54 protein-coding genes, 1 pseudogene and 1 riboswitch (1 of these 56 only partly in view) are annotated in these 55,602 nt (G+C 71.7%); of the genes and pseudogenes, 21 read left to right on the top strand and 34 right to left on the bottom strand.

Translation table 11 applies throughout. The features are described from left to right. The 4 genes from CLM62_RS03390 to CLM62_RS03375 form a co-directional block, all read left to right on the top strand. Positions 1-620 carry the 3' portion of a putative hydro-lyase gene (locus tag CLM62_RS03390; RefSeq protein WP_095748380.1) on the top strand. Its footprint begins 202 nt before the window's first position, so the window shows 620 of its 822 coding nt (coding positions 203-822); the start codon falls outside the window, past its left edge; it ends in the stop codon at positions 618-620. A 65-nt stretch (positions 621-685) separates the two neighbouring features. Further along, complete coding sequence (locus CLM62_RS03385) at positions 686-1,444, top strand: LamB/YcsF family protein (RefSeq protein ID WP_095748379.1); 759 nt, start codon at positions 686-688, stop codon at positions 1,442-1,444. After that, the gene (gene pxpB / locus CLM62_RS03380) at positions 1,441-2,079 is read left to right on the top strand and encodes a 5-oxoprolinase subunit PxpB (protein ID WP_095748378.1); all 639 of its coding nucleotides are present in this window, start codon (positions 1,441-1,443) and stop codon (positions 2,077-2,079) included. The genes CLM62_RS03385 and pxpB overlap by 4 nt, the downstream gene beginning before the upstream one ends. After that, complete coding sequence (locus CLM62_RS03375; RefSeq protein ID WP_095748377.1) at positions 2,076-2,945, top strand: biotin-dependent carboxyltransferase family protein; 870 nt, start codon at positions 2,076-2,078, stop codon at positions 2,943-2,945. Before pxpB ends, CLM62_RS03375 begins: the two co-directional genes overlap by 4 nt. Before the next feature lie 115 nt (positions 2,946-3,060). On the opposite strand, the gene CLM62_RS03370 is transcribed toward CLM62_RS03375, so the two are convergent. The 5 genes from CLM62_RS03370 to CLM62_RS03350 all read right to left on the bottom strand — a co-directional run bounded on the left by CLM62_RS03370 (position 3,061) and on the right by CLM62_RS03350 (position 8,515). Continuing rightward, positions 3,061-3,912: an SGNH/GDSL hydrolase family protein gene (locus CLM62_RS03370; protein ID WP_095748376.1), complete on the bottom strand. Its 852-nt coding sequence runs from the start codon at positions 3,910-3,912 to the stop codon at positions 3,061-3,063. Then, complete coding sequence (locus CLM62_RS03365) at positions 3,909-5,072, bottom strand: glycosyltransferase (protein ID WP_095748375.1); 1,164 nt, start codon at positions 5,070-5,072, stop codon at positions 3,909-3,911. The genes CLM62_RS03370 and CLM62_RS03365 overlap by 4 nt, the downstream gene beginning before the upstream one ends. After that, positions 5,069-6,202, bottom strand: coding sequence for a glycosyltransferase family 1 protein (locus CLM62_RS03360; RefSeq protein WP_095748374.1), 1,134 nt, complete (start codon positions 6,200-6,202; stop codon positions 5,069-5,071). The genes CLM62_RS03365 and CLM62_RS03360 overlap by 4 nt, the downstream gene beginning before the upstream one ends. A gap of 201 nt (positions 6,203-6,403) precedes the next feature. Further along, entirely contained in the window at positions 6,404-7,822 is a 1,419-nt protein-coding gene (locus tag CLM62_RS03355; protein ID WP_095748373.1) for a HEAT repeat domain-containing protein, read from the bottom strand. 300 nt (positions 7,823-8,122) lie between these two features. Continuing rightward, positions 8,123-8,515, bottom strand: coding sequence for an ankyrin repeat domain-containing protein (locus tag CLM62_RS03350; RefSeq protein WP_095748372.1), 393 nt, complete (start codon positions 8,513-8,515; stop codon positions 8,123-8,125). 261 nt (positions 8,516-8,776) lie between these two features. Here CLM62_RS03350 and CLM62_RS03345 point away from each other — a divergent pair, with 261 nt between their 5' ends. Next, positions 8,777-8,971, top strand: coding sequence for a hypothetical protein (locus CLM62_RS03345; protein ID WP_095748371.1), 195 nt, complete (start codon positions 8,777-8,779; stop codon positions 8,969-8,971). Between the two features lie 40 nt (positions 8,972-9,011). Then, positions 9,012-10,658 (top strand): ABC transporter ATP-binding protein, encoded by a 1,647-nt coding sequence (locus CLM62_RS03340; RefSeq protein ID WP_095748370.1) that lies wholly within the window; start codon positions 9,012-9,014, stop codon positions 10,656-10,658. Positions 10,659-10,684: 26 nt separating this feature from the next. Here the strand turns inward: CLM62_RS03340 and CLM62_RS03335 are convergent, their stop codons facing one another. Beyond that, positions 10,685-12,181 (bottom strand): PLP-dependent aminotransferase family protein, encoded by a 1,497-nt coding sequence (locus tag CLM62_RS03335; protein WP_095748369.1) that lies wholly within the window; start codon positions 12,179-12,181, stop codon positions 10,685-10,687. A gap of 64 nt (positions 12,182-12,245) precedes the next feature. Here CLM62_RS03335 and CLM62_RS03330 point away from each other — a divergent pair, with 64 nt between their 5' ends. The 4 genes from CLM62_RS03330 (at position 12,246) to CLM62_RS03315 (ending at position 15,745) form a co-directional block, all read left to right on the top strand. Further along, on the top strand, positions 12,246-12,935 hold the full coding sequence (locus tag CLM62_RS03330) for a hypothetical protein (RefSeq protein ID WP_179381917.1): 690 nt from the start codon (positions 12,246-12,248) through the stop codon (positions 12,933-12,935). Further along, on the top strand, positions 12,932-13,699 hold the full coding sequence (locus tag CLM62_RS03325; RefSeq protein WP_095748368.1) for a glycerophosphodiester phosphodiesterase: 768 nt from the start codon (positions 12,932-12,934) through the stop codon (positions 13,697-13,699). Before CLM62_RS03330 ends, CLM62_RS03325 begins: the two co-directional genes overlap by 4 nt. A gap of 57 nt (positions 13,700-13,756) precedes the next feature. After that, entirely contained in the window at positions 13,757-15,103 is a 1,347-nt protein-coding gene (locus CLM62_RS03320; RefSeq protein ID WP_107483753.1) for an MFS transporter, read from the top strand. Positions 15,104-15,370: 267 nt separating this feature from the next. After that, positions 15,371-15,745: an RNA polymerase-binding protein RbpA gene (locus CLM62_RS03315; RefSeq protein WP_003977404.1), complete on the top strand. Its 375-nt coding sequence runs from the start codon at positions 15,371-15,373 to the stop codon at positions 15,743-15,745. Between the two features lie 162 nt (positions 15,746-15,907). Here CLM62_RS03315 and fxsA read toward each other — a convergent pair whose 3' ends face one another. The 4 genes from fxsA to CLM62_RS03295 all read right to left on the bottom strand — a co-directional run bounded on the left by fxsA (position 15,908) and on the right by CLM62_RS03295 (position 19,984). Continuing rightward, positions 15,908-16,474: an FxsA family membrane protein gene (gene fxsA, locus CLM62_RS03310; RefSeq protein WP_095748367.1), complete on the bottom strand. Its 567-nt coding sequence runs from the start codon at positions 16,472-16,474 to the stop codon at positions 15,908-15,910. 72 nt (positions 16,475-16,546) lie between these two features. Next, positions 16,547-17,347: a polyprenol monophosphomannose synthase gene (locus CLM62_RS03305; protein WP_095748366.1), complete on the bottom strand. Its 801-nt coding sequence runs from the start codon at positions 17,345-17,347 to the stop codon at positions 16,547-16,549. Between the two features lie 547 nt (positions 17,348-17,894). Beyond that, positions 17,895-19,496 carry an amidohydrolase gene (locus CLM62_RS03300; RefSeq protein WP_095748365.1) on the bottom strand — a complete coding sequence of 534 codons (1,602 nt, stop codon included), beginning with the start codon at positions 19,494-19,496 and terminating at the stop codon, positions 17,895-17,897. A gap of 47 nt (positions 19,497-19,543) precedes the next feature. Continuing rightward, positions 19,544-19,984, bottom strand: a complete 441-nt coding sequence (locus CLM62_RS03295; RefSeq protein WP_095748364.1) for an Lrp/AsnC family transcriptional regulator — start codon at positions 19,982-19,984, stop codon at positions 19,544-19,546. A gap of 269 nt (positions 19,985-20,253) precedes the next feature. Between CLM62_RS03295 and CLM62_RS03290 the strand changes: the two genes are divergently transcribed. Both CLM62_RS03290 and CLM62_RS50985 read left to right on the top strand, forming a co-directional pair. Then, the gene (locus tag CLM62_RS03290; protein ID WP_095748363.1) at positions 20,254-20,688 is read left to right on the top strand and encodes a hypothetical protein; all 435 of its coding nucleotides are present in this window, start codon (positions 20,254-20,256) and stop codon (positions 20,686-20,688) included. A 262-nt stretch (positions 20,689-20,950) separates the two neighbouring features. Further along, entirely contained in the window at positions 20,951-21,199 is a 249-nt protein-coding gene (locus CLM62_RS50985) for a hypothetical protein (RefSeq protein ID WP_095748362.1), read from the top strand. On the opposite strand, the gene CLM62_RS03280 is transcribed toward CLM62_RS50985, so the two are convergent. Continuing rightward, complete coding sequence (locus CLM62_RS03280; RefSeq protein ID WP_095748361.1) at positions 21,162-22,334, bottom strand: acyl-CoA dehydrogenase family protein; 1,173 nt, start codon at positions 22,332-22,334, stop codon at positions 21,162-21,164. The two genes, CLM62_RS50985 and CLM62_RS03280, sit on opposite strands and share 38 nt — an antisense overlap. A gap of 337 nt (positions 22,335-22,671) precedes the next feature. On the opposite strand from CLM62_RS03280, the gene CLM62_RS03275 reads away from it, so the two are divergent. Then, the gene (locus CLM62_RS03275) at positions 22,672-23,910 is read left to right on the top strand and encodes a glycoside hydrolase family 18 protein (RefSeq protein ID WP_095748360.1); all 1,239 of its coding nucleotides are present in this window, start codon (positions 22,672-22,674) and stop codon (positions 23,908-23,910) included. A gap of 53 nt (positions 23,911-23,963) precedes the next feature. Here the strand turns inward: CLM62_RS03275 and CLM62_RS03270 are convergent, their stop codons facing one another. From CLM62_RS03270 to CLM62_RS03265, 3 genes are all read right to left on the bottom strand, one after another. Then, positions 23,964-24,623: a TetR/AcrR family transcriptional regulator gene (locus CLM62_RS03270; protein WP_095748359.1), complete on the bottom strand. Its 660-nt coding sequence runs from the start codon at positions 24,621-24,623 to the stop codon at positions 23,964-23,966. A 64-nt stretch (positions 24,624-24,687) separates the two neighbouring features. Beyond that, positions 24,688-24,828, bottom strand: coding sequence for an SCO1431 family membrane protein (locus CLM62_RS48505; protein ID WP_107483752.1), 141 nt, complete (start codon positions 24,826-24,828; stop codon positions 24,688-24,690). A gap of 140 nt (positions 24,829-24,968) precedes the next feature. Then, complete coding sequence (locus CLM62_RS03265) at positions 24,969-26,342, bottom strand: peptidase C39 family protein (protein WP_095748358.1); 1,374 nt, start codon at positions 26,340-26,342, stop codon at positions 24,969-24,971. Between the two features lie 143 nt (positions 26,343-26,485). On the opposite strand from CLM62_RS03265, the gene CLM62_RS03260 reads away from it, so the two are divergent. Continuing rightward, positions 26,486-27,148 (top strand): uridine kinase, encoded by a 663-nt coding sequence (locus tag CLM62_RS03260; protein WP_095748357.1) that lies wholly within the window; start codon positions 26,486-26,488, stop codon positions 27,146-27,148. A gap of 443 nt (positions 27,149-27,591) precedes the next feature. After that, positions 27,592-29,451, top strand: coding sequence for an AAA family ATPase (locus CLM62_RS03255; protein WP_095748356.1), 1,860 nt, complete (start codon positions 27,592-27,594; stop codon positions 29,449-29,451). A 27-nt stretch (positions 29,452-29,478) separates the two neighbouring features. Here the strand turns inward: CLM62_RS03255 and CLM62_RS03250 are convergent, their stop codons facing one another. The 9 genes from CLM62_RS03250 to CLM62_RS03210 form a co-directional block, all read right to left on the bottom strand. After that, positions 29,479-30,564, bottom strand: a complete 1,086-nt coding sequence (locus CLM62_RS03250) for a hemolysin family protein (RefSeq protein WP_095748355.1) — start codon at positions 30,562-30,564, stop codon at positions 29,479-29,481. Further along, positions 30,561-31,916 carry a hemolysin family protein gene (locus CLM62_RS03245; protein WP_095748354.1) on the bottom strand — a complete coding sequence of 452 codons (1,356 nt, stop codon included), beginning with the start codon at positions 31,914-31,916 and terminating at the stop codon, positions 30,561-30,563. Before CLM62_RS03245 ends, CLM62_RS03250 begins: the two co-directional genes overlap by 4 nt. A gap of 267 nt (positions 31,917-32,183) precedes the next feature. Continuing rightward, complete coding sequence (locus CLM62_RS03240; RefSeq protein ID WP_095748353.1) at positions 32,184-32,639, bottom strand: PH domain-containing protein; 456 nt, start codon at positions 32,637-32,639, stop codon at positions 32,184-32,186. A 14-nt stretch (positions 32,640-32,653) separates the two neighbouring features. Then, positions 32,654-33,502 carry an ATP phosphoribosyltransferase gene (gene hisG / locus CLM62_RS03235; RefSeq protein ID WP_095748352.1) on the bottom strand — a complete coding sequence of 283 codons (849 nt, stop codon included), beginning with the start codon at positions 33,500-33,502 and terminating at the stop codon, positions 32,654-32,656. Between the two features lie 51 nt (positions 33,503-33,553). Continuing rightward, positions 33,554-33,826 carry a phosphoribosyl-ATP diphosphatase gene (locus tag CLM62_RS03230; RefSeq protein WP_031486114.1) on the bottom strand — a complete coding sequence of 91 codons (273 nt, stop codon included), beginning with the start codon at positions 33,824-33,826 and terminating at the stop codon, positions 33,554-33,556. A gap of 34 nt (positions 33,827-33,860) precedes the next feature. Beyond that, on the bottom strand, positions 33,861-34,346 hold the full coding sequence (gene ribH, locus CLM62_RS03225; RefSeq protein WP_095748351.1) for a 6,7-dimethyl-8-ribityllumazine synthase: 486 nt from the start codon (positions 34,344-34,346) through the stop codon (positions 33,861-33,863). A 19-nt stretch (positions 34,347-34,365) separates the two neighbouring features. Further along, positions 34,366-35,655 (bottom strand): bifunctional 3,4-dihydroxy-2-butanone-4-phosphate synthase/GTP cyclohydrolase II, encoded by a 1,290-nt coding sequence (locus CLM62_RS03220; protein ID WP_095748350.1) that lies wholly within the window; start codon positions 35,653-35,655, stop codon positions 34,366-34,368. Beyond that, the gene (locus tag CLM62_RS03215) at positions 35,652-36,293 is read right to left on the bottom strand and encodes a nicotinamide mononucleotide transporter family protein (protein ID WP_095748349.1); all 642 of its coding nucleotides are present in this window, start codon (positions 36,291-36,293) and stop codon (positions 35,652-35,654) included. The genes CLM62_RS03220 and CLM62_RS03215 overlap by 4 nt, the downstream gene beginning before the upstream one ends. Then, positions 36,290-36,892 carry a riboflavin synthase gene (locus CLM62_RS03210; protein ID WP_095748348.1) on the bottom strand — a complete coding sequence of 201 codons (603 nt, stop codon included), beginning with the start codon at positions 36,890-36,892 and terminating at the stop codon, positions 36,290-36,292. Before CLM62_RS03210 ends, CLM62_RS03215 begins: the two co-directional genes overlap by 4 nt. A gap of 143 nt (positions 36,893-37,035) precedes the next feature. Next, a riboswitch (FMN riboswitch) is annotated at positions 37,036-37,166 on the bottom strand. Positions 37,167-37,396: 230 nt separating this feature from the next. Between CLM62_RS03210 and CLM62_RS03205 the strand changes: the two genes are divergently transcribed. From CLM62_RS03205 to CLM62_RS03195, 3 genes are all read left to right on the top strand, one after another. Next, complete coding sequence (locus CLM62_RS03205; RefSeq protein WP_095748347.1) at positions 37,397-38,287, top strand: RNA polymerase sigma-70 factor; 891 nt, start codon at positions 37,397-37,399, stop codon at positions 38,285-38,287. 91 nt (positions 38,288-38,378) lie between these two features. Next, positions 38,379-39,119 carry an SDR family oxidoreductase gene (locus tag CLM62_RS03200; RefSeq protein ID WP_095748346.1) on the top strand — a complete coding sequence of 247 codons (741 nt, stop codon included), beginning with the start codon at positions 38,379-38,381 and terminating at the stop codon, positions 39,117-39,119. Then, positions 39,116-39,463 (top strand): hypothetical protein, encoded by a 348-nt coding sequence (locus CLM62_RS03195; protein ID WP_257003641.1) that lies wholly within the window; start codon positions 39,116-39,118, stop codon positions 39,461-39,463. The genes CLM62_RS03200 and CLM62_RS03195 overlap by 4 nt, the downstream gene beginning before the upstream one ends. 268 nt (positions 39,464-39,731) lie before the next feature. Here CLM62_RS03195 and CLM62_RS03190 read toward each other — a convergent pair whose 3' ends face one another. Further along, complete coding sequence (locus tag CLM62_RS03190; RefSeq protein WP_095748345.1) at positions 39,732-40,931, bottom strand: ROK family transcriptional regulator; 1,200 nt, start codon at positions 40,929-40,931, stop codon at positions 39,732-39,734. Between the two features lie 130 nt (positions 40,932-41,061). On the opposite strand from CLM62_RS03190, the gene CLM62_RS03185 reads away from it, so the two are divergent. Beyond that, positions 41,062-42,273, top strand: coding sequence for an MFS transporter (locus CLM62_RS03185; protein WP_095748344.1), 1,212 nt, complete (start codon positions 41,062-41,064; stop codon positions 42,271-42,273). Positions 42,274-42,329: 56 nt separating this feature from the next. On the opposite strand, the gene CLM62_RS03180 is transcribed toward CLM62_RS03185, so the two are convergent. After that, positions 42,330-43,475 (bottom strand): glycoside hydrolase family 6 protein, encoded by a 1,146-nt coding sequence (locus CLM62_RS03180; protein WP_095748343.1) that lies wholly within the window; start codon positions 43,473-43,475, stop codon positions 42,330-42,332. Positions 43,476-43,647: 172 nt separating this feature from the next. Between CLM62_RS03180 and CLM62_RS03175 the strand changes: the two genes are divergently transcribed. Then, entirely contained in the window at positions 43,648-44,334 is a 687-nt protein-coding gene (locus CLM62_RS03175; protein WP_095748342.1) for a DUF5995 family protein, read from the top strand. A gap of 23 nt (positions 44,335-44,357) precedes the next feature. Here the strand turns inward: CLM62_RS03175 and CLM62_RS03170 are convergent, their stop codons facing one another. The 8 genes from CLM62_RS03170 to CLM62_RS03135 all read right to left on the bottom strand — a co-directional run bounded on the left by CLM62_RS03170 (position 44,358) and on the right by CLM62_RS03135 (position 52,302). Next, positions 44,358-46,055: an NAD(P)/FAD-dependent oxidoreductase gene (locus tag CLM62_RS03170; RefSeq protein ID WP_095748341.1), complete on the bottom strand. Its 1,698-nt coding sequence runs from the start codon at positions 46,053-46,055 to the stop codon at positions 44,358-44,360. Positions 46,056-46,102: 47 nt separating this feature from the next. After that, the gene (locus CLM62_RS03165) at positions 46,103-46,891 is read right to left on the bottom strand and encodes a carbon-nitrogen hydrolase family protein (protein ID WP_095748340.1); all 789 of its coding nucleotides are present in this window, start codon (positions 46,889-46,891) and stop codon (positions 46,103-46,105) included. A 644-nt stretch (positions 46,892-47,535) separates the two neighbouring features. Further along, a complete protein-coding gene (locus CLM62_RS03160; protein ID WP_095748339.1) occupies positions 47,536-48,690 on the bottom strand; it encodes an MFS transporter in 1,155 nt (384 codons plus the stop codon). A gap of 130 nt (positions 48,691-48,820) precedes the next feature. Next, a complete protein-coding gene (locus CLM62_RS03155) occupies positions 48,821-49,273 on the bottom strand; it encodes an Lrp/AsnC family transcriptional regulator (RefSeq protein ID WP_095748338.1) in 453 nt (150 codons plus the stop codon). Between the two features lie 72 nt (positions 49,274-49,345). After that, on the bottom strand, positions 49,346-49,492 hold the full coding sequence (locus tag CLM62_RS03150) for an amino acid permease C-terminal domain-containing protein (protein WP_373559099.1): 147 nt from the start codon (positions 49,490-49,492) through the stop codon (positions 49,346-49,348). A 155-nt stretch (positions 49,493-49,647) separates the two neighbouring features. Further along, positions 49,648-50,145, bottom strand: coding sequence for a GNAT family N-acetyltransferase (locus tag CLM62_RS03145; RefSeq protein WP_095748337.1), 498 nt, complete (start codon positions 50,143-50,145; stop codon positions 49,648-49,650). 89 nt (positions 50,146-50,234) lie between these two features. Continuing rightward, the gene (locus tag CLM62_RS03140) at positions 50,235-51,674 is read right to left on the bottom strand and encodes a GuaB1 family IMP dehydrogenase-related protein (RefSeq protein ID WP_179381915.1); all 1,440 of its coding nucleotides are present in this window, start codon (positions 51,672-51,674) and stop codon (positions 50,235-50,237) included. A 178-nt stretch (positions 51,675-51,852) separates the two neighbouring features. Further along, positions 51,853-52,302: a hypothetical protein gene (locus tag CLM62_RS03135; RefSeq protein WP_095748335.1), complete on the bottom strand. Its 450-nt coding sequence runs from the start codon at positions 52,300-52,302 to the stop codon at positions 51,853-51,855. Positions 52,303-53,087: 785 nt separating this feature from the next. Here CLM62_RS03135 and CLM62_RS03130 point away from each other — a divergent pair. Then, positions 53,088-54,236 (top strand): translation initiation factor 2, encoded by a 1,149-nt coding sequence (locus CLM62_RS03130; RefSeq protein ID WP_306457879.1) that lies wholly within the window; start codon positions 53,088-53,090, stop codon positions 54,234-54,236. Between the two features lie 69 nt (positions 54,237-54,305). Here the strand turns inward: CLM62_RS03130 and CLM62_RS49690 are convergent. After that, positions 54,306-55,602 (bottom strand): annotated as a pseudogene (locus tag CLM62_RS49690) (hypothetical protein); the annotation flags it as partial.

Raw genomic sequence — 55,602 nt, 5'->3', positions numbered from 1 at the left:
AGGCCTGCCCGGTCCTCGACGTGACCGACGCCGGTTCCTGGACCACTGCCCTGGCTCCCGGTGCGGATCTGCGCACCGATCTGCCGCGCTACCGGGTGTGGCGGGACGGAGAGTTGGTGGACGAGCCCACGGATGTGCTCGCCCACTGGCGGGACGACCTGGTGTCCGTCCTGATCGGCTGCAGCTTCACCTTCGAGTGGGCGCTGTCCGAGGCCGGCGTTCCCATGCGCCACATCGAGCAGGGGAGCAACGTCCCCATGTACGTCACCAGCCGCCAGTGCCGCCCCGCGGAACGGTTGCACGGCCCCCTGGTGGTCTCGATGCGTCCGGTGCCGCCCACGCACCTGGAGACGGCGATCAGGGAAAGCCGGCTGATGCCCGAGGTGCACGGCGACCCCGTACACTGCGGGCCGCCGGAGGGCCTCGGCATCGACGATCTCGGCCGCCCCGACTTCGGCGACCCGGTGGACGCCGAGCCGGACGACATCCCGGTGTTCTGGGCCTGCGGTGTGACCCCGCAGGCCGCGGTGATGGCCTCGCGCCCGCCGTTCGCCCTCACCCACGCCCCGGGACAGATGTTCATCACGGACGCCCGCGACGAGCAGTACCGCGTGGCCTGACAGAAGACCCTGACAGAAGACCCCGACAGAAGACTCTGCTGGAAGACCGGGAGACCCGCGGATCCATGACCTCCATCGATCTCAACGCCGACCTCGGCGAGGGCTTCGGCCGCTGGCGGCTGACCGACGACGAGCAGCTGCTGACCGTCGTCACCAGCGCCAACGTGGCCTGCGGCTTCCACGCCGGGGACGCGACCACCATGCGGCGGGTGTGCGAGCTGGCGGCCGGGCGCGGGGTACGGATCGGCGCCCAGGTCTCCTACCGGGACCTGGCGGGGTTCGGGCGGCGCGCGATGGACGTGCCGCCCGCCGAACTGGCGGCCGAGGTGGCCTACCAGATCGGCGCCCTGGAGGTGTTCGCGCGCGCGGCGGGCTCGCGCGTGTCGTACGTCAAGCCGCACGGCGCGCTCTACAACCGGGTCGTGCACGACGCGGAGCAGGCCGGCGCGGTCGTCGACGGGGTGCTCCTCGCCGACGCCACGCTGCCCGTGCTCGGGCTGCCCGGCTCACGTCTGCTGGAACTCGCCGAGAAGGCGGGCCTGCCGGCCGTCACGGAGGCGTTCGCGGACCGCGCGTACACCGAGGAGGGCACGCTCGTGCCGCGCGGCCGGGACGGCGCCGTGGTCACCGACCCGGAGGCCGTCGTCGAACGGTCGGTGAGCCTCGCCCGCCTCGGTCAGGTCACCTCCCACTCCGGGGCGCGCATCGAGGTACGCGCGCGTTCCCTGTGCCTGCACGGCGACACACCGGGCGCGGTCGACCTGGCCCGCCGGGTCCGGGAACGGCTGGAGACCTCCGGTGTCCGGGTGGAGGCCTTCGCATGAGGGCGCTGCCCGTCGGTGACGGCGCCCTGCTCGTCGAAGTTGCCTCGGGCGAGGAGGCCCAGGCCCTGCACGCCGAACTGGTGCGGCGCCGCGCGGAGGGCTCGCTGACGGTCCGCGAGATCGTCCCCGCGGCCCGCACGGTCCTCCTCGACGGCCTCGACGATCCGGCCCGCCTGGCGTCCGAGCTGGCCGCCTCCGAGGTGCCGCCCGCTCCCCCACGCGCGCGGGACGCGATCGAGCTGCCGGTGCGCTACGACGGCCCCGACCTGGCCGAGGTCGCAGCCCACTGGGGAGTGCCGGAACAGGAGGTGGCCCGCATCCACGCGGCCACCGAATTCACCGTCGCCTTCTGCGGGTTCGCCCCCGGCTTCGGCTACCTGACCGGCCTGCCGCCGCGCTACGACGTCCCGCGCCGGGCCACTCCGCGGACGGCCGTCCCCGCCGGTTCGGTGGCGCTGGCGGGTCCGTACACGGGCGTGTACCCCCGCTCGTCGCCGGGCGGCTGGCAGCTGATCGGCACCACGGACGCCGTGCTGTGGGACCACGCGCGCGTGCCCGCCGCCCTGTTGTCACCGGGCACGCGCGTGCGCTTCGTCCCCGTGGAAAGCCCTGGGGGACCGGTGAGTGCCGCATGACGGACCGCGCGCTCTCCGTCGTACGCGCGGGGGCGTTGACCACTGTGCAGGACCTGGGGCGTCCCGGGCACGCCCACCTCGGTGTGCCCCGCTCCGGGGCACTGGACGGCCCGGCGGCGGCTCTCGTCAACCGGCTGGTCGGCAACCGGCCCGAGGCCGCCGTCCTGGAGACCACGCTCAACGGCTGTGCGGTGCGGCCCCGTTCGACGGTCACCGTGGCCGTGGCGGGCGCGCCCTGCCCGGTCAGGGTGGACGGACGCCCGGCCGCCTGGGGCGCGCCGGTGCGGGTGCCCGCCGGCGCGCTCCTGGACGTCGGAGCGGCCGTCTCCGGAGTACGCGGCTATGTGGCCGTCTCCGGCGGCATCGCCGTCGAGCCGGTCCTCGGCAGCCGCTCCACGGACCTCCTGTCCGGCCTGGGGCCGGCACCGCTCACGGACGGATCGGTGCTGCCCCTGGGGAGCCCGGACGGCCTCCACGCGCCCGTGGACGTCGGCCCGCAGCCGGCGCCCCCGGCCGAACTCGTCCTGCGCGTGACGCCGGGCCCGCGCCACGACTGGTTCACGCCGGAGGCCGTACGGACCCTCACCTCGCGCACATACCGGGTGTCCCCCATGAGCAACCGCATCGGACTGCGCACGGAGGGGCCCGCCCTGGAGCGGGCCCTGTCCGGCGAACTCCCCAGCGAGGGCATGGTGCTGGGCGCGGTCCAGGTCCCCCCGGACGGCAGACCGGTGGTCTTCCTCGCCGACCACCCGACCACCGGGGGCTACCCGGTGATCGCGGTGGTCCGCACAGCCGACCTCCCGGCCGCCGCCCAGGCGGTGCCGGGAACGCCGGTCCGCTTCATGGCCGTACACCGCCGCTGACGCCGCGAAGGGGCGCGGGGCTGTATCGATGTGCGGCTCCGCCGCGTGGGCGCGCCCAGCCCTCATACACCCGCAGATGAGGCACCGGCATTGCACGGCTCTCCCAGCGGAGCGCTTACGCCGCGTCCGGCTGCTGCTCCCCCACCGACAGCGCCGCCAGTGCCGCCGACACCGCGTGGGCCGTCCGCAGGTCGAGCCGGGCGCTCGTCCCGCGCGCGCGGTGCCGTATCTCGTCGGCGGCGAGGGTCAGGAGCTGGGGCAGCAGGTCGGTGCACCGGCGGGCCACCCAGCCGGTACCCGCGGTGGCCAGCCACCACAGGCTCGCCGAGCGGGTGGGCGCGGGGAACTCGGGCTCGGACGAGGGGGCCTTCCCCGTCGCGAGGCCGTGCTCCGCCAGCAGCGCGTGGAAGCGCACGGCCAGCTGCCGGTGCCCCCGCTCGCCGGGATGCAGCCGGTCCGCACTCCACATCGCACGGTCCGTGAGCCACGCGCCCTCACAGGCGTGCAGATGCAAGGCCCCGTACCGGTCGGACAGGGCGTGCACCACGGCGTTGACCGCCCGCTGCCGCCGGGCCAGCGGGCGGGCCAGGGCGCCGGGCAGCCCGAGCATCGCGCCGGGGTCCGGCAGACAGGCGGTGAGCAGGACCGCGCCCTGCTCGGCGAAGGCGGCGTACACCGAGTCGAGGCGGGCGGCCACGGCATGGATGTCGAAGGTGCAGCGCAGGGTGTCGTTGACGCCGACGACGACGGAGACGACGTCGGGCCGCAGCGCCAGCGCGGCGGGCAGCTGCCGCTCCAGCACGTCATGGGTCTGCGACCCGCTCACCGCGAGGTTGGTGAAGTGCGCCGGTTCGTCGGCGAGCCCGCCGGCGAGCAGCGCGGCCCAGCCGCGCCACCCGTCGCCGACGGGATCACCCACACCTTCGGTCAGCGAGTCGCCCAGAGCCACGAAACGCAGCGGTCTCATCCCACGCCCCCGGGCACAAAGGGCCGTACGGGAGCCGCCGCGTCGTGCGCCGCGAGGAACGCGTCCACCGCCGTGTCCCACCCGAAACACGCCGCACGCGCGCGTGCGGCTTCCCGCCGCTCCTCCAGGGGCCGTTCGAGCAGCATCTCCACGGCGTCCGCGAAGGCGCTCCCGTGGTCGGCGGCAACGGCCCCGGCGGAGCCGATCACCTCCGGCAGCGCGGACGAGGCGCTGACCGCCACGGGCGTGCCGCAGGCCATCGCCTCCAGCGCGGCGAGCCCGAACGTCTCGGCGGGACCCGGCGCCAGGCACACGTCGGCGGACGCCTGGAGCGAGCCCAGCAACCCGCGGTCGGAGACGTGCCCGAGGAAGGTCACCGGCAGCCCGCGCTCCCGCGCCCGCTGTTCGAGCCGCGACCGCAGCGGCCCGTCCCCGGCCACCACGAGCACCGCCCGCCGCCCCCGCCGTACCAGCGCCTCCAGGGCGTCCAGTCCGGTGCCGGGCCGCTTCTCCACGGACAGCCGGGTGCACATCACCAGCAGCGACTCATCCACGCGCGCGTGCCGGGCCCGCAGCCCGGAATCGCGCAGCGCCGGATGCCGCTGCACCAGGTCGACGCCCAGCGGCGCGCGGACGACATTGCGCGCGCCGATCCGCACGAACTCCCGCTCGGCGAACTCCGTGGTGCACACCACCCGTGAGTAGGTGTGTGCCGTACGGATGTTGAGGGCGTCGGCGGCGCGCCGTGCCGCCCCCTCCGACAGGCCCCAGGTGCGCAGCACTCCGTCGGCGGTCTCGTGGGAGACCATCACGGCGGGGACCCGGGCGCGCCGCGCCCACTTGCCGGTCCACCTGAGCGTCGTCCGGTCGGAGACCTCCAGGCGGTCCGGGGCCAGCTCCTCCAGGAGCCGGGCCACGCGCCGCTTGTCGGTGAGCACGCGGTACCCGCCGGTGCCGGGCAGCACAGGGCCGGGCAGGGTGATCACCCGTCCCTGCTCGGTCTCACGGTCGCTCGCGTGCTCACCGGGCACGATGAGCACGGGTTCGTGCCCCGACGCCTTGAAGCCCTTGCCGAGTTCACGCAGCGCGGTGCGCAGACCACCGGACGCGGGCGCGACGAAGTTCGCCAGCCGTACGATCCGCAGCGACTGCCCGGTCATGCCGCCACCACCGCCGTCCTGCGCGCGGCGAGCACGTTCGCGTAGTGCCCGATCAGCTGGTCGCCGACGGCCGCCCAGGTGCGTCCTTCGACCGTCGCGCGCGCGGCGGCGCCGTACGCGGTGCGCAGGGCGGGGTCGGCGGCCAGGGACCGCACCGCGTCCCGTACGGCGTCCGCGTCGCGCGGCGGGACCAGGAAGCCGGTGTGCCCGTGCGCGACCAGGTCCAGGGGGCCGCCGACGGCGGGAGCGACGACGGGCACGCCGCTCGCCATGGCCTCCTGCACGGTCTGGCAGAAGGTCTCGAAGGGGCCGGTGTGCGCGAAGACGTCCAGGGAGGCGAAGATCCGGGCGAGTTCGTCGCCGGTGCGGCGGCCCAGGAAGACCGCGCCCGGCAGCGCCTGGTCCAGGTTGGGCCGGCTCGGCCCGTCGCCGACGACCACGACCCGGACGCCGTCCAGGCCGCACACCCCGGACAGGAGCTCGACCTGCTTCTCGGGGGCGAGCCGGCCGACGTAGCCGACGATCAGCTCGCCGTTCGGGGCGAGCTCGCGGCGCAGTGCCTCGTCCCGCAGGTCGGGCCGGAAGCGCACGGTGTCCACGCCCCGCGGCCAGAGCTTCACCCGGGGCACGCCGTGTGACTCCAGGTCGTGCAGGGCCGCGCTGGACGGCGCGAGGGTGATGTCGGCGGCCGTGTGGACGGAGCGTATGCGCCGCCAGGCGGCGGCCTCGCCCGCGTGCACGTAGGTGCGGGCGTATCCGGCGAGGTCGGTCTGGTAGACGGCCACGGCGGGGACGCCGAGCCGGGCGGCCGCGGCCATGCCGCGGACGCCGAGGATGAAGGGGCTGGCCAGGTGGACGATGTCGGCACGGTGCTCGGTGATGGCCGCGGCGACGCGTCGGCTGGGGAGGGCGACGCGGACCTGGGGGTAGCCCGGGAGCGGTAGGGAGGGGACACGGACGACGGGGCACGGCGCCGAAGCGTCGGGCTGCCCGGTACCGGCCGCGGTGGCCGGCGCGACGACGAGCGGAGAGTGACCGCGATCTACGAGGTGCCGGGCGGTCTGGAGCGCGCAGTGGGCCACGCCGTTCACATCGGGGGGAAAGGATTCGGTCACGATGACGACACGCATACCCGTGTTGTCGCCGTACCGGACGTGGCCGCGTCAACGTGGATCTTTCCGAAGGGGGAACGTCCCGTGAGCGTTCCGCTGCACACCCGAGCAGGTCAGACGGTGTCCATGCCCGACTGACCCGCGGGTCACCCCGAGTTCACCCAACGGGCGGATCCGACCCCGGCACGTTCATCAGGCGGGCGCTGCGGGAGACCGGATTCACATGGCTGCCGCGTCCGGTCCGATCCGGCTGCGTACGGCTGTCTGGACCTCGGCCTCCTCGGCCGGATCGGCGGCGAGTCGGCGCAGCCGCTCCACGACCCGGGCGTCTCCGGTCTCGGCGTGCCGGGCGGCGATCTCGCGAGTGGTCTCCTCGCAGTCCCACAGGCACTCGATGGCGAACCCGGTGGCGAAGGAGGGGTCGGTGGCGGCGAGGGCTCGGGCGGCCCGGCCGCGCAGATGGGACGAGGCCGTCTCGCGGTAGACATGGCGCAGTACGGGGGCCGCGCAGGCGATGCCGAGCCGTCCGGTGCCGTCGACGAGGGTCCACAGGGTCGGCGCGTCGGGGCCCTCTCCCCGTACGGCCTCCCGGAGCGCCGTGAGGACGTGCTCGCTGTCCTGCGCTCCGCCCCGGCAGGCGAGCATGCGTCCGGCGGCGGCGCCGAGAGGATCGGGCCGGCGGGCCCAGCCGCGTGCCCGGTCGACGGCGGCGACACTGCGCATGCGCTCGAAGGCGTCCAGGGCGGCTTCCACGACGGCCGCCGAGCCGGTGGCGACGGCGACCTCGATCAGGTCGAGGGCGTCCGGATCGTTGCTGTCGGCGAGATAGCGCAGGGCGGTGCAGCGGGCGCCGTCGGAGCCGTCCTTGGCGGCCTGGACGATTTCCGGCCGGTCCTCGGGGCCCGCGACGGCGGTGAGGCAGCGGGCGGCGGGGACGTGGAGCGCGGCGCCGCGTTCGAGGCCCTGTTGGGCCCACTCGAAGACGGCCTGCACGCTCCACCCCGGACGGGGTCCGCTCGGACGCATCTGCCGCTGCCAGCGGTCGAAACAGCCGGTCTCCTGAGCGGCGCGCACGCGCGTGGCGATGGATTCGCGCGGATCCTCCGCCCACAACCGCCAGGGCCTCGGTTCGAAGGCGTCACGCACGGCGGCGGCCAGTTCGGCCTCCCCCTCGGGGTCGGTGGAGAAGCGCGCCAGGACGGGCGCCGCGAGGGCACGCAGTCCGGCGTCGTCGTCGCGCAGCGCCAGTTCGTCCAGGGCCCAGGCCCAGTTGGAGCCGTGGGCGGCGTACCGACGCAGCAGTTCGAGCGCGTCGCGCCTGCCGTAGGAGGCGAGGTGGCCGAGGACGGCGAGGGCCAGCCCGGTGCGTGACTCCTCGGTGTCGAGGGCGTCCTCGACGTCGAAGAGGTGCGCCTCGATCTCGTCCAGCTCGCCGTTCAGGTCGAGGTAGAGACGGGCGTAGTACAGGGAGCGGTTCTCCACCTGCCAGTCGTGGCGGGGGTCGCGCAGCACGCAGTGGTCGAGTGCCGCGAGCGCTTCGGCGCGCGGGGCGGTGAGCGCGTGCAGAGTGCCGTCGCCGCGGCCCCGCTGGAGCAGGCCGAGCAGCGTACCGCTGGGCGCTATGACCGGATCGAACATGGGAAACAGCCTCACATCAAGCGTCGACGCAACCGGGGACGTGCCTTACCTGGCCGCGTGACAACACGTCGGGGCGCCCGCCGTTTCCTGCTTGCTGTAAGCCATCTTCCTCTGCCTCTCGTCGGTGGCCCATGCGGACCGTTTCACGGTCCGCGCGGTGCGGCATCACCTGCCCAGCCATCGCGTCCGTGAATCACGACGTCATGATGACTCGGCAGTTCCATCTACCGCGACCGAAATTTCGGCGGCCGGTTACTGCCTCCCCCGTTTTCTGTGTTTGCCCTGTTCAGGGCATGCGTATCAGTGTGCGCCGAACAATTCGAGCAACTGTGTCTTGCCGAACATCCGGGCCGTGTCGACGGCCGACGGCGTGCCGGCGGCCGGGTCGGCCCCGCCCTCCAGGAGGGCCTTGATGACTTCTTCCTCGCCCTTGAAGACGGCGCCGGCGAGTGGCGTCTGGCCTCGGTCGTTGACACGGTCGGCCTCGGCACCCCGGGCGAGCAGGGCACGCACCGCCTCGGCGTGGCCGTGGTAGGCGGCGAGCATCACCAGGCAGTCGCCGCGATCGTTGGTGAGGTTGGCCGGGACGCCCGCGTCGATGTACGCCACGAGCGCCTCCGTCCGCCCCTGCCGGGCCAGATCGAAGATCTTGGTCGCCAGCTCCACGACCTCGGGGTCGGGGGCTTCACTCATGGAGTGGACCGCCTCTCAGTACAACCGTTCAGGTGAATCGCCAGGGTACTGGCTCGTGCCGCACATGACCCGATGCGCCGGAGGTAAAGATCACCACAGACCCGGTCGGAGGCAAGCGCCCGGCCCGACCGGTCCAAGACAGCTCCGCCAACCGAGCGAAATCATCCGAATTTCACCCAGTTGCACCTTTAATAGTATGGATACATGCTGTGAGCCTGGAAGTACTCATCGTGACTGTCCCCACGAACCAGGAGCACTCACATGATCCTCTCCATCTCAGGCGTCGTTCTGCTCGGCATCGTCGTCTTCATCTTCTTCCGCAAGGACGGCCTGAAGGCGTCGCACGCCCTGGTCTCGGCCCTGTTCGGCTTCTACCTGGCGAGTACGGCCATCGCGCCGAGCATCAAGGCCGGCGGCGAGAGCCTGGCGAGCCTCCTCGGCGGCATCAAGTTCTGACGCCGCTCCTCCCGCCCGTACGCACCTTCAGGAGACAGCAGTGGCCCGGCGCCCCCTCCCCCGCATCCTGAGCACAGGCAGCGCGCAGATCGCCCGGAGCCGGGAGCTGGCCCGGACGGCGGCCGACAGCGCCACCGACGTTCTCCAGCCGCTGATCACAATCACCCGCGGTCTGCGCCGGCTGACATCGGCCGGGCGGCGCAATTGGGCCGACACCCCCAAGGACAGGCGCGCGCCGCTGCTGTTCCTGGTGGCCTCGGTGATCCTGGTCGTGGCGCTCGTTCCGTACGGCCCGCTGCTCGCCGTCATCACGCTGATGGCGGCGGCAGCCTGGCAGGGCCGGGACCGCAAACGGTCGAAACCCGACGGACCGGACGAGTCGCAGGCGCAGCGCCTGCGGTCGCTGTACGAGGCCCTGGTGCCGTACTTCTCGGCGGCCGAGGATCCGGCCCCCCTCTACTCCCACGGCGGGGAGTGGGAAAAGGCCTTCCCCGCCTACGAGTTCGACGAGGAGACGGACCGCATCACGCACCTCGTGGTCCGCTACCCCGCGTACTTCACCGACGGTGAGACCGAGTCCCGCGCCCGGATCCAGCAGCTGCTGCACTCGAAGTCGGGCCGCGGCCGCGAGTACCACTTCGACTGGGACGAGGAAGGCAACGAGCTCACGGTCACCGTGCTGCCGCCGCTGCCCACCGACATCGCGGCCCAGCACTTCGTGACGGCCCCCGGCGAGACGGTCCTCGGCTTCACCGACCCCACCCAGGTCCAGCGCACACTCCCGCTCACCCACGGCGAGGAACAGCGGGACGTGCCGCCGGTCGTCTGGCGCACGGGCCTGCGCTCCACCGAGCCGCACCTCCTGGTCATGGGCCAGCCCGGCAGCGGCACCTCGACCCTGCTGCGCTCCATCGCCCTCCAGGCCCTGCGGTACGGCGACATCCTGATCGTCGAGGGCGGCGGCACCGGCGAGTACGCGTGCCTGACCGGCCGGGACGGCGTCCTGGCGGTGGAGTGCGGCCTGTCCGGCGCGCTGGCGAGCCTGGAGTGGGCGGCCACCGAGACGGAGCGCCGGCTCATCGCGGTCAACCAGGCCCGGCAGGCGGGTCACCCGCCACCCGTGGACACCAAGCGCCCCCTGTGGATCCTCCTGGATCGCCCGAGCGCCTTCGCCCACCTGGCCGCGGCCGACGGCCGCAAGGACCCGCAGTCCCTGCTCCAGGTGCCGCTGCGGCACGGCCGCGCGGTGAACGTGACCGTGGTGGTCGCCGACCAGTTCGACAGCGCGGACGCCCTGAGCGACGCCGTACGACAGCACACGCGCGCGCGTGTCGTCCTCGGCCCGGCCACGGCCGAGCAACTGGAAACGGTCCTGGGCGCGCCTCCGCACACCACCCCGGTCGCCCAGGTCCCACCCGGCCGCGGCTACGCCCGCCTGGGCACGGGGCCGATCCACCGCCTCCAGGTCCCGGCGACACCCGACCCCTACGACGACGCGACGAGCGAGGCGGACCGGCAGGCGGTGCTGGCGCTGCTGCCGGAGCGGACGATGCCGGCGGACGGGGAGCATGTGGAGGCAGGACCGGTGGAGGCGGGGCTGGTGAAGCCCGAGCTGGTGGAAGTGGAGCCGGTGGCGGCGGAGCCGGTGCCTTCGGAGGCTGTGGTGGCGGAGAGCACCTCCACGTAGACGCGAGCAGCCTGCGGGCGCCGCTTTCACGCAACGAACGTACGAGGCGTCTCCCCACCCCCGGACCCGCTCTCCACAAGCCGCACCGCCGCAGCCAACCGAGCCGCAGCCTCCTCGGCCACCGCACCCCCCACGGTGAACGGCAACCGCACATACCCCTCGAATGCCCCGTCCACCCCGAACCGCGGCCCGGACGGCACCCGCACCCCGACCCGCTCCCCCGCCTCCGCCAACCGCGACCCCGACAGTCCCCCGGCCCGCACCCACAACGTGAGCCCGCCCTTCGGTACCTCGAACTCCCACGTCGGCAGTTCCCGCCGTACCGCCGTCACCAACGCGTCCCGGTTCTCCCGCGCCTGATCACGCCGGAGTTCCACGGCGTGTTCCCAACCCCCGGTGCTGAACAACCAGTTGACGGCCAACTGCTCAACCACCGGCGTGCCGAGATCCGCGTACGCCCGCGCGGCGACCAGGCTGCGGATCACATCCGGTGCCGCCCGCACCCACCCGATGCGCATCCCCGCCCAGAACGCCTTGCTGGCCGACCCGACGGTGACGACCGTCGACCCGGCCGGATCGAAGGCGCACACGGGCCGGGGCATCTCGACGTCCCCGTCGAGGTGCAGCTCGCTCATCGTCTCGTCGGCGATCAGCACCGTCCCCGCCGACCGCGCCGCCTCCACCAGCCGCCGTCGCTGGTCGTCGTCGGCGAGCGCGCCGGTCGGGTTGTGGAAGTCGGCGACGACGTACGCGATCCGGGGCGCGGCGTCCCGCAGTACCTGCCGCCATCGGTCCATGTCCCAGCCGGTGAGGCCCTCGGCCATGGCGACGGGCACGAGCCGGGCGCCGGCCTCCCGCATCAGCTGGAGGATGTTGGCGTACGAGGGCGACTCGACGGCGATCCGCTCTCCCCGCCCCGCGAAGAGATGACAGATCGCGTCGATCGCGCCCATCGCACCCGTCGTCACCATGATCTGCTCGGGCATCGTCGGGATCCCGCGCGCGGTGTAGCGTTCGGCGATCATCGAGCGCAGCGCGGGCAGCCCGGCCGGATAGTCGCCGTGCGTGTGGGCGTACGGCGGCAGCTCCTCCAGGGCGCCCTGGACGGCTCGGGTCAGCCAGGGCTCGGGCGCGGGGAGGGCCGCGCAGCCCAGGTCGATCATCGAGCCGAGGGTCTCGGGCGGCAGGGGTTCGAGACCGCGAGCGGGCAGCGGGTTCCCGGCCGGCACGGCCGTCCAGCTCCCGGCTCCGCGCCTGGACTCCAGGAATCCCTCGGCGCGCAGTGCCTCGTAGGCGGCGGCGACCGTGGTGCGGCTGACGGAGAGGGACAGGGCCAGTTCGCGTTCGGCGGGCAGCCGGGCGGCCACCGGCACGCGCCCTTCGAGCACCAGCAGCCGGATGCCGTCGGCGAGCGCACGGTAGGCGGGCGCACGGCGTGTGCCGGGGCCCGCCGGGCGGTCCTGCTGGGAGTTGAGCAGCCGGGCGAGTTGTGCGGCACCCACTGCCGAGGTCCACTGCGCCATGGAAATCAGTCCACCTTCCCCGGATTGGCCATGGATGACGTTTCCACCCAAGCCCCAGGGTGTCATGCGTCAGGCCACTACCACCACGGGGGGCATTGCCTTGTCCACAAAGAGCCGTCTGGGACGGCGGTTGATCCAGCTGTACGCCGGTCTCGCGCTGTACGGAGCCAGCTCCGCCCTCCTCGTCGAGGCGGGCCTGGGTCTGGAGCCCTGGAACGTGCTGCACCAGGGTCTTGCCGAGCTCACCGGCCTGACGATCGGAGTCGTGTCGATCGTGGTGGGCGCGGCGGTCCTTCTCCTGTGGCTTCCGCTGCGTCAGCGCCCCGGCCTCGGCACGGTCTCCAACGTCTTCGTGGTCGGCATCGCCATGGACGGCACGCTCGCCGCGGTCCCGGAGGCACACACCCTCGCCGTACGCATTCCCCTTCTCCTCGTCGGCATCCTGCTCAACGGCGCGGCCACCGGCCTCTACATCGCCGCGAACTTCGGGCCGGGGCCGCGGGACGGCCTGATGACCGGTCTGCACCGGCGCACCGGCCGCTCGATCCGGCTCATGCGGACGGCCGTCGAGGTGGCGGTCGTGGTGACCGGTTTCGTCCTGGGCGGCACCATCGGTGTCGGCACCCTCCTGTACGCGGTGTCGATCGGGCCGCTCGCCCAGCTCTTCCTGCGCGTGTTCGCCCTCCCCTCGGCATCCGGCGGCAGCACGGTCGTTGCCACGGGGCAACCCCGGGGAGCGATACTGCGACCGTGAGCACGCTGATACGTCACCCCTACCTCGACCATCCCGGCCCGATCCCCTTCGCCCACCGCGGCGGCGCGGCCGAGGGCCTGGAGAACACCGAGCTGCAGTTCCGGCGCGCGGTCGAGGCGGGCTACCGCTACCTGGAGACCGACGTCCACGCCACGGCGGACGGCAAGCTGGTCGCCTTCCACGACGCGACACTGGACCGGGTGACCGACGGGGCGGGCCGGATCGCGGACCTGATGTGGAAGGACGTACGGCACGCGCGCGTGGCGGGCAAGGAACCTGTGCCCCTCTTCGAAGAGCTCCTGGAGGCCTTCCCCGAGGCGCGCTGGAACATCGACGTCAAGGCGGAGTCGGCGCTCCTTCCCCTGCTGGAGCTGATCGAGCGCACGAACTCCTGGGACCGGATCTGCGTCGGCTCGTTCGCGGAAGCCCGTGTCGTCCGCGCCCAGCGGCTGGCCGGGCCTCGCCTGGCGACCTCGTACGGCACCCGTGGTGTGCTCAATCTGCGGCTGCGCTCCTGGGGGCTGCCGGCCGTGGTGCGCCGCTCCGCGGTGGCCGCGCAGGTGCCCGAGGCCCAGTCCGGTATCCAGGTGGTGGACCACCTCTTCCTGCGCACCGCCCACGCGCGGGGGCTGCAGGTCCACGTGTGGACGGTCAACGAGCCGGAGCGCATGCACCGGCTCCTGGACCTGGGAGTCGATGGCATCATGACCGATCACATCGACACGCTGCGCAAGGTCATGGAGGACCGGGGCGTCTGGGTCTGAACCCCCTGAGGGCCGGATGCTCCGCGCGGCACCTTTCACGGGGAAGCGAGGGCACGGGTGGGCACCGACACCGTGCGGACGGAAGCGGCCGACGAGGCCGCCGAACGGCGGCGCGAACAGCGCGGCTGGTACTTCTACGACTGGGCCTGCTCCGTCTACTCGACCAGCGTGCTCACCGTGTTCCTGGGGCCCTATCTGACGTCGGTCGCCGAGTCGGCGGCGGACACCGACGGCTTCGTGCACCCCCTCGGGATCCCGGTGCGCGCCGGTTCCTTCTTCGCGTACTCGGTGTCCCTGTCGGTGATCGTGGCCGTGCTGCTGATGCCCCTGGTCGGCGCCGCCGCCGACCGCACGGGCCGCAAGAAGCCCCTCCTGGCGGCCGCCGCCTACACGGGGGCCGCGGCGACGACGGCCATGTTCTTCCTCGACGGCGACCGCTATCTGCTCGGCGGCGTCCTGCTGATCGTCGCGAACGCCGCGCAGTCCGTGGCGATGATGCTCTACAACTCCTATCTGCCGCAGATCGCCCCGCCCGAGGAACGCGACGCGGTCTCCTCCCGGGGCTGGGCCTTCGGATACGCGGCGGGCTCGCTGGTCCTGGTCGCCAATCTCGTCCTCTACACCGCCCACGACTCCTTCGGCCTCTCGGAGAGCGCGGCGGTCCGGATCTGCCTGGCGTCCGCCGGCCTGTGGTGGGGCGCCTTCGCCCTCATCCCCCTACGACGGCTGCGCGACCGCGGCGCTTCGACCAAGACCAGGACCGCCGCCGGCTTCCGGCAGCTCGCCGCGACCGTCCGCGACATGCGCCGCCACCCCCTGACACTCGCCTTCCTGCTGGCGTACCTCATCTACAACGACGGCATCCAGACCGTGATCTCCCAGGCGTCGATCTACGGCTCCGAGGAACTCGGACTCGGGCAGTCCACGCTCATCGGGGCCGTTCTGCTGGTCCAGGTGCTGGCGGTGGCGGGGGCGCTGGGGATGGGCCGGCTCGCCCGGACGTACGGGGCGAAGCGCACGATCCTCGGCTCGTTGGTCGCCTGGACGGTGACGCTGGGCGCGGGCTACTTCCTGCCCGCCGGCGCGCCCGTGTGGTTCTTCGTGCTGGCCGCCGGCATCGGGCTCGTCCTCGGCGGCAGCCAGGCGCTGTCCCGCTCGCTGTTCTCGCATCTCGTCCCGCCCGGCAAGGAGGCCGAATACTTCTCGGCGTACGAGATGAGCGACCGCGGCATGAGCTGGCTGGGCCCGCTGCTGTTCGGGATCACGTACCAGGTGACCGGAAGCTACCGGGACGCGATCATCTCGCTGGTCGCCTTCTTCGTCATCGGATTCGTGCTGCTGGCACGGGTTCCGGTGCGGCGGGCGATCGGTGCGGCGGGGAACCCGGTTCCCGAAAGGATTTAGCGTTCAACACAAAAGCGCTGTAGTGTACGCGTTTGGCCTGCCAGGCGTACCGTTACTGCGCGTCAAAGATGCCGAAACGCTGGGTGACATCTGCTAGCAGATGTGACAAACCGGGCGCTGGTGGGTACAACAAGGGGCGGCTACGACGGCGACGCATGACCCGGAACGGGACTCGGAACGGGAATCTTTACCGCCGACCGGACGTTGACCGGATGACGACGACAGCGACACCTGTCCTGTGGGCGACAAGCCCGGGAGGCACGATTCATGAGTGAGCGAGCTCTTCGCGGCACGCGCCTCGTGGTGACCAGCTACGAGACGGACCGCGGCATCGACCTGGCCCCACGCCAGGCCGTGGAGTACGCATGCGAGAAGGGGCACCGCTTCGAGATGCCCTTCTCGGTCGAGGCGGAGATCCCGCCGGAGTGGGAGTGCAAGGTCTGCGGGGCCCAGGCACTCCTAGTAGACGGCGACGGCCCTGAAGAGAAGAAGGCCAAGCCCGCGCGTACGCATTGGGACATGCTGATGGAGCGGCGTACCCGCGAGGAACTCGAAGAGGTCCTCGAGGAGCGCCTGGCCGTTCTCCGCTCCGGCGCGATGAACATCGCGGTCCACCCGAGGGACAGCCGAAAGTCGGCGTAGTCCTGCGGGACCTGGGGCGGACTTACACAGCACGCGAATAACCGCGGGCGCCGTACGTGAGGTCGACGTACGGCGCCCGCGGTTTTCGCGTTGCGGCCGAGCGGGTCGCCCGCCCCGGCCGAGAGCCGCCCCACCCGAAAGCCGGTCAGCCCCGAAAGCCGTTCAGCGCGTCAGCGGCGGGCGCGGGTCCTGCGGCATGTCCCCCGGCTCCGGTTCATCCCTGACGACCTCGCCCGGGACCACCTTGCCGTCGGGGCGGTGCATACGGGCCTGCTGGAAGGCGTCGCCCAGGGTGCCCGGGGCGGCTTCGCGCAGCTTGCGCTCGACAGTGCGCTCCGCGTAATTGCTCAGCCCCTTCTGGACCGGCGGTATCAGCAGAAGCAGACCTACCGCGTCCGAGATCAGCCCGGGGATCATCAGGAGCAGGCCGCCGAGCATCGTCAGGCCGTTGCCGCCGCCGTTCGACCGCGACGGGGCGCCGCCTCGCTGCAGTGCCTCGTTGAGGTTCTGGAAGGCGCGCCGGCCAGCCCGCTTGATGACCACCGAGCCGAGCAGGAAACCGGCGAGCAGCACCAGGAACACCGTGAAGCCGCTCGCCGCGCCCGCGACCACGGTCAGCAGCCAGATCTCCAGCACCAGCCAGGCGGCGATGCCCAGCGGCAGGAACGTGCGCAGCCGGGAGCGCCGGGGCCGGGCGGGGTACGTGGGTGTCGGAGCGCCAGTCGTCATGCATCCAGTGTGCCTGGGCACGGCTCAGTACGGGATAAGGGGTCGATCAACCGTTTCTGTGCGGCGGCGTCCCTACGGCTGTGAGGGCTTGCCCCGGCCGACGATCTTGCCGACCCGCTCGCCCACCCCCCACGTCGTAACCCGCCACAGTGCCTCGACGAGGATGTCCCGGCTCATCTTGGAGTCGCCGAGTTCACGCTCGACGAAGGTGATGGGCACCTCGACGACGTGGTAGCCGGCCTTCACGGCGCGGCGGGCGAGATCGACCTGGAAGCAGTAGCCCTGGGAGGCCACCTCTTCGAGGCCGAGGCCCTCCAGGGTCTCGCGGCGGAAGGCGCGGTAGCCGCCGGTGATGTCGCGCAGCGGCAGGTCCAGGGCGAGGCGCGAGTACAGGCTGCCGCCGCGGGAGATGAACTCGCGGGACTTCGGCCAGTTCACGACCCGGCCGCCGGGCACCCAGCGGGAGCCGAGGACCAGGTCGGCGCCCTTGAGGGCGGTCAGCAGGCGGGGCAGTTCCTCGGGCTGGTGGGAGCCGTCGGCGTCCATCTCGATCAGGACGCCGTACCCCTTCTCCAGGCCCCAGCGGAAGCCCGCTAGGTAGGCGGCGCCGAGACCTTCCTTGCCCCTGCGGTGCAGGACCTGGACGTGGTCGTCCTCGGCGGCCAGTTCGTCGGCCAGCTTGCCCGTGCCGTCGGGGCTGTTGTCGTCGGCGACGAGCACGTGCGCCTCGGGGACGGCCTTGCGCACCCGGCCGACGATCGCCTTGATGTTCTCCGCCTCGTTGTAGGTCGGAATGATCACCAACGCCGTGCCGAGCGGGCCGAACTGTCTCCCCCGGTCCTGTGCCGCGAGGGTCCCGTCGCCGTCGTTCACTACTGCCCCTTCATGTCCGTACGCAGAGGTCCACCATAGTGGCCGCAGCCTGCGATGACGTGACAAGACGTTCGTATGGTGGTGTCGTTTCCACGAGAGCGGGGTAAGAGTGCGAATTCCGGCCGCCGTGCGTTCACCGCGCGTTCTGCGGATGGGGGCCCGGCGCCCTTCGGGCCGACCTGGGACCCGCTGGCTGCGAGTCGACCCCAAGCCGTTGTCTACTGAGCGCCCGGGCCCCACCCGGGTCACACCTCCCCGACCGGCCGAAACGTTGCCTCGCCCTGGCGACGGCGCTGAGCCTGGCTCCCAGTGGCGGTGCCCCGGTGCGGCACACCGTCCCTGACCCAGCGGCGCCGCGACGAGTCGTGGACGTTCCCCGGTCGGGCGTCCGGTGGTGGACTCGGCCGAACCTATCGGCCCGCTGCCATCGGCTGTCAACAGCCGTTCGACCTGCGGGCTTTTGGTCAATGCCCTGGTCAGTGCGGAGGATACGCAGGTCGCGCGACGCGGCGGCGACGGCCGATCGGCGCCACGCCACCCCAGGAGATCACTCGCCCGGCCGTACGAAAACCGTCCGTCCGCCCACCACGGTACGCAGGCAGACGGGCAGGTCACGGCCCGGAGTCAGGTCGGGCAGACCGGGGGTGCCGGAGCGGGGGTCGGTCGACCAGCGGGCGACCCGGTCGTCGGGGGCCTGGACGACCAGCTCGTCGGTGCGCCACACGGCGTAGTCCGCGGGCGCGCCGGGCACCAGGACCCCTGCGTCGTCCCGCCCGATCGCCCGCCAGCCGCCGCGCGTGTGCGCGGTGAACGCGGCCCGTACGGAGACGCGGTGTTCCGGGGTGCGGTGGAAGGCGGCCGCGCGGACCGTGCCCCAGGGGTCCAGGGGCGTGACCGGGCTGTCGGAGCCGAAGGCGAGCGGGACGCCGGCGCGCAGCAGAGCGGCGAAGGGGTTCAGGGTGCGGGCCCGGTCGGCGCCCAGGCGCTGCGCGTACATGCCGTCCTCGCCGCCCCACAGGGCGTCGAAGGCGGGCTGGACGGAGGCGGTCAGACCGAGCTCGGCGAAGGCCGCGATCGTCTCGGGGGTGAGCATTTCGGCGTGTTCGACGCGATGGCGGGCGGCCCTGACGCGGCCGAGGCCCAGCTTCTCGGCGGCGGCGCGCACGCCCTCGACGACAGCGCTCACGGCGGCGTCGCCGATCGCGTGGAAGCCCGCCTGAAGGCCCGCCTCGGTGCAGGCGACGACGTGGGCGGCCACGGCGGCCGCGTCCAGGTAGGCGATGCCGGTGTGGTCGGCGTCGGCGTACGGCTGGTGCAGGCAGGCGGTGTGGGAGCCGAGGGCCCCGTCGGCGAACAGATCACCGGCGGCGCCGATCGCGCCCAGCTCACGCGCCTTCTGGACGTCCTGCTCGGCCCAGTAGCCGACGACTCGCGGCCCTGAGTGCTGCGAGGCGAGTTTCAGGAGGCCGGTGAAGTCGTCCTCGGAGGAGATCTCCGGCCCGGCGCACTCATGGACGGTGCCGATGCCGAGGGAGGCGGCGTGGGCGAGGGCGGTGCGCTGGGCCTCGATGCGCTGGTCCGGCGTCACGGCCGCGAGCGCGGCGGCGCGTACGGCGTGATGGGCGTCGGTGGTGAGGGGGCCGTCCGTCACGCCGAGGCCGGGGGTCATGTCCAGCAGGGCCGTCGTGACGACCGCCGAGTGGACGTCGATCCGGCTCAGGTAGAGGGGGCGGCCGTCCGTCGCCTCGTCCAGCTCGGCGCGCGTCGGGGGACGGCCGCCGGGCCAGCGGGACGCGTCCCAGCCGTGGCCGAGCAGGACCCGGTCGTGCGGACGGGCGGCGGCGAAGTCCCGGACGAGGGCCAGGGCCGCCTCCAGGGAGGGCGCGTCGGACAGGTCGAGGCCGGTGAGCGCGAGGCCCGTCGAGGTGGTGTGCACATGTGCGTCGGTGAACGCCGGGGTGACGAGGGCGCCGTCCAGGTCGATGACCTCGTCGACGCCGTCCGCGAAGGCGTCTGCGGCGCCTTCTGAGCCGACCCAGGCGACCTGGCCGCGCTCGACGACCATCGCTGTGGCGAAGGGGTCGGCCGGGCTGTGGACTTCTCCGCGACGCAGCAGGACAGTGTTCGGCTCGGGGGTGCGCTCACTCATGGGGAACAGTCTCGCGCCTCACCTGAGCCGCACGGCACGCAGGTCGGTCAGATGCGCGGCGGCCGCGCCTCGTACGGCGTCGACAGGACGACCGTAGTCCGCGTGGACACCCCCGCCAGGCCCCTGAGCCGCGCCAGCAGCTCCTCCAGTTCGTGCGGTGTGGCCACGCGCACCTTGAGGATGTAGTTCTCCTCGCCCGCGACGCTGTGGCAGGCCTCGATCTCGGGGACGCCGGACAGGCGGTCCGCGATGTCGTCGGGGGCGCTGGGGTCGAACGGCTTCACCGAGATGAAGGCGGTCAGCGGCAGCCCGACGGCCTCCGGGTCGACGACCGCGGCGTAGCCACGGATGACGCCACGCTGTTCCAGCCGGCGCACCCGCTGGTGCACGGCCGACGTGGACAGGCCCGTGGCTTTGCCCAGGTCTGTGTAGCTCATCCGCCCGTCCTTGACGAGCAGCTGCACGATTTGTCGGTCCAGCTCCTCCATGGCGCAAGAACCTACAGTGCCCTTGATCTCCTCCGATACCTGAGCGGCGCAGGTCATACCCGGTTCGTGATGTGGCCGAGAGCAGCCTGTGAGCCGTTGGGGGGACAAAGCGGCCGCGCCGGGCACCTGCGGGCGGCATGTGACGAACACCACACACCCCGAACGGGCTCCGTGATGTTCTCGTGATTACCGCCGAGACGGGGCGGGAAGTGCTTGCTGTGGTCGAGGCCGCAGCGCCTTCACGGCCCAGCCCGAGGGGGAGAACCCATATGCAGAGTCTTAAGCGCCCTGGTCGCACCGCACCCAAGCGGCTCCAGACGGTCGTCGAGCCCGAGCCGGAGGGCGTCGAACCCGACGCCTACGACGACGAACCCGACGCGTACGACACCTTCGAGATGTACCGGGTGATCTGCCCGGACTGCGCGCAGCCCATCGCGCTGCTGGCGGACGAGGAGGTCCTGCCGGAGCACGCGCTGTGCGCCTCACCGTGGAACCCGTTCGGACTCACGGTCTGCGCCGGTACGGGCCGCACCGCGTCCGAGGCCCGTCCGGCCGACGAGTCGGTGGAGCCCCAGGAGCAGGACACGGCCCTGCTGTTGACGCTCCCACAGGGACTCGACTGGCGGACGCAGCCCTTCTCGCACGTGGGCGGCCCGGGGTCCCGCCCGATCCGGGTGCCCGTCATGCGGCGCCACGCCGCCTGAGAGCGGCCTCGCTCCAACCTCCGTGACTGACCTGCACCATGGCTCGGCAGGTTGCCGTGGTGCGGGTTCAGTGCGCCCGATGGCACTTGACGGCACATCAGGTGCATGACGAGGTGCATGAACGAAGACGCATGACGATATGTCAGGAAGATGGACGGTACGTCGGACAGTCGTCGCGAGTCGGCCCCTTCCTGACCTCCGCGAACTCACGCCCGATTCCCGGGAGCGGTGACCTGTCCGTCGTTCTCCGCGTTGTCCCGGTATGCCCCCCACCTACACAACGATCGGACGGCAGCGCCGCCTGTTCGTACCCGCACCCGCAGGATCGGTTCCGCTTGCGCCGCCTCAGGTTCAGGACCCGCCCATCTACCGTGATCTGCTGCGTACTTGGGCCGACCGGGGCCGCACACTGCCGGGGCGCCACGACCCGGAGTGGGTCAGGCTCGCGGCGCCCCTGGTCACGCGTGGTCAGTTCAGCGGCTCTCGGGACCCGCGAGGTGACGGGCGATGACCATCCGCTGGATCTGATTCGTACCCTCGACGATCTGCAGGACCTTGGCCTCGCGCATGTAGCGCTCGGCCGGGAAGTCCGCGGTGTAGCCGTATCCGCCGAGGATCTGGACGGCGTCGGTGGTCACCTTCATCGCCGTGTCGGTGCAGTGCAGCTTGGCCATGGCCGCCTGCTTGGCGAACGGCCGGCCCGCGTCCCGCAACCGCGCGGCCGCCAGGTACAGCGCCCGGCCGGCCTCGATCTGGGTCGCCATGTCCGCGAGCATGAAGCGCAGGCCCTGGAAGTCGGCGATCGGCCGCCCGAACTGCTGCCGCCCGGTCGCGTACCCCACCGCCTCGTCGAGCGCCGCCTGGGCGACACCGATGGCGCAGGCCGCGATGCCGAGCCGCCCGGAGTCGAGCGCGGACAGGGCGATCGCGAAGCCCTGGCCCTCGTCGCCGATGCGCCGCTCCTCGGAGACCCGCACGCCGTCGAAGTGGACCTGCGCGGTCGGCGAGCCCTTCATGCCCATCTTCTTCTCCGGCGCCGCGGCGCTCAGGCCCTCCGCGCCTCCGGGCACCAGGAACGCCGTGATCCCGCGCGGCCCCTCCTCGCCCGTACGCGCCATGACCGTGTAGAAGTCGGCGATTCCGCCGTGCGTGATCCAGGCCTTGGTTCCGGTGATCACCCAGTTGTCGCCGTCCCGCACCGCCTTGGTCCGCAGCGAGGCCGCGTCCGATCCCGACGACGGCTCCGAGAGGCAATAAGCACCCAGCAGGCCGCCGCCGAGCATCGCGGGCAGGTGCTCGACCTGCTGCTCCTTGGTGCCGTAGGTGGCGAGCGCGTAGGAGGCCAGGGTGTGCACGCTGACGCCGAGGCCGACGGTGAGGCGGGCCGCGGCGAGTTCTTCGAGGACCTGGAGGTAGACCTCGTACGGCTGGTCGCCGCCGCCGTACTCGGAGTCGTACGGCAGGCCGAGCAGTCCGGATTCGGAGAGCAGGGTGAAGACCTCGCGCGGGAAGCGCCCGGCGTCCTCCTCCTCGGCCGCCTTCGGGGCGATCTCGTGCTGCGCGATGTCACGGACGAGCGAGATCAGATCCCGGGCCTCGTCCGTGGGCAGTTGGCGGTCCACCGGCTGCGGGGCGCGGTCGGGCATGGCGACGCTCTCCTCCCTGTCGGGCAGTCGGCGGGCGTGCGCCTTGGGTGGGGGCGGTTCCGCCGGGTCTTGCTGGGTGCCGGCCGATGCTCGCGCTGCCGGGTCTCGGAAGCTGCTGACCAGCGGCTCTGTGCTGTGAGTATGCCCGATCGGAGGCATGCAGTCACCGGTTAACGACCGCTTACTTCAAGAAACCTACCCGCGGAGGATCCGCGACTTTCCGGCTTGGTCCGAACCATTGACGAACTGGTCTAGTCCTCCTACTGTTTCGGCGCAGCGCTTCATCGCGTTCATGCCAATCGCGCGCGTTCCCCTCTCCCCCACGAGGAGATACTCGATGCTCATTCCCCACCGTCCAGGCGCCCTGTTCAGGGCGCTCGTCTCCGCCGCGTGCTGCGCCGTCCTGGGCGCCGGGCTGCTCGCCGGCGCGGGCGCCGCCACCGCCACCGCGACTCCCGCGGCCCAGAAGGCCGCCGGCTCCAAGGTGATCGGCTACTTCACCGAATGGGGCACCTACGACCGCAAGTACTACGTCAAGAACATCGAGACCACGGGCTCGGCGGCGAGGCTCACCCACATCAACTACGCCTTCGGCAACGTCACCGGCGGCAAGTGCGCGATGGGCGACGCCTACGCGGCGACCGACCGGGCGTACACCGCGGCCGAGTCCGTCGACGGCGTCGCCGACACCTGGGACCAGCCGCTGCGCGGCACCTTCAACCAGCTGCGCGAGCTGAAGAAGAAGCACCCGAACCTCAAGGTCCTGTGGTCCTTCGGCGGTTGGACCTGGTCGAGCGGCTTCGGCGAGGCCGCGAAGAACCCGGCCGCGTTCGCGCAGTCCTGCTACGACCTGGTGGAGAACTCCAAGTGGGCCGATGTCTTCGACGGCATCGACATCGACTGGGAGTATCCGAACGCCTGCGGCGCCACCTGTGACACCAGCGGGAGGGCCGCCTTCAAGAACCTGATGGCGGCGCTGCGCGCGAAGTTCGGGAGCGGTGCGCTGGTCACCGCGGCGATCACCGCCGACGCCACGCCCGGCGGCAGGATCGACGCGGCGGACTACGCGGGCGCGGCGCAGTACGTGAACTGGTACAACCCGATGACGTACGACTTCTTCGGCGCCTGGGACGCGACCGGGCCGACGGCTCCGCACTCGCCGCTGAACTCCTACTCCGGCATCCCGAAGGCGGGCAACCACAGCTCGGCGACCATCGCGAAGCTCAAGGGCCTCGGCATCCCGGCCTCGAAGCTGCTGCTCGGCATCGGCTTCTACGGCCGCGGCTGGACCGGCGTCACGCAGTCGGCACCGGGTGGCACCGCGACGGGCCCGGCGGCGGGGACGTACGAGCAGGGCATCGAGGACTACAAGGTGCTGAAGACGAAGTGCCCGGCGACGGGGACGGTCGCCGGCACCGCGTACGCCAAGTGCGGGACCAACTGGTGGAGCTATGACACGCCCGGGACCATCGCGACGAAGATGACGTACAAGAACCAGCAGGGCCTCGGCGGCACCTTCTTCTGGGAGCTGAGCGGGGACACCGCGGGCGGTGAGCTGATCAAGGCCATCAACTAGGCGGTCCCGCAGAGGGCTTGGGGCGGAGGACCACGAGCCTCCGCCCCGGCCCGTCAGGGGTTCCGGCGGGCCGGCTTCGGGGCCGGGTAGGCGGGATCCATGTCCTCGATGGCGCGCATGGCGCCGCCGAGCATCCTCACCAGCAGTTCGCGCATGGTGTCCCGGGAGAGCTCGGGGTGGTCGATCCAGTCGAGGGCCGCTCCCTCGACGCTGCACACCCAGGCCAGCAGGCCCATGCGGGCCAGCGGGACGATGTCGCCGCGGCCGTACGCCCCTTCGGCTATGGTCGCGACGATCGCCTCGCGCACCCCGTCCCGGATGGCGTGCACCTCGGTGTCGAAGCCGACTCCGCCGCTGACGATCGTGCGGTAGGCGGCCTGGTTGTGCTCGGCGTAGCGCAGATAGCTGTCGATGGTGCGGTGGACGCGGTCCACCGGTTCCAGTTCGAGGCCGCTCGCCGCGTAGGTGACCAGGTCGGCGACGGAGTCCTGGATGATGGCCAGGTAGTAGCCGCGCTTGGACTGGAAGTAGTAGTAGATCAGCCCTTTGGCGACATGCGCCTGCCGGGCGATGTCGTCCATGGAGAGTGCGTCGTACGACGTGTCGGCGAACAACTTCCGCCCGATGGCGATGAGTTCGGCACGGCGTGCGACCGAGCGCTCGGTGCCGCGTGCCCGCGGGCGGGCGGCGTCGCGCTGTTGGCTGATATTCAATTTCGACCCTGGTCTCAACGGGCGGCGGGACACCCGCAGTATGGCAGGTCGGGTATGGGGCAGGTCACAGCAGGCCGAGCTGGGTGACGAGCATCGCGATCACCACGACGAGGGTCCAGCCCATGGCGTGCTCGAGGAGCTTCGGGCCGTCTTCCCGGGGGCCGCCGGTACGGGTGCGGGCGGCGGTGGCTGCTTGTGCGGTCATGGCGTCTCGCTGGTGTCGGACGTGCGGTGGACTCCCCCTGCGGTTGTGTCCACCTTGCCATCGTGGGCGGCTCGTGCGGCGGAGACGTTGGTCACAGACGACGGTCCCCGGCGGGCTCACCGGGGCCGTCACGGTACGGCTCAGCGGACGCCCACTGCCGCGAGCGCCTTGAGCTGGCGCGAGGTCGGACGGTCCGGGAAGTACAGGTAGCAGACGCCGCCGGTGCCGGAGACGACCTTGCCGCCGGCGTTGTACCGCTTGGTCCTGAGCCAGATGTTCTCCCACTCACGCCTCTTGTAGACGCGCCGCACCGTCTCGTTGCTCGGCGACGCCGGATCGTTCGCGATCACATCGCCGGACGCGGTGAAGCCGATGACGGTCATCAGGTGCCCGGCGGTGCCGTACCCCGCCCCCGTGAGCTCCTCCTTGAGGAAGGACTGGGACGTCATGGCCGGGATGCCGGCCGCGATCAGCGTCTCGAGGTCGGTGAGGGAACCGAGCCGGGTGACCACGCCCTGGAGGCCCTTGAAGGTGGCCGCGTAGGCCGCGTTGAACGGCCAGTTGCCGCAGCCCGCGTACTGGTGGTCGTAGGTGAACCGGGCCGCGTGGCACACCTGCGGGTCGGCGTACGACGGGTCGACCCACGCCAGCTGTTCGCGGGTGAGCCGGCCGCCCCAGTACTCGATGATCATCTGCGAGGAGGTGGGGCTGCACCAGGCCTCGCCTCCGTTGTCGTACTCGGGGTACTGACCGACGTGGATCTCCTGCGAGTAGCGCGGGACGATCAGCTCCTGGGCGAGGCCGGGGGCGGACGCCGGGACGGTGAAGCGGTCGGGGACGTCCGAGCCCATCGCGCCGAGCCGCCAGACGGTCGGCGTGGTCTTCGTACCGGGCTTGCGGTAGAGGGTGAGCCGGAGGCGGTACGAGGCCAGGCGCAGGCCCGTGGCCGGGTCGTCGACGGCGAAGGTGTCCGTCGAGATGCTGCTCTTGCCGTCACTCTGGTCGTCGACCGAGGTCCGCTTGATGTCCTGGTCGCCGGCCGCCCAGCGGCCCATCACGTACCAGGGTGTGGCCGAGCCGTCGGAGTAGGTGCCCTTGAGCTCGACCTGGAGCCAGGTGCCGGCCGGGGTGTGCGCGTTCCAGGAGGCGATCGCCTCCGTGGCGGGGACGGCGAGTTTGTGGACGGGGGACGTCCAGGTCGCGTACTCCCAGGCGGCGGTCCTGCCGGTGTGCGGGTCGGTGTAGTCGGTCATGCCCGCGGGGGCGCCGATCACGACGCCCGGGCGGGAGCCGGCGACGGCCCGGGTGCCCTTCGCGGTGCCGCCGCGCCAGTCGGTGTACGTGGTCCAGAAGCGGTTGTCGACCGGGCGGACCGGAGCCTGTGCGGGGTCCGCGGCGTCGGTCACGGCGCCGCCCGCGCCTTCGGCGACCGCCGGGCCCCCGCTGCCCGCCACCGCGGCGACGACCGCGGCGGTCAGGACAGTTCTGCGGGACGGCTGTTCGGCTCTGCTCATGGGCTCAGTGACCCCCAGGTGTCCGAGTCGGGGTGGGTCCAATGCACGGCTAGTCGGGGTGGGTCCAGGTGCACGGTTGTGCGCCAACTATGGAGCAGGCGGCATGCTCCTGCCAGCACCTCGGCCCCTGGCGCGTCCCTAGAATGTTTCACGCAGATACGCCCACCCCTCCCCCAGGAACGGTCATTCACGAGCTCACCTCCCGGATCCGCCGCCTGCCCCCCTCCTGCGGCCCGGTCCGCCTCGTCGGCGTCGACGGGCACGCCGGATCCGGCAAGTCCACGTTCGCCGGACAGTTGGCCCGGGCGCTGGGCGGCGCGCCGGTGCTGCGCCTCGACGACATCGCCAGTCACGACGAGCTCTTCGGATGGACCGGACGACTGCTGGACCAGGTGATCGAGCCGCTCCGCCGGGGCGAGACCGCGCACTACACGCCGTACGACTGGCGCGCCCGTCGCTTCGGACCGCCGCACGCACTGCCGCCCGCCGCGGTGATCCTTCTGGAGGGGGTCGGCGCGGGCCGCCGCGCACTGCGCCCGCATCTGGCGCAGCTGCTGTGGATGGAGCTGCCGGACGAGGAGTCCTGGTCGCGCGGACGCTCCCGGGACGGGGAGGAGCAGCGGGAGTTCTGGGCCGGATGGGTCAGGGCGGAACGCCGGCACTTCGCCGAAGACCCTTCCCGGCCCTTCGCCGACCTCTTGGTACGTCAGTGCGAGAAGGGATATGAGGTGCTTTCCGGGCCTGCCGGGACCATTGGTCCGGACCAGGTCATCACGCAGGGTGACGGACCATCCGCAGTGTGCTGAACTTGTGAAGAGCCTTGCGGGACAACTTCCCGGAGTGCTTCAACTCGTCTTGACCGAGGGGCCGTACAGGACTTACGTTCTCAATGTGCGGTCATTCGAGCCGCCCGCAGACGCGAAGCCCCCGGTTGTTCCCCCGTGATCGGGGGCTTCGTTCTGCCCTCTTCCTTGTTTCCGCCCCTCATTTCGAGCGCCGCGTGACACGATTCGCTCACCCTCGGTCACCATGCGGACTCCGCCCGAATGCTCCCACCTCGCCAAACGTCCCGTGCGCCACCCTTCGGTGGGCGACACCTGCGCAGGTACGATGCCCTCGGTGCGACCTACGGACGGCTGCTCTGCGCACCGTTGCAACTCCGGTCCGCGGCACAGCGGTTGGACCAAGGCGGCCGACGGGCACCGGCCCGCCGGCGAACCAAACGGGGGCACGGTTTGTGGGGGACGTGATGGACTTCGGCACGCAGGGCCCCGAGGCCCCGGCCGACCTCGCCTGGCTGCGGGGCGTGGACGCCTACACGATGGGCGCCTATCCGCAGGCGGAGGAGGAGTTCCGCACCGCGGTGCGGATCGATCCCGGGATGGCCGACGGCTGGCTCGGACTGCACGCGCTGCGCGTCGACACGACGACCGCGCTGCTCAGGATGTTCCGGCACCGCGACCGCTTCGGCGAACAGCGCACCCGACATCGCCGCACCCTCAACTCCTGGTACTGGCTGGGCTGGTGGGTGCAGCCGGTGCTGGAGAGCCCGCGCGACCTGCTCCTCGCCCACGCCTCGCACTGGCTGGACGGCCGGCACGTCCCGGAACTCGACCGGGCCCTCGCGGGCCTGCCCCCCGTGGACGCCGACCCGCAGGTCCGTTTCCTGCACGCCTGCCGCTCCTATCTCGTCAAGGACTGGGAACAGCTGGTCCGGCACACCGACCCGCTGCTCGACGACCCCATGCTGGGCATCGAGGCGGGTCTGTTCGGCGGCATGGCCCGGGTCCGGCTGGAGATGTACGGGCAGGCCGAGCCCCTGCTGTCGGCGGCCCTGATGCGCTGTCGCAGCGAGCAGCCGCAGCGCAAGGAGCTGCGGTACTGGCTGGCGCGGGCCCACGAGGGAACGGGGCGCAGTGCCGCCGCGTTGCCGTTGTACCGCGCCGTGCACCGGGTCGACCCCGCGTTCATGGACACCTCGGCCCGGCTCGCCGCGATCGCCGAGGGCGACGGGTACGACGACTCGGCCGACCTGGCGGCGATCACTCTCACCGGCGCCGGGCAGGACGCCGTGGACGGCCCCGAGGGGCTCGACCCGCTCTTCGGCACCGAGGGACGGGACCTGAAGTTCTCGGAGCCCGAGCCACCCACCGGTTCCCTGCCGTCGGTGACCGACCCGGCGGTACGCGAGAAGATCGTCCCCACGCAGTCGCTGCCCGCCGGTCCCACCGATCCCGCGCTGCTCGAGGAGGCGCTCGCCGAGCTCGAGCGCATGGTGGGCCTGGAGCCGGTGAAACGCCAGGTCAAGGCGTTGTCCGCGCAGTTGAACATGGCCCGGCTGCGCGCCGGGCAGGGCCTGCCGGTCCAGCCGCCCAAGCGGCACTTCGTCTTCTCGGGCCCCTCCGGCACCGGCAAGACCACGGTGGCCCGCATCCTGGGCCGCGTCTTCTACGCCCTCGGGCTGCTCGGCGGTGACCACCTCGTGGAGGCCCAGCGGGCCGACCTGGTCGGCGAGTACCTCGGCCAGACCGCCGTGAAGGCCAACGAGCTGATCGACTCCGCGCTGGGCGGTGTGTTGTTCGTCGATGAGGCGTACTCGCTGTCCAACTCCGGTTACGGCAAGGGCGACGCGTACGGCGACGAGGCGCTGCAGGTGCTGTTGAAACGGGCGGAGGACAACCGTGACCACCTGGTGGTGATCCTGGCCGGCTATCCGGAGGGCATGGACCGGCTGCTTGCCGCGAACCCCGGGCTGTCGTCCCGCTTCACGACCCGCGTCGACTTTCCGTCCTATCGTCCACTCGAACTCACCTCGATCGGTGAGGTGCTGGCCGCGGAGAACGGGGACGTGTGGGACGAGGAGGCGCTGGACGAGCTGCGGTCGATCGCGGGGCATGTGGTCGATCAGGGGTGGATCGACGAGTTGGGGAACGGGCGGTTCCTGCGGACGCTGTATGAGAAGAGCTGTGCGTATCGGGATCTGCGGTTGACGACGTATCCGGGGGTGCTGACTCGGGATGACTTGTCGACGCTGCGGTTGCCGGACTTGATGCAGGCCTATGGGGAGGTGCTGTCGGGGAGGGGGCCGCAGGATCCGTCGGCCATGTGACGGATCCTGCGGTCCTCCACCTCAGGGTCAGCTCGCCAGCGCCTCCTCCGGCTCCCCGCTGGCCCGTGGCTCCGTCACCCGGATCTCCGGCAGTTCCCGGTGTGCCGGGTCCCGTACCTCGCCCACCAGGAGCTCCAGTACGTCCTCCAGCGCTACCAGGCCCAGTACCTTGCCGGACGCGTCGGCCAGCTGGGCCAGGTGCGTCGCCGCTCGCCGCATGACCGTCAGCGCGTCGTCCAGCGGCAGTTCCGACCTGAGCGTCGTCATCGGCCGCCAGATCTGCTGCGGTACCGCCCGCTCCGAGTCCTCCAGGTCCAGTACGTCCTTCACGTGCAGGTAGCCCATGAAGGCGCCGTTCTCCGCCGCCACCGGGAAACGGGAGTACCCCGTGCGGGCGGTGAGCTCGACGATCTGGCCCGGAGTTACCGAAGGGCTGACCGTGACCAGTGACTCTCGCCCCAGCAGCACGTCCGTCACCGGGCGGGAACCCAGCTCCAGCGCGTCCCCCAGACGCTCCAGTTCCTCGGGGTCGAGCAGACCGGCCTGGCCGGAGTCCTCCACGAGCCGGTTGAGCTGCTCGCTGGTGAAGACCGCCTCGACCTCGTCCTTGGGCTCGACCCGGAAGAGCCGCAGGATGCCCCGGGCGCAGGCGCCGAGGGCGACGGTGATCGGCTTGCAGAGGCGGGCGAAGGCGACCAGGCCTGGGCTGAGCCACAGCGCGACCTTCTCCGGGGCCGCCATCGCGAGGTTCTTCGGGAGCATCTCGCCGACGACGAGATGGAAGAAGACGACCGCCGCGAGCGCGATGACGTAGGTGAGCGGGTGGATCATGCCGTGCGGCAGGTGGATCCACTCGAAGACCGGCTCCAGCAGGTGCGCGACCGTCGGCTCGGCGACGGCGCCCAGGGTCAGCGAGCAGACGGTGATGCCGAACTGGGCGGCAGCCATCATCTGCGGCAGTCGTTCCAGGCCGTACAGGACCTGGCGGGCCCTGGCGGTGCCGAGTGGTTCGATCTGGCTGCGGCGCACCGACACGAGCGCGAACTCGGCGCCGACGAAGAAGCCGTTCGCCAGCACGAGCAGCGCGGCGAACAGAAGTTGGAGGACGCTCATCGGCCGGCCTCCACGACCGACGCTGCGGCCTCCACCATGGCGGGCACGGGGGTCGTCCGCACCAGCCGTACCCGCTCGGCGCGGTAGTGGCCGACCTGGCGGACGGACAGCCGCCAGCCGGGCAGTTCAGCCTTGTCGCCGACGGCCGGGATCCGGCCGAGCAGGTCGGCGACCAGGCCGGCGACGGTCTCGTACGGTCCCTCGGGTACATCGAGGCCTATGCGCTGGAGGATGTCGACCCGGCAGCTGCCGTCGGCCTCCCAGGCGGGCCTGCCGTCCTCGGGCGGGGCGGTGGCGAGTTCGGGCAGGTCGTGACCGTCGTGCTCGTCGCGGACCTCGCCGACGAGCTCCTCGACGATGTCCTCGAGGGTGACGACGCCGGCCGTGCCACCGTACTCGTCGACCACGACGGCGATGGGCTGCTCGCTGCGCAGGCGGGCGAGCAGGGGCTGCACCGGGAGGGTTTCCGGCACGAGCAGGGCCGGGCGCGCGATGCGCCCCGCGGGCGTGCGCAGCCGGTCCTGCACGGGCACGGCCAGCGCGTCCTTGAGGTGCACCATGCCGACGATTTCGTCGATCTTCTCGCGGTAGACGGGGAAGCGGGACAGGCCGGTGGCGCGGGTCAGGTTGACCACGTCCTCGGCGGTCGCCGACGACTGCAGTGCGCTGACCTTCACCCGCGGGGTCATGACGTGCTGCGCGGTCAGCTCGGCGAGCGACAGCGTGCGGACGAAGAGGTCCGCGGTGTCCTGTTCCAGGGCGCCGGCCTGTGCGGAGTGTCTGGCCAGGGAGACGAGTTCGCCGGGGGTGCGGGCGGAGGCCAGTTCCTCGGCGGGCTCGATGCCCAGCGCGCGGACGAGACGGTTGGCGACCGCGTTGAGGCCGGCGATCACCGGGCGGAACAGGCGTGCGAAGGCGTGTTGTGGGCCGGCGACGAAGCGCGCGACCTGCATCGGCTTGGACACGGCCCAGTTCTTGGGCACGAGTTCGCCGATCACCATCTGCACGGCCGAGGCCAGCAGCATGCCGATGACGACGGAGACACCGGAGACGGCTCCCTCGGGGATGCCGGCCGCGGTGATGGGGCCGTGCAGCAGCTCCGCGAGCGCCGGTTCGGCGAGCATGCCGACGACGAGGGAGGTGATGGTGATGCCGAGCTGGGTGCCGGAGAGCTGGAAGGACAGCTCCTTGAGGGACTCGACGACCGTACGGGCCCGTCGGTCACCCTCGGCGGCGGCCTTCTCGGCGTCCGTCGCCTCGACCGTGACAAGGCCGAACTCGGCCGCGACGAAGAAGCCGTTGGCCAGGATCAGCAGGAAAGCAGCTCCGAGGAGCAGCAGGGGGATGGTCATGATGCCGCCGCCTCCGCGTACACGCGGACTGCGAGGTCACAGTCCGCGGTATGTCGGCAGGGGGCGGCGCAGGTACTACAGGACGATCCGTCCATCGCCGGAGAGGGTCACTCCTCGCGTAGCAGGAACCCCTGTGCGCCGGGCGGCGCGCAGGGGCGGAGGCGCAGCGAAAAACGCCTCCGCCAACAGATTAATCAAGACAACGGCCTGTGCGGCAGAGTGGAAAGCCCTGACTCCGCTACGAGCCGACCCTGATCTTGCTCGGGGTCAGCCGCGATCCGCCTCGGGGCGGGCCGTGGAGCGCGCCTCGGCGAGCGCCCGCAGCGTGCGCGCGTCGGCGATGGCACGCTGTTTGGCGATACCCGGCTGGATGCCCAGCGCGGGCAGGCTGGTGCCGTCGCTGAGGTTGAGGAACACCCACGGATCGCCCGGACGGAGGTTCACCTGGATGATCTCGGCCCAGTCCAGGTGCCGCCTGCTCGCGATGTTGACGACGGTGACGCCGGACTCGTCGGCGACGACCTTCGGCCGGGACAGCACGAGCAGCACACCGAACAGGAGCGCTCCGGTGAAGACGAAGCTGAGGCGCTCACCGGGGCTGAGCCGCTCCAGCAGCATCGCGACCGTCGTGATGACCACGAAGATCGCGACACCGGCGGTGAGCAGGACGGCACGGGTGCGCCCTGGCCGGAATGTGACGGGGAGAGCGGGCAGTTCGGACATCTCTTTCGGGTCCCTCAGAGACGGCAGGCGTGGATGGCCGTGGTCAGGATGGCCCGGGCGCCGATGTCGTAGAGGTCGTCCATGATCCGCTGGGCCTCCTTGGCCGGCACCATCGCGCGGACGGCGACCCAGCCCTCGTTGTGCAGTGGGGAGACGGTCGGGGACTCCAGCCCCGGCGTGAGGGCGACGGCCTTCTCCAGCTGCTCGACGCGGCAGTCGTAGTCCATCATCACGTACGTCCGGGCGACCAGGACGCCCTGGAGGCGACGCAGGAACTGCTGCACCTTGGGCTCCTCGCCGTTCTCCCCGGTACGGCGGATCACGACGGCCTCGGACTTCATGATCGGCTTGCCGATGACCTCCAGGCCCGCGTTGCGCAGGGAGGTACCGGTCTCGACGACGTCCGCGATGACCTCGGCGACACCGAGCTCGATGGCGGTCTCGACGGCGCCGTCGAGGTGGACGACGGAGGCGTCGATGCCGTTGTCGGCGAGGTGCCCCGCGACGATGCCCTCGTAGGAGGTGGCGACCGTCATGCCGTTCAGGTCCTCGACGCCGTTCGCCGTGCCGGGCTTGGTGGCGTAGCGGAAGGTGGAGCGGGCGAAGCCGAGCGGGAGGATCTCCTCGGCGTTGGCGCCGGAGTCGATGAGCAGGTCGCGGCCGGTGATGCCGATGTCGAGCTGGCCGGAGGAGACGTAGATCGCGATGTCACGGGGGCGGAGGTAGAAGAACTCGACGTCGTTCTCCGGGTCGACGATCCGCAGTTCCTTGGACTCGCGGCGCTGCTGGTAGCCGGCCTCATGCAGCATCTCCGCCGCAGGGCCGGACAGGGAACCCTTGTTGGGGACGGCGATGCGCAGCATGAGGTCGGCTTCCTTTGCGTGGGTTTCTTGCGGATCGGGTGCGGGCTGGGCTTACAGGTGGGCGTAGACGTCGTCCAGGGAGATCCCGCGGGCGACCATCATCACCTGGACGTGGTACAGCAGCTGCGAGATCTCCTCGGCGGCCGCCTCCTTGCCCTCGTACTCGGCGGCCATCCAGACCTCGGCGGCCTCTTCGACGACCTTCTTGCCGATGGCATGGACGCCCTTGCCGACCAGCTCCGCGGTGCGGGAGGTGGCGGGGTCGCCATTTGCGGCCTTGTGCTGGAGCTCGGTGAAGAGCTCCTCGAACGTCTTCTTGGACATGGTGGCGCCCACTTTACGCGGTGTGTCGGGCCACCTAGCGCCATGGTTCAGATACTGAGCGGAGGGTGGCCGCGGTGGCCACGGCCGCCGTCACCGCCTCGTGTCCCTTGTCCTCGTTCGAGCCCTCGATGCCTGCCCGGTCCAGGGCCTGTTCCTCGGTGTCACAGGTCAGCAAGCCGAAGCCGACCGGGACGCCGGTGTCGACCGAGACCTGGGTCAGGCCCTGGGTGACGCCCTGGCACACGTACTCGAAGTGGGGGGTGCCGCCGCGGATGACGACACCGAGGGCGACGATCGCGTCGTAGCCGCGCCCCGCGAGGACCTTGGCCACCACGGGGAGCTCCCAGCTGCCGGGGACCCGGAGCAGGGTCGGCTCGTCGATTCCCAGGTCGTGCAGTGCGCGCAGGGCGCCGTTCACCAGACCGTCCATCACCTTCTCGTGCCACTGCGCCGCGATGACGGCGACCCGCAGGTCTCCGACATTGCGTACGGACAGTTCCGGTGCACCCTTGCCGCTCACGTCTCTCCTCGTTGGTTTCCTACTGGTTGCCGCAGGTGGACACGGGGGTCGTGTCCAGCCAGGGCAGGTCGTGTCCCATCCGGTCCCGCTTGGTGCGCAGGTAGCGGAGGTTGTGCTCGCCCGCCTGTACGGGCATCGGCTCGCGGCCGGTGACCTTGAGGCCGTGGCGGACGAGCGCGTCGGTCTTGTCGGGGTTGTTGGTCATCAGGCGCACGCTGCGGACGCCGAGGTCCTGAAGGATCTGCGCGCCGGCGCCGTAGTCCCGGGCGTCGGCGGGCAGGCCGAGCTCCAGGTTGGCGTCGAGGGTGTCGTGGCCCTGCTCCTGGAGCTCGTAGGCCCGCAGTTTGGACAGCAGGCCGATGCCGCGGCCCTCGTGTCCGCGCAGGTAGACGACCACTCCCCGGCCCTCGGCCTGGATGCGTTCCAAGGAGGCGTCCAGCTGGGGGCCGCAGTCGCAGCGCAGGGAGTGGAAGACGTCGCCGGTGAGGCACTCGGAGTGGACGCGGACGACGACGTCCTCGCCGTCGCCGATGTCGCCGTGCACCAGGGCGACGTGCTCGACGCCGTCGACGGTGGAGCGGTAGCCGTACGCGGTGAAGGTGCCGTGGACGGTGGGCAGATGGGTCTTCGCCTCGCGGCGCACCGTGGGCTCGGAGCTGCGGCGGTAGGCGATCAGGTCCTCGATGGAGATGATGCTCAGACCGTGCTTGCGGGCGAAGGGGATGAGTTCGCGCAGGCGCAGCATCTGGCCGTCCTCGCCGGCGATCTCGACGATGGCGCCGGCCGGGCGGAGCCCCGCGAGCCGGGCGAGGTCGACGGCGGCCTCGGTGTGGCCGTTGCGGACGAGCACGCCGCCGGGCTTGGCGCGGAGGGGGAAGATGTGGCCGGGGCGGACCAGCTCCGTCGGCTCGGCCGTACCGCTCGCGAGCAGTTGAAGTGTGGTGGCGCGATCGGAGGCGGAGATCCCCGTGGTCACACCGTGAGCGGCCGAGGCGTCCACGGAGACGGTGAACGCGGTCTTCATGGACTCGGTGTTGTCGTCGACCATCTGCGGGAGCCGCAACCGGTCCAGTTCGTCGCCCTCCATGGGGGCGCAGATCAGGCCGCGGCACTCGCTCATCATGAAGGCGACGATCTCCGGGGTCGCCATCTCCGCGGCGATGACGAGGTCGCCCTCGTTCTCCCGGTCCTCGTCGTCGACGACCACGACGGGGCGGCCGGCCGCGATGTCGGCGATGGCCTGCTCCACGGGATCGAGCGCGAAGTCCTCGAAACCGTCGGTGCTGTACAGAATCGGTGCCGCGGTCATGCCGGCGCTCCTTCCATGACGGGCTGCGGGGCCTTGCGGGAGCGCAGCCACCAGTCGCGCATGCCCCACAGGACGAGTGCGCCGTAGATGACGTAGACGAAGCCGGAGAAGGCGTAGCCGTTGGCGAAGTTCAGGGGCACGCCGACGAGGTCGACGAGCAGCCAGGCGAACCAGAACTCGACCATGCCGCGCGCCTGGGCGTACATGGCGACGACGGTGCCGACGAAGATGTAGGCGTCGGGCCAGGGGTCCCAGGACAGGGTCGGGTAGGCCTTGAAGAGCAGGGCCACCGCGACCGTGCCGACGGCGGCGGCGCCCACCATCGCCGCGCGTTCGCGCCAGGTGGCGAACCGCGGGGTGATCTGGCCGTCCTCCGACTGGCCCCTGCGGCGGTTCCACTGCCACCAGCCGTACACGGCGACGACCATGACGACGGCCTGCTTGCCGGCGCTGCCGGTCAGGTGGCCGAAGAAGGCGCCGAAGAGGATGAGGCCGGACAGGAACTGCACGGGCCAGCTCCAGATGGACCGGCGCCAGCCGAGGGCGAGGGCGGCCAGACCGAAGATGTTGCCGACCATGTCCGACCACAGGATGTGCTGGTCGAACAGGACGAACGCCTCGGAGTTCAGCCAGTTCACCGACCGGCCCCCTGACTGGCCATCAGCCGCTCGACGTACTTGGCGATGACGTCGACCTCGAGGTTGACCGGGTCGCCGGGCTGCTTGAGGCCGAGCGTGGTCAGGGCGAGGGTGGTGGGGATGAGGCTGACGGTGAAGTAGTCGGGGCCGGCGTCGACGACGGTGAGGCTGATGCCGTCGACGGTGATGGAGCCCTTCTCGACGACGTACCGGGAGAGGTCCGCGGGGAGCGAGATCTTCACGATCTCCCAGTGCTCGGACGGCTTGCGTTCCAGCACCTCGCCGGTGCCGTCCACGTGCCCCTGCACGATGTGCCCGCCGAGGCGCGTGCCTACAGCGGTGGGGCGTTCGAGGTTGACTCGGGAGCCGACGGCGAGGGCGCCCAGGCTGGAGCGGTTCAGGGTCTCGGCCATCACGTCGGCGGTGAACTCGTCGCCCTCGTGGTCGACGACCGTGAGACAGACGCCGTTGACGGCGATCGAGTCGCCGTGCTTCGCGCCTTCTGTGACGACCGGGCCGCGCAGCCGGAAGCGGGAGGCATCGCCGAGGTTCTCGACGGCCGTGATCTCGCCCAGCTCTTCGACGATTCCGGTGAACACTTCCCGGGTCCTCCTGCCGCTTGGGGCACGGACTCCGGGGCTGTCGATGACGACAGAATGTACGAGCAGGGACACCGGGGGCACGCCGGACGGAACTCGCCTCATGGACGAGCGGTACGGCGGCGCGCTCGAAGGCCCGCCCGCCGCGCACTGCCTCCCATCCGGACTTTAACCGTCGGTCCAGGAATTTCACCTGGTCAACCGGCCGCTGGAGGCGACCGGGTCGCGGACTGTAACCGCCGGTTCGGACTTCCACCGACCCCGGAGTGCGCTGCTTCTGGTACGGAACCAGTGTGCCACGCCTGATCGACGGCCATACGGGTGAATCGTGTGGGGTGGCTCACAGAGCGTGCCGGGCATGTCACCAACTCCCGAATGGTCCGCACCTATTGGCCCTGGTGGTCTAGTCCTTTTAGGGTCTGCGCACGGGTCCGGCGACGGTGACGACGGCCCTTTCCCGCCGCCGGACCCCCGGGCCCGGGGCCTTCTGGCAGGGTGACCCGCATGACGACGAGCGCGACCGCCGACGAGTTCGAGCGCCACCGCCCCCGGCTGTTCGGCCTGGCCTACCGCATGCTCGGCTCGGCCGAGGAGGCCGAGGACGCGGTCCAGGACGCCTACCTGCGCTTCAGCGGGGCCGACCGCGCCGGCATCGAGCATGCCGCGGCCTGGCTCGCCAAGGTCGTCACCAACCTCTGCCTCAACCGGCTGACCTCGGCCCGCGCCCGGCGCGAGAATTACGTCGGGACCTGGCTGCCGGAGCCGGTGGTCACCTCCGACGGGACGCTCGGCCCCCTGGAGTCGGCCGAGCAGCGCGAAGCGGTGTCCATGGCGCTGCTGATCCTGATGGAGCGGCTTACGCCGACCGAGCGGGCGGTGTACGTGCTGCGGGAGGCGTTCGGCTACGGGCACCGGGAGATCGCCGGCGTCCTGGACCTCTCCGAGCCCAACTGCCGTCAGCTGTACCGGCGTGCGGTCCGGCGGGTGGGCGTGCCGCAGGCGCGTTTCGATGCGGCGCCCGAGCGGCGGGAGGAGCTCGTCGCCTCCTTCGTGGCGGCGGCCCGGGACGGCGATCTGGCCGGCCTGGAGAAGCTGCTCGCGGCCGATGTGACCTGGTCGAGCGACGGTGGCGGCAAGGCCAGGGCGGCCCGGCGGCCGGTCGAGGGGCGCGAGAAGGTCGTCCGGCTCGTGGTGGGCGGCGTCGAGCGGTTCGCGGCGGGCCTGGACTACATGGCGGTCGAGGTCAACGGCGCGACCGGGCTCGCGGCGTGGGCGGGCGACACACTCGCCGGGGTTGTCGCGTTCGATCTGCGGGACGGTCTGATCACGCATGTGCGGGTCGTGGTGAACCCGGACAAACTGGAGTTCGTACGCCGTCAGCTCGCGAGCTCGTAGCGGCCTGTCACATTTCACACGGGCTACTCGGTCCTAGTTGACGAAGGGCGCTCCACCCGGGAGCGTCCGGCGTTCGAAGGGACTGAACAGCATGACCACGATCCTGGTGACCGGCGGTACCGGAACGCTCGGCCGGCTCGTCACCGAGCGGCTGCGCGCGGACGGGCACGAGGTGCGGGTGCTCAGCCGGCACGCGCAGCCGTACGCTGTCGATCTGCGTGAGGGCGGCGAAGCTCTGGACGCGGCCGTGGCGGGCGTGGACACGATCGTGCACTGCGCGAGCTCGCCGCGCGGCGGTGACGAGCAGGCCGCCGCGCACCTGATCGCGGCGGCACGGCGGGCGGGTGTGGGCCACTTGGTCTACATCTCGATCGTCGGCATCGACCGGGTGCCGTTCGGCTATTACAAGAGCAAGCTGGCGGTGGAGAAGCTGATCGAGGAGTCGGGGCTCGGCTGGACCGTGCTGCGTACGACGCAGTTCCATGATCTGCCGGTGATGCTGTTCGAGGTGCAGGCCAAGTCTCCGGTGCTGCTGCTCCCGGCCGGCGTGCCGGACCAGCCGATCGAGGTGGCGGAGGTCGCGGCGCGGCTGGCCGAGCTGGCCTCGGGCCCGCCCGCGGGGCGCGTCGAGGACATGGGCGGGCCCGAGGTGCGGTCGCTGGAGTCGCTGGCCCGTGCCTGGCTGAAGGCGACCGGACGGAAGCGGGCGGTGGTGAACGTGCCGCTGCTGGGGAAGGCGTACCGGGCCTTCCGGGCCGGCGGCCACCTCACGCCGGAGCACGCCGTCGGCAAGGGCACGTTCGAGGAGTACCTCGCGCGGCGGCGCGGATGAGCCGGCGCGACCGGCTCCGCGCGGGACTGGGTCTGCTCGCCGGAATCCAGGTGCTGCTCGGCCTGTGGATCCTGCTGCTGCCGGACACCTTCTGGAAGTGGCGCTGGGTGTCGTACCTCCCGCCGTACAACGAGCATCTGCTGCGGGACCTCGGTGGTGCGAATCTGGCGCTCGCCGTGGTCCTGTGCGCGGCGGTCGCGGCGATGGAGCGGCGGTTGGTGTTCACCGCACTCGTGGCGTACCTGACGGCTTCGGCGCCTCATCTGGTGTTCCACGCCCAGCACTTGAGCCGTTGTCGGCCGCGAGCGGAGCGGGCCCGATGGCGCTGCTGGGAGCGAGCGTGATCGGGCCGGCCCTGTTGCTCTGGCTGGCGGCCGATCCGTCGGCCTTCCGCGGGCCCGCGCCCGTGGCCTAGGGCCCTTCTGATGGATCTCCGTGGGAGAAGGAGCGGCGTCCGGTGCGTGCTCTCGGCGTGCCGCGCGGAAGTCCTCGATGGGGGTCCCCCCGCTCGAGCGAAGCCGAGAGTGGGGGAGGAGCTACTAGGGCTTTCGCGCGGTGCGGTGAGAGTGCGTGCCGGGCGTCGCGACGCCGCGGAGATCCATCAGAAGGGCCCTAGCGCCCCGGAGGCGCGAACAGGTCGTCCTGAGCCCGCTCGCGCGCCGTGAGCAGCGCCCCGCGCAGCACCGCTCCCCCGCCCAGCATGCTGGGGCGTACCTCTGTGGGCAGGGGTGACAGGCGGGTGAGACGGCTTTGGACGCGGGCGGCCAGGGTGTCGCCGCCCGCGCGGCCGATCTCGCCGGCCAGCACCACGCAGCCGGGGTCCAGTACGGAGATGACGGCGGCTGCGCCCAGCGCGACGCGGTCGGCGAGGGCGTCGAGGAACCGGTCGGCGGACGCGTCGGTGCCGGCCCGGTCGGCCGCGGCGCGGACGAGCGCCGACGCGTGGGGTTCGGGTTCGTGCGCGGTGGCCGGTGCCGTCATGCCGTACTCCGCCGCGAGGCCGGCGATCGCACCGGCCGCCGCGAGCGAGTGGAAACCCCCGTCGCAGTCGGTGGCGGACGGCAGCCCCGTGGTTCCCGGAACCGGCAGGAAGCCGATCTCGCCCGCGCCGCCCGAGGCGCCCCGGCGCAGCGTTCCGTCGAGGACCACCGCGGCGCCGATGCCCATGCCGAACCACAGCAGCACGAACGTCTCCCGGTCCCGGGCGGCGCCGTCGCGCTGTTCGGCGAGGGCGGCGAGGTTGGTCTCGTTCTCGACGCTGACGCGGGCGTCCGGGAAGCGTTCCTGCAAGGCGGCCACCAGGCGCCGGTGCCACTCGGGCAGGCCGGAGGAGTCGCGGAGTTCGCCGCTCGCCGGGTCGATCAGGCCGGGCGCGCCGATGCCGACGGTGTGCAGCCGGTCGGCCCCGGCCTCCTTCGCCACGCGCTCGACCAGCGTGACCGCCTGCTCCACCGCGGGCCCCGTCCCGGCGTCGTCGCCGATCGGCACGGACGCCTCGGCGAGCACCTTCCCGAGCAGGTCGGAGACGACGACGGAGACGCCCTCGGTGCGGACGTCCAGCGCCGCCAGATGGGCCCGATCGGCGACTATGCCGTACAGCTTCGCGTTCGGCCCCCGGCGCTGCTCCCCCGACTCCCCGACCACCGTGATCAGCCCGGATGCGGCGAGGCGCTCGACGAGGTCGGCGACGGTCGGCCGGGACAGACCGGTCAGCTGCTTCAGCTGCCCTGCCGTCAACGGGCCCTCCTGCTGGAGCAGACGCAGGGCGAGCCGGTCGTTGATGGCCCGGGCGGTGCTCGGGGATGCGGGCATGCCGGGATCCTCCCAGATGGGCGGGCCGCCGGGACGTCGTACGGCCGGTTAATCCCTTACCTATCAGGAAGGGACCCTGATAGTTTACGGCGGCGATGCGAGCGGGTCCGTGGACGTGGAGGGCGGGAGAATGGGCGAAGTGCGCTACGCGCAGCGTGAGGTGAGGCGGGCCCGGTACGCCGTGGCAGCCGTGTTCGCCGTGCACGGCGCCGTGACCGGCTCGTTCGCGACGCGGGTGCCGTGGATCCAGGACCATGCGTCGGTGAGTGCGGGGCAGCTGGGGCTCGCTCTGGCCTTCCCCGCGCTCGGCGCGTCCGTGGCGATGCCGCTCGCGGGCAGCATCAGCCACCGCTTCGGCGCCCGGAACGCCCTGCGCGGCCTGATCGCCCTGTGGACGCTGGCGCTGGCCCTGCCGTCTCTCGCCCCGAACCTGCTGACTCTCTGCCTGGCCCTGTTCGCCTACGGCGCGACGGCGGGCATGGCGGACGTGGCGATGAACGCGCTCGGCGTGGAGATCGAGAACCGCCTGGGCCGGTCGATCATGTCCGGCCTGCACGGCATGTGGAGCGCGGGCGCGCTGGCCGGTTCGGCGGCGGGCACGCTCGCCGCGCACCTGGGATCGGATGCCCGTCTGCACCACGCCCTCGCGGCGGGCGTCCTCACACTCCTCGGCGTGCTGGCCTGTCGCTGGGTGCTCGACCTGCAGCCCGCCGAGGACGAGGAGCCGCCGCCCCGGTTCGCCCTGCCGCCCAAGTCGGCGCTGCTCATCGGCGCGGTCGGGTTCTGCGCGGTGTTCGCCGAGGGCGCGAGTCTGGACTGGTCCGCGGTCTATCTGCGCGACCAGCTGGACAGCTCGGCGGGACTCGCGGCGGCCTGCACGACCGGCTTCACGCTCACAATGGCGATCGCCCGGATCGCCGGCGACAAGGTGGTGGACCGGTTCGGCTCGGTGCGCACGGTCCGCGTGAGCGGTGTGCTGGCCGCGCTCGGCGGGCTGCTCATCGTCGTCGCGGACCATGCGGCGGTGGCGATGGCCGGGTTCGCGCTGATGGGCCTGGGCATCGCCGTCGTCGTCCCGCTGTGCTTCGCCGCGGCGGGCCGCAGCGGTCCGAACGCCAGCCTTGCCATCGCGGGCGTCGCGACGATCACGTACACCTCGGGTCTGATCGCGCCCAGCGCGATCGGCGGTCTGGCCCAGGCGACCAGCCTGATGGTGTCGTTCGGCCTGGTGACGGTGCTGGCCTGCGGGCTCGTGGCCTTCGCGGGCGTACTGCGCGCGGGCGACCGCGACCGGCCGAAGGTCGGGTCGCAGGCCGCGGCGGTTCCCGACCCGCGGCCCTGAACTTCGGGTTGTACGACGCTGGGCGCGGCGTCTCGGCATCGAGCCGACGGCGAGGCTCAGCGCGCCAAGTCGTAGGCGTACGACGGCGAGAAGGTGCCCGGCGTGCCCTTGCACCCGTCCGACTCCCCCGGCAGCTTCACCCACAGGTAGGCGTCGATCCGCGCCTCCCCGGTGTTCAGCGAGGGCGCCCGGCCGATCTTCCGGCCGGCCGGATCGCACCACTCGCCGTCTGCCGGGGCGCCGTTGCCGTTGCGGCTGGTGTCGACGACGGCGCCCAGGCTCGCCGGACCGCCCAGGGCGTCGAGCACCTGTCGGTCGTAGGCGATCTCGTCGGATGTGCGGTGGAAGTTGGAGACGTTGCTGAAGATGCCGTCGGAGGAGGCGGCCGAGGCGGCGCCGGCCCGTTTCAGCCACCCTGCCTGTTTCGCGGGCGGGTTCCAGCCGGAGTGGCCGGCGTCGTAGTAGACCCGCGCGTTGGGGTTGGCGGCCTTGAGGACGCGGCCCGCGCGGGCCAACGAGGCGAAGCGGCGGGTCCGTTCACCCGAGGAGAGGCACTCGGCCTGGGCGACCGAGTCGGGTTCCAGTATGACGATGACATCCCTGGAGCCCAGTCCCGCGGCGAAGGCGTCGATCCAGTCGTCGTACGCGGCCAGATCGGGCGCTCCGCCCTCGGAGTGCCCGCCGCAGTCGCGGCCCGGGATCGCGTACGGCACGACCACCGGCACCCGGCCCTGCGCGGCACCGCCCGAGGTGACGGCGCGGACCCGTGCGGTGATGGTCGACGGCGTGAAATCGGCGAACCAGACGGCCGCCGGGTGGTCGGCGATACGGGACTCGATGACCGCGTGACGCGGGTCGTCGGTGTGGGCGCGCACCCACTCGAGCACCTGGGACTCGGGGTGGCGGTAGAGCCGGGTGGAGACGGCGGCCGTCTGCGGCTTCCCCTCCCTCTCCGGCTCCGTCTCCGTCTTCGTCGGTGACGGCGTCGGGCTGATGTCCTTCTCCTTCGGGGACTTCTTCGGCGACTCAGACGCCGACGCACTGGTCGAGGGCGGTCCCGAAGACACGGCGGGCAGCGGTGCCAGGCGCGGCGAGTCGGTCACCTGGGGCCTGGCCTGGTCGGAGCCGCGCCGGTCGTCGAGCGCGGACAGCATCCCGGTCGCCGTGCCGACCGCGACGACGACGGAGGCCGCCGCGACCATGGCGCCACGCCGGGCGGCCCGCCTGCGCTCGGCCCGACGTGCGGCAAGGCGCTGGGCACGTAAGCCTGACACCTCTTGCTCCCCCTCCCCCACGGCGGGTGCGTTCCCCCGTTCTGGGGAAGCGTCGGGCCCGCCGGTACCCGGGCCAGCCTAAAGCTGCGACTCTGCCCCCATGGTGCAATGCGAACAATTCACCACACCCGTCGACGCGGTCATCTCCCGTATGCGCGCGCTCGACTCGGACCTGCCGGCCCGGGACGGCCTCGCCGTCTTCAACCGCGTCTACCTCGCCGTCACCGAGGCGGTGGACCGGCGCATCGACAGCGGGCGGTTCCCGGACGCGCGGGCCGCGATCACGCTGGACGTGCGGTTCGCGGAACGCTACCTGGCCGCCGTCGACGCGGCGGCCGACGAGCGGCGCCCGCCGGCCTGCTGGCGGCCCCTGTTCCAGTTCCGCCACCATCCCGGCGTACGACCGCTGCAGTTCGCCCTCGCGGGCATCAATGCGCACATCGGGCACGACCTGGCGCTGGCCGTCGTGGACACCTGTCGTACGCTCGGCTGCGAACCCGCCGACGTGGAGGACGAGTTCGACCGCGTGGGCGACCTCCTCGTCTCGCTGGAGGAGCGCATCCGCGAAGATCTGATGCCGGGTCCCGACGTTCTCCAGATCGCCGACCCGCTCACCCATCTGCTGGGGGCGTGGAGCCTGGAGCGGGCCCGGGACGCCACCTGGACGGCGGCGCGGGCCCTGTGGGCGTTGCGCCGGCTGCCCGATGTCGCCGAGGAGTTCACCGACCGCCTGGACGCGGCGGTCGGCCTCGCCGGACGCATGCTGCTCACACCGCTGCCGGACTGATCCGGCCGCGCGTCCCTTCCGGCTCAGTCCTCAGGCAGTTCGACCGGCGCGATCTCGTCGTACACGTCGCCCGGCCCGGGGTTCGTCGGGTCGGTCGTGCCGCCGAAGTGGTGCATGACGCCCCAGACCGCGTTCAGCGCGGTCTGCACGGCGCCCTCGGCCCAGCCGGCCGTCCAGGAGATGTCGTCGCCGGCCAGGAAGATGCCCCGCGTGTCCTCGGGCAGCCGGTCCTGCATGAAGTGGGTGAACAGGCGCCGCTGGTAGCGGTAGTGGCCGGGCAGGTTGGCCTTGAACGCGCCCATGAAGTAGGGCTCGTTCTCCCAGGAGACGGTCACCGGATTGCCGATGATGTGCTTCCTGATGTCGACCTTCGGATAGATCTCGCCCAGCGACTTCAGCATGACGTCCATCCGCTCGTTCGCGGACAGCGGCAGCCACTTCAGGCTGTCGTCGCACCAGGTGTAGGACAGGCAGATGACGGCGGGCTTGTCGGGGCCGTCGTCGAGGAGGTAGGTGCCGCGCGTCATACGGTCGGTGAGGGTCATCGACATGACGTCCCGGCCGGTGTCCTCGTCCTTGTCCAGCCAGAACGGCCGGTCGACGGGGACGAAGAGCTTGGAGCTCTCCATGTAGTGGGTCCGCTCGATCGCCGTCCAGTGGTCGATCGGGAAGAGGGAGTCGTCGCAGGCGATCTTGGAGAGCAGCATCCAGGACTGGGCGGTGAAGATCACCGCCTGGTAGGTGCGGATGTCACCGTTCGCGTCGGTCACGGTGATCCGGTTGCCGGCGGTGCGATGGAGCCGGGTCACGGCGGGGCGGGGCTCGCCGTTGTCGTGCAGGGACTTCAGTGACGTGCCGTAGGCCCAGTGCACGATCTTCTCCGGCTCCCGCTCCCACAGGCGCAACGGCAGTTGCTGGGAGCCGCCTACGATGCCGCGGTGGTGGTCGTCGGCCTCGGTGTAGACGACGCGCAGGATCTCCAGGATGGAGTTGGGGAAGTCGGTGTCCCAGCCGCCGGTGCCGAAGCCGACCTGGCCGAAGATCTCGCGGTGCCGGAAGGACTTGAAGGCCTCGGAGTCGCAGAGGAAGCCGTAGAAGGTCTGGTTGTCCAGCTTCTCGACGAGCCTCGCCCAGATCTCGCGGATGCGCGGCACGTTCCGCTCGCGCAGGGCCCGGTTCATGTCGGAGAAGTCGGCGCCCTCTTCGAGGCAGCGGTTCCAGGCGTCCGCCACGTCCCGGTAGACCTGCGGGAGGTCGTCGATCGTCTCGGCGTAGTGGGACTCGCCCTTGAGGTCGACGACGGTCGAAGGGGTCGTCTCCGCGAGGGGGTTGGGGAAGGGCCGGGTCTCGAGCCCTACGAGGTCGATGTAGTGCTGGAGTGCCGTGGAGGACGGCGGGAAGCGCATCGCGCCCATCTCGGCGGTGAGGGACGGGTCGCACCCCTCGAAGCCGACCGTCCGCAGCCGGCCGCCGATCCGGTCGGCCTCGTGGACGACGGGCTTGAGGCCCATCTTCATCAGCTCGTACGCGGCCACGATGCCGGACAGACCGCCCCCGATGACCGCGACCTCGGTGCCGTGCTCGGTCGCGGGTATCTGCCCGAGGCCCGCCGGGTGGGCGAGGAAGTCGTCGTACGCGTACGGGAAGTCCGGGCCGAACATGGTGATCGGCGGCTGCTGCTCGTCTGCGTGCTCGACGGCGTTGGGCACGGTGGACGTCATGGGGTACGGACTCCTTGCACAAGAAAGGTACGGCGGGGGTGGGATCGTCAGATGAGGGACCCGTAGAGGCCGGGACGGCGGTCCTTCAGATAAGGGTTCGCCTCCCGGGATGCGGCGAGGAAGGCCGGGTCGACGTCCGCGAGGAGCAGTTCGTCGCCGCGGCCTGCCCGGGTGCGGGCGACTCCGTCGGGGCCGGCGAGCGTGGAGAGCCCGACGAAGTCGAACTCCCCTTCCTGGCCGACCCGGTTGACGTACGCGACGTACATCTGGTTCTCGAATGCGCGCACCGGCACGACGGACTCGGCGACGAACTGGAACGGGTGCATCTGCGCGGTCGGCACCAGCAGCAGGTCGGTGCCGGCGAGGGCGTGGGCGCGGACGTTCTCCGGGAACTCGACGTCGTAGCAGATCATCAGGCCGACCCGGAGACCGTTCAACTCCGCCTGTACGACGGTCTGTTCGCCCGGCGTGAAGTGGTCGCGTTCGAAGCAGCCGAAGAGGTGGGTCTTGCGGTAGTTGGCGAGGCGGGTGCCGTCGGCGGAGATCAACTGGGCGGAGTTGAAGACCTGGCCGGCGGCGCGCTCGGGGTAGCCGTAGGCGATCGCGAGGCCGTGCCGGGTGGCCGTCTCGGCGATCGCGTCCGCGGCCTCGCCGTCGGCGGGCTCGGCGAGGCGCCCGATGTCGTCGCCGATCGCGTACCCGGTGAGGAACATCTCCGGCGCGACCAGGAGCCCGGCGCCCGCCGCGGCGGCCCGGCCCGCGGCCTCGTCGAGGACCTTGAGGTTCTCGGCGGTCGAGCCGGTGCGGCCGGAGCTCTGGAGCAGGGCGGTGCGCATGCGTGTTCCTCACCGGGCGGAAGAGTGGTTGGAGGGGCCACGTAGACGGTACGGGCGGCGGGCTCGGGCGGACAAGAACGAGCCGTTGCGCGCCGGTGCGCTGATCGTTGCGTGCGCTGCGGGGCGGGCGGCGATTCGTTGCGCGGCCCTTCGCGTCACGGTTGCTCCGTGACGACTCGCGCGCCGGCCATCAGCACGAGCGCCCGTCACCAGGTAGTGCCCCGCGAGCAGGGCATCGACGACGTCCTGTTGGGTGCCCCTCGGGCTGGGCGTGCGATCCGTTGCGCGGCCCGAGGCGTCATCGCGCGGGCGTCGGACGCGGTCAGGGTTACGCCTTGGCCGCCCGTGCGCCGCCCGCCGGCACCGGCGCTGGCACCAAGTGCGACACCGCGAGCAGCGGATCGACGATGCCCTGCCGCTTACGCCTCGGGCCGAGCAACGACTCGTAGCGCAGACGTCCCTCCACATGGGACGTCGACAGCGTCAGAGACGCGCCCTGGCGGCCCGAGCGCCACCCGCCGGCACCGGCGCTGGCACCAACTGCAACACCACGAGCAGCGCATCGACGATGCCCTGCCACTTACGCCTCGGGCCGAACAACGACTCGTAGCGCAGACGTCCCTCCACATGGGACGTCGACAGCGTCAGAGACGCGCCCTGGCGGCCCGAGCGCCACCCGCCAGCACCAGCGCCGTCACCAGGTACGGCACCGCGAGCAGCGCGAAGACCGTGCCGTGCGCCGTCGTCGTGCCGAGCAGCCCGTACAGGCCGTACACGGCGACCGTGCCCAGGTCGGTGCCCAGGCCCGCGACGGAGGTCAGGGTGGCCCGGCGGGCTTCGTCGATGCGGTGCTGGAGTCGGACGTCCGCGAGCACGTCCGCCAGTTGGAAGGCGCCGAAGGCGAGGGCCACGAGACCGATGCCTGCCGGTGTCCGGGCCACGGCGCCCGTGGCCAGGGCGAGCGCGGCACCGGCGAGCAGGACGGCGAGTCCGGTCGTGCCGAGGCGTTCGGCCGGTCCGGTCAGCAGGCTGCCGGCCGTGGCTCCCGCCCAGATCAGCAGGATCAGATAGGGCACTGTCTCCTCCGTCACGCCGAGGTCGCGGACCAGGAGGGGTGTGTACTCGTCGAGGGCGCCCCACACCGCGCCGACGGCCGGGACGAGCAGGAGGGCGCCGCGTACGGACCGGTCCGCGCGGGCTTCGGCGAGGCCGGCCCGCAGGGTCGCCGCCCAACTGTCGTCCGCGGACGCCCGGGTCACCCGGTGTTCGGGGAACCGGGTCGCGATCGCCGCGGTCAGCAGGGCGGCCAGCACGCTCGCCGCCCCCACAGCCTGGTAGCCGCCCAGTGCGAAGACCGGCCCGGCCAGTCCCACGGACGCCATCGTGGCCATCAGCCGCGCCGCCCGGGCCCGGCCCATGACCCGCGCGTACCGGTCGGCGGCGCCGAGATGGTCCAGTTCGTCGTAGACCAGCGCCTCCAGCGCGCCGGAGGCGAGGGCCCCGCCCGTGCCCCACAGGACGAAGCCGAGTGCGAAGGCCCAGTACGACGGGACGATCACCCACAGGGCGAAGCCGGCCGCGGTGAGCAGCGGGCCGACCCACAGCAGCAGCCGTCGGGATACGGCGTCGGCCCAGGCGCCGGAGGGGACCTCCAGCAGCACGCCGGTGATCGACCACAGGGCGAAGAGGGAGGAGATCTGCCCGACGGACAGACCGGTGTCGCTGAACAGCAGCGCGTACACCGGGTAGAGCAGGACGAAGTCGTCGAGGAACGCGTAGCCGTACAGCGTGGCCGTCAGCCGCCGGAGGCCGGTGGCACGGGTGGTGGGTCAATGTCGGCGGGTCATGCCACCGATGCTAGAACGCGTCCGGCGCATCCGGCCACACGCTTTAGCGGGCAACCACCGGTGCAGAGGGGCGACCGCCGCTCTACGTGGGCGATCCCGACGAGAAGCGGCGCAGCAGCGGTGACAGCACCAGCACGGACTTGGTCCGTTCCACGAACGGCTCCCCCGCGATCCGCTCCAGGACCCGTTCGAAGTGCCGCATGTCGGAGGCGAAGACCTGGGCGATCGCGTCCGCGTCGCCGGTGACGGTCGACGCGGCCACGACCTCCTGGTAGCGCTCCAGACCGCGCTGGATGGTCTCCGGCGAGGTGTTGCTGCGGCAGTAGATCTCGACGAACCCCTCGGTCTCCCAGCCGAGGGCCGCCGGATCCACCCGAACGGTGAAGCCGGTGATGGCCCCGGTGGCGCGCAGCCGGTCCACGCGCCGTTTCACGGCGGGTGCGGAGAGGCCGACCAGCTGCCCGATGTCCGCGTAGGAGCGGCGGGCGTCCTCGGCGAGGGCGTGCACGATGCGTTCGTCGAGATCGTTCAGCACGGTGGGTGGATCACTTCTCAGGTGTTGTCTCAGGTGTTGTCTCAGGTGTTCAGTTGCTCAGGTGTTCAGGTGTTACGAGTCGGTGGTGCGAGGTGGCGCGAGTCGGGAACGGCGATGGCCGTAGACGAAGTAGAACACGAGCCCGACGGCCATCCAGACCCCGAAGACCCCCCACGTGACGGCGGACAGGCTGCCCATCATCCAGAGGCAGAAGGCGATGTACGACGATGAGCGCCGGCAGGTTGAAGACGCCGCCGTCGCCGGGCGGGGCCGACAGCGCGGCGGGGACGGTGACGCCGATGGTGCCGTCGAGCAGCTCGTTCAGGCTTTCGAGCGTTGCGCATGAGGTGGACGGGGCTCTGCGATGGGGCTGTTCAGTACAGCTCTTTGACAAGGAAGGTGCAGGGGTCGACCCAGTCGTGCAGCACGCCGTCCGGGCCCTCGTACGACCAGCGGTCGTAGTAGTCGATCAGGGGCTCATAACCGAGCCTCGCATAGAGGGCGGCTGCGCGCGGGTTGTCCTTCGCGACACCGATGCCGACGACCGTGAACCCTCGTTCCGGGGCCAGTTCCTCGCACGAGCGAATGAGGGCCGTGCCGATGCCCCGCGAGCGGAGTTCCTCGGGCCACACGCCCACCGCGCTGATCTCCGGGCAGCCGGGCCGGGCGGCCCGCACGTCGGGGGCGTCGCAGCCGATCCAGCGCATCTCGGCGTGCCCGACGGGCCGCCCGTCCAGCCAGGCGACGAGATACGTGCTCTCCCCCCTCTCCTGGCGCGCGAACCGCCGGGCGTGGAACGAGAGGGCTCCGGGTGAGCCGATGTGTTGGTCGAGCAGCGCCACGTCGGCGGGCCCGCAGACGGTGATCTCCATGGACCCGAACGTAGCCGCCCGGGTACGCCGACGGCCCCCGATTTTCCCGGCGGAACGGGTCAACGGGGGCCGTACACAAGGGAATTGGCTCACCAGCTGTCGTGCAGCGGCTTGCCCTCGGCGTAACCGGCCGCGCTCTGGATGCCGACGACGGCCTTCTCGGCGAACTCCTCCAGGGATCCCGCACCGGCGTAGGTGCAGGAGGAGCGGACGCCCGCGATGATCGAGTCGATCAGATCCTCGACGCCCGGGCGGGCCGGGTCGAGGAACATGCGGGAGGTGGAGATGCCTTCCTGGAACAACGCCTTGCGGGCGCGGTCGTACGCCGACTCCTCCGACGTACGGTTGGCCACCGCACGCGCGGAGGCCATGCCGAACGACTCCTTGTAGAGACGCCCGTCGGCGTCCTGCTGGAGGTCGCCCGGAGACTCGTACGTGCCCGCGAACCAAGACCCGATCATCACGTTGGACGCACCGGCCGCGAGCGCCATGGCGACGTCGCGCGGGTGGCGGACACCGCCGTCGGCCCAGACGTGCTTGCCGTACTTCTTCGCCTCGGCGGCGCACTCCAGGACCGCGGAGAACTGCGGTCGGCCGACGCCGGTCATCATGCGGGTGGTGCACATGGCGCCGGGGCCGACACCGACCTTGACGATGTCCGCGCCGGCCTCGACCAGATCCCTGATCCCCTCGGCGGCGACGATGTTGCCCGCGACGATCGGGACCTGCGGGTCGAGGTCGCGCACCAGCTTGATCGCACCGATCATCGACTCCTGGTGGCCGTGCGCCGTGTCGATGACGAGCGTGTCGACGCCCGCGTCCAGCAGCTGCTTGGCCTTGCCCGCGACGTCGCCGTTGATGCCGACGGCCGCGGCGATCCGCAGCCGGCCCTGCGCGTCGGTGGCCGGCGTGTAGAGCGTGGCGCGCAGGGCGCCCTTGCGGGTGAGGATGCCGGCGAGGCGGCCGTCCTTGTCGACGGCGGGCGCGTAGCGACGGTTGGCGTGGTCCAGCCGGTTGAAGGCCTCGCGCGGGTCGAGGTCGGCGTCTATCAGCAGCAGGTCCTTGGACATGACCACTTCGAGCTGGGTGAAGCGGTCGACGCCGCTCAGGTCCCGGTCGGTGACCACACCGACCGGCCGCTGCTCCTCGTCGACGACCACACCGGCGTTGTGCGCACGCTTCGGCAGCAGGGACAGCGCGTCGGCGACGGTCTGGTGCGGCGCCAGCACGATCGGAGTGTCCAGCACGAGGTGGCGGCTCTTCACCCAGGAGATGACCTCGGTGACGACGTCGATCGGGATGTCCTGCGGTATGACGACGAGTCCGCCGCGCCGGGCCACGGTCTCCGCCATACGGCGCCCGGCGATGGCGGTCATGTTGGCGACGACCAGCGGGATCGTGGTGCCCGTGCCGTCCGGGGAGCTGAGGTCCACGCCCTGCCGCGAGCCGACCGCGCTGCGACTCGGGACCATGAAGACGTCGTCGTACGTCAGGTCGTACGCGGGCTGGATGTCATTGAGGAAACGCACGTGCTGCACATCCCAGTCGATCAGAGGTGGCCCCCGGACAGGTCAGCCAGGGGGAAGAGCACGTACTTCATTGTCCCATGTCGGCCGGAATGCGATGCCCGGGCGGATCGTCCAGGCAGGTCAGAGGGGTATTCGGAGGAACCTCCAGGAGCCGGATCCGGTCGGACCGCCCTCCGAACTAGGCTGCCCCGCGCTCGGCCTCGGACAACGCGGTACGCGCCGATTCGATGAACTCCCTTCTATGCGTGTCGAGTTCCCCGAGGGACGCGTGCTTCCGGAAGGCCTCCATCAGTGCGTGCGCCGCGGCCGCCGGCTCGGCCGGGCCTTCCAGGAGCAGGACTCCGTAGGCCCGCTGAAGGTCGGAGAGGTCGCTCGACTGTCCCTCCCCCGTCCTGCGCGTGACGGCGACGGCGTCGGCGGCCTCCAAGAAGCGGACGTACGTCTGCCGGCGCTGGTCGAGAACGCGGACAGCGCGCTGTTCCTCGAGGCTCAGCCGCAGGGTGTGCAGCGCGGCCTCCGCCTGCCGCTCGCCGGCCGCGCGGGTGGACCGCGCGGAGATCAGACTGCCGGCCAGCGCGGCGCCGGCCCCGATGAGCGCCGCGAACAGCGCGACGAGCCACTCACTCATGGACGCATTCTGCCTGCCCCCTGTCCCGCGGCGGTCGCGAGGGCCGATCGGGCCCCGGGTACCATCGCCTCGCCGCTCCCGACAGGATCTGCAAAGGGGCGCCGATCTGCGGAAACTCGGTACACGGCAGGCAGCGGCCGATAGGATGGCGAGACACTTGTGGCGACGGGCGACGGGCGACGGGCGACGGGCGACGGGCGACGGGCGACGGGCGACGGGCGACGGGCGACGGGCGACGGGCGATTCTGTTCGCGGCGCGCTCGCAGAACGCTCTGCATCGGCTCCTCGACACACTTCCGGTCTTCGCGGGTGACCACCGATTCGAACGCCTCTTCACCCTCGTCCCCGGCTCCGACTTCTCCACCGACGCCCTCACCGCGATAGAGCGGGCCGGCGCCCGCACCCTCCCCTGGGCACACGCCACAAGCCGCCGCTTCGCCCTGATCCTCGCCGCCAGTCCCAAGGGCGACCTCCAGGCGCTGCACGGCCCCCGGGCCCTCCTCCCGCACGGCGCCGGCTTCAACAAGTCGCTCCCCGAGGAGGGCACGCAGGACTCCGCGTCCGGTCTCGACCCCGCCCACCTCCTGCTGCCCGACGGCACCCTCCTCGCCGACCTCTACGCGTTCGCCCACCCCGGCCAGGTCTCCCGCCTGGCCAAGGTCAGTCCGGAGGCGGCCGCCCGCGCCGCGGTCGTCGGCGACCCTCTCCTGGAACGCTTCCTCGACTCCGCCGACCGACGGGACCGCTACCGAGCCGCCCTGCGTACCGGCACCCGCACGCTGGTCGTGCTCGCGTCCACCTGGGGCGAGGAGTCCTTGCTCCGGCGCCGCCCCTCCCTGCCCGCCGAGCTGGCCGCCGTACTGCCTCACGACGAGTACCAGCTCGCCCTCGTCCTGCACCCCAACGAGCGGGTCGAGCTGGGCAGGTTCGAGCTCGAGCAGCGCCTCGCCCCGGCTCGCGACGCCGGTCTCCTCCTGCCGGACGCGTACGAGGAATGGGCCGCGGTCATGATCGCCGCGGACGCGGTGATCACCGACCACGGCTCGGCGGCCCTGTACGCGGCGGCCCTCGACCGCCCCGTCCTCGCCGCCTACGACGGCGGTGCGGAGCTGCTTCCCGACAGCCCCATGGCCACCCTGCTGAACCGGGTCCCACCCTTCGCCGCCCCCGATCCTGAAAACCTCGAAGACCTCGAAGACCTCGAAGACCCCGGCGGCATCGCAGCGGCAATCCGCGACCACCACCACCGCCCCGGCACCATGCGCGCCCTCACCGAGACCGTGTTCGCCGAGCACGGACACGGCCTGGAGCGGCTGCGCGCGGAGCTGTACGCGCTCATCGGCGTCGAGCCGCCCTCCGCGCCCGTCGTCCCCCGTCTGTTCCCCGACCCGTCACCGGCGCCCGTCACGCCGCACGCGTTCGCGGTCCGCATCCGGCACGGCGACGGGGAGTTCGTCCACGTGACACGGCACCCCGCGCACTTCCCACCGCCCACCCCCGCCCATCACCTCGCGGCCGAGGTCGGCACCGCCGGCGTGCGTCACACGCAGAGCGCCGCGCTCCTCTACCGGAGGACCGGCCCGGCCGGGGCGCACAGCAGCGGGACGGTACACACGGCGGCCGACTGGACCGTCCGGGTCCTGGCGGACCATCCGGGAGGCCGCCGGACCGCCGCGGTCATCGTGTCGGACATCCACTGCCTGGTCCGGCCGCACTCCGGCCCGCTGCTGTCCGTACGCATCTCCCCCTGCCAGGAGCCGGACGGGCTGACGTACGCAGATCCGGCGGCGGTCCTCTCCGCCGTCCACGCCACGCTCACCGACGAGCGGACCGACCCCGCGCCCACATCCCTCACCTGCGCGATCGGCTCGCGCGCCTTCGCCGTACGACTGTCCCCCGCCACCCCGGACGAGGCCGGTCTGTCCGTCCAGTAGCGGCCCTCGCCGTACGGCTGACCCCGCCGCCCGGACGAAGCCGCACCGCCCCTCCAGTAGCCCTACCAGTCACTGCAACCCGCACCGCTCCCGAACGGCCCGTGCCGCCGCACGGTGCTCCTCGGCCTCCGCCGCCCGGCTCTCTCCGGCGGCCAGTTCGGCGAGTGCCTCCAGGACGCGGGCCTCGTCGCGGGAGCCACCACGCCCCCGCGATCCGGCCAGTGCGGTCAGATACAGCTCACGCGCCTCGTCCGCCCTCCCGAGGCGCGCCAGCACACCGCCCAGGGCGTACTCCGCACGTGCGGTGAGCCGGATCCGTCCGCCCTCCTCGAACTCCACCCGCGCCCGCGCCAACAGCTCCGCCGCGCGCTCCAGCTCACCGAGGTGAGCCAGGGCTTCGCCCAGGCGGTATGTCTGGAGCGTGACACCGTACGCGTTGCCGATCCCGGCGTGTTCGGCGCGCGATGCCTCGAAGTCGGCCGCCGCGGACGCCCAGTCGCCCTGCGCCGCGCGCAGCATCCCGCGGAACTCCCTGGCGGACGCGGCGAGTTTGCGCTCGTCCTTGGACTTCCCGAGAGCGGCCTCCACGGCTCGCAGCGCGTGCGAGAGTTCCCGGTCCGACGCCTCGAAGTCCCCTTGTTCCCACAGCGGCCGGGCGAGCTGGCACCGCATGCGGATGACGGCCCGGACGTCACCGGCTCGCTGCGCGGCGGCCACGCCGGTCCGGAAGGCGTCGATGTGGTCGGCGTAGTGCGGGTGATCCAGGAAGTGCGTCCACAGGGGTTCGCACAGCGCCCAGGCCTCGTCGGTACCCCACTCGCCCTCGACGCCCACCGCGTGGGCGATGCGCACACAGGCGAACAGCGCGTGCCGCTCGGACTCCAGCCACCGGTGGGCCCGCCTCTTCCCGACATGTGGCGCGTCGCCGGGTCGCTCGAACAGCACGTCCAGCGTGCCGGGCACCGGCGGCACGTCGGCGGCGAGGGTGAGCCTGCGGCCCGCGGCGAGCAGGTCGGCGCGCTGCGCCTGCCGCAGGTACCAGCGGACGATCCGCCGCCGCGCCGCGTCCCGCTCGGCCTCGTCGCCGTCGGCCTCGGCCCGCCGCCGGGCATGGGCCCGCAGCAGCTCGGGCAGCCGTGCACGACCGTCCTCCGAGTCCCTGTCGTCCAGGAGCCCCGCCTCGCGCAGCTCGTCCAGCGCGTCCTCGGCGGCCTCGGCGCCACTGCCGAGCAGCGCGTCGAGGGCGGCCGGGGTGAAGGACGGGCCGGGGAAGTCGGCGAGCAGCCGGTAGAGCCGGGCGGCCTCGGCGCTCAGCCCGCGGTAGGCGGCGTCCCAGACCCGTTCCACCATCGGGATGCCCTTCTCG

Origin of the sequence: Streptomyces sp. SA15 (assembly GCF_002291145.1) — a bacterium.
GTDB lineage: Bacteria > Actinomycetota > Actinomycetes > Streptomycetales > Streptomycetaceae > Streptomyces.
Note: the sequence above shows the minus strand (reverse complement) of the source record. Positions and strands in the feature narration are given on the sequence as shown.

Excerpts from the sequence above, each read along its gene's own strand:
- CLM62_RS03365 (WP_095748375.1), bottom strand. The coding sequence starts at position 5,072 with ATGACCGGGCAGTCGCTGCGGATCGTACGGCTGGCGAACTTCGTCGCG.
- CLM62_RS03180 (WP_095748343.1), bottom strand. The coding sequence starts at position 43,475 with ATGGTCGCGGCGGCCTCCGTCGTCGTCGCGGTCGGCACGGCGACCGGG.
- CLM62_RS03195 (WP_257003641.1), top strand. The coding sequence starts at position 39,116 with ATGAGCCGGCGCGACCGGCTCCGCGCGGGACTGGGTCTGCTCGCCGGA.
- CLM62_RS03295 (WP_095748364.1), bottom strand. The coding sequence starts at position 19,984 with ATGGAGGAGCTGGACCGACAAATCGTGCAGCTGCTCGTCAAGGACGGG.
- CLM62_RS03145 (WP_095748337.1), bottom strand. The coding sequence starts at position 50,145 with ATGGAGATCACCGTCTGCGGGCCCGCCGACGTGGCGCTGCTCGACCAA.
- CLM62_RS03245 (WP_095748354.1), bottom strand. The coding sequence starts at position 31,916 with ATGACCATCCCCCTGCTGCTCCTCGGAGCTGCTTTCCTGCTGATCCTG.
- CLM62_RS03170 (WP_095748341.1), bottom strand. The coding sequence starts at position 46,055 with ATGACGTCCACCGTGCCCAACGCCGTCGAGCACGCAGACGAGCAGCAG.
- pxpB (WP_095748378.1), top strand. The coding sequence starts at position 1,441 with ATGAGGGCGCTGCCCGTCGGTGACGGCGCCCTGCTCGTCGAAGTTGCC.
- CLM62_RS50985 (WP_095748362.1), top strand. The coding sequence starts at position 20,951 with ATGCCCCCCACCTACACAACGATCGGACGGCAGCGCCGCCTGTTCGTA.
- CLM62_RS03220 (WP_095748350.1), bottom strand. The coding sequence starts at position 35,655 with ATGACCGCGGCACCGATTCTGTACAGCACCGACGGTTTCGAGGACTTC.
- CLM62_RS03135 (WP_095748335.1), bottom strand. The coding sequence starts at position 52,302 with ATGAGTGAGTGGCTCGTCGCGCTGTTCGCGGCGCTCATCGGGGCCGGC.
- CLM62_RS03330 (WP_179381917.1), top strand. The coding sequence starts at position 12,246 with ATGCGTCAGGCCACTACCACCACGGGGGGCATTGCCTTGTCCACAAAG.
- CLM62_RS03370 (WP_095748376.1), bottom strand. The coding sequence starts at position 3,912 with ATGAGACCGCTGCGTTTCGTGGCTCTGGGCGACTCGCTGACCGAAGGT.
- CLM62_RS03190 (WP_095748345.1), bottom strand. The coding sequence starts at position 40,931 with ATGCCCGCATCCCCGAGCACCGCCCGGGCCATCAACGACCGGCTCGCC.
- CLM62_RS03290 (WP_095748363.1), top strand. The coding sequence starts at position 20,254 with ATGCAGAGTCTTAAGCGCCCTGGTCGCACCGCACCCAAGCGGCTCCAG.
- CLM62_RS03255 (WP_095748356.1), top strand. The coding sequence starts at position 27,592 with ATGGACTTCGGCACGCAGGGCCCCGAGGCCCCGGCCGACCTCGCCTGG.
- CLM62_RS03315 (WP_003977404.1), top strand. The coding sequence starts at position 15,371 with ATGAGTGAGCGAGCTCTTCGCGGCACGCGCCTCGTGGTGACCAGCTAC.
- CLM62_RS03250 (WP_095748355.1), bottom strand. The coding sequence starts at position 30,564 with ATGAGCGTCCTCCAACTTCTGTTCGCCGCGCTGCTCGTGCTGGCGAAC.
- CLM62_RS03240 (WP_095748353.1), bottom strand. The coding sequence starts at position 32,639 with ATGTCCGAACTGCCCGCTCTCCCCGTCACATTCCGGCCAGGGCGCACC.
- CLM62_RS03165 (WP_095748340.1), bottom strand. The coding sequence starts at position 46,891 with ATGCGCACCGCCCTGCTCCAGAGCTCCGGCCGCACCGGCTCGACCGCC.
- CLM62_RS03185 (WP_095748344.1), top strand. The coding sequence starts at position 41,062 with ATGGGCGAAGTGCGCTACGCGCAGCGTGAGGTGAGGCGGGCCCGGTAC.
- CLM62_RS03360 (WP_095748374.1), bottom strand. The coding sequence starts at position 6,202 with ATGCGTGTCGTCATCGTGACCGAATCCTTTCCCCCCGATGTGAACGGC.
- CLM62_RS03260 (WP_095748357.1), top strand. The coding sequence starts at position 26,486 with ATGTTTCACGCAGATACGCCCACCCCTCCCCCAGGAACGGTCATTCAC.
- CLM62_RS03275 (WP_095748360.1), top strand. The coding sequence starts at position 22,672 with ATGCTCATTCCCCACCGTCCAGGCGCCCTGTTCAGGGCGCTCGTCTCC.
- CLM62_RS03280 (WP_095748361.1), bottom strand. The coding sequence starts at position 22,334 with ATGCCCGACCGCGCCCCGCAGCCGGTGGACCGCCAACTGCCCACGGAC.
- CLM62_RS03175 (WP_095748342.1), top strand. The coding sequence starts at position 43,648 with ATGGTGCAATGCGAACAATTCACCACACCCGTCGACGCGGTCATCTCC.
- CLM62_RS03350 (WP_095748372.1), bottom strand. The coding sequence starts at position 8,515 with ATGAGTGAAGCCCCCGACCCCGAGGTCGTGGAGCTGGCGACCAAGATC.
- CLM62_RS48505 (WP_107483752.1), bottom strand. The coding sequence starts at position 24,828 with ATGACCGCACAAGCAGCCACCGCCGCCCGCACCCGTACCGGCGGCCCC.
- fxsA (WP_095748367.1), bottom strand. The coding sequence starts at position 16,474 with ATGACGACTGGCGCTCCGACACCCACGTACCCCGCCCGGCCCCGGCGC.
- CLM62_RS03355 (WP_095748373.1), bottom strand. The coding sequence starts at position 7,822 with ATGTTCGATCCGGTCATAGCGCCCAGCGGTACGCTGCTCGGCCTGCTC.
- CLM62_RS03200 (WP_095748346.1), top strand. The coding sequence starts at position 38,379 with ATGACCACGATCCTGGTGACCGGCGGTACCGGAACGCTCGGCCGGCTC.
- CLM62_RS03375 (WP_095748377.1), top strand. The coding sequence starts at position 2,076 with ATGACGGACCGCGCGCTCTCCGTCGTACGCGCGGGGGCGTTGACCACT.
- hisG (WP_095748352.1), bottom strand. The coding sequence starts at position 33,502 with ATGCTGCGCATCGCCGTCCCCAACAAGGGTTCCCTGTCCGGCCCTGCG.
- CLM62_RS03230 (WP_031486114.1), bottom strand. The coding sequence starts at position 33,826 with ATGTCCAAGAAGACGTTCGAGGAGCTCTTCACCGAGCTCCAGCACAAG.
- CLM62_RS03205 (WP_095748347.1), top strand. The coding sequence starts at position 37,397 with ATGACGACGAGCGCGACCGCCGACGAGTTCGAGCGCCACCGCCCCCGG.
- CLM62_RS03345 (WP_095748371.1), top strand. The coding sequence starts at position 8,777 with ATGATCCTCTCCATCTCAGGCGTCGTTCTGCTCGGCATCGTCGTCTTC.
- CLM62_RS03265 (WP_095748358.1), bottom strand. The coding sequence starts at position 26,342 with ATGAGCAGAGCCGAACAGCCGTCCCGCAGAACTGTCCTGACCGCCGCG.
- CLM62_RS03385 (WP_095748379.1), top strand. The coding sequence starts at position 686 with ATGACCTCCATCGATCTCAACGCCGACCTCGGCGAGGGCTTCGGCCGC.
- CLM62_RS03300 (WP_095748365.1), bottom strand. The coding sequence starts at position 19,496 with ATGAGTGAGCGCACCCCCGAGCCGAACACTGTCCTGCTGCGTCGCGGA.
- CLM62_RS03335 (WP_095748369.1), bottom strand. The coding sequence starts at position 12,181 with ATGGCGCAGTGGACCTCGGCAGTGGGTGCCGCACAACTCGCCCGGCTG.